This is a genomic window from Sphingopyxis sp. QXT-31 (genome assembly GCF_001984035.1).
GTDB lineage: Bacteria > Pseudomonadota > Alphaproteobacteria > Sphingomonadales > Sphingomonadaceae > Sphingopyxis.
In genome coordinates, this window is the sequence record NZ_CP019449.1 from 894,359 (window position 1) to 949,687 (window position 55,329).

Sequence of the window (55,329 nt, forward strand, 5' to 3'; positions counted from 1 at the left end):
CGCCATCCTCGATATCGGCGGGCACGCGGCGGATTTCGGCCTTGGCCTTGGGCAGGCGGCCGAACGCCTCGGGCAGCCGCGCCTGGATCGCCTGCATCTGCGCGTTGAGTTCGGCGATCAGCTTCGCCTTGCCCGCGTCGGTGTTGGGGTAGAGGAAGCGTGGGTCCTTGCCGAGCTCGCGCATGCGTTCGGCGACGCTGCCCTTGGTCATGCCCTGCGCCTTGAAGATCGCGTCGGCCTGCGCCGAAAGGTCGGCGACGCGGTCGCGGCCGAGCTGGTGCACCTCCTCGGCCGACATGTTGGTCGTGGTCGCGAAGCGCAGCGCATAGGCGTAATAGTCCTCGCCCTGCGGCAGGCGCCAGACGCCGGCGTCGTGCGTCGCCTTGGGCCGCACGGCGCGCAGTTCGGCGGCTTGCCGCTTCATCGCGGGATAGATTTGGGTCTCGACGATGGCCGCGCAGCGCTTGGCCCAGTCGCCGGGGATATCCTTGGTCTTCTCCGCGATATTCCTGGTCAGGCCGTGCGCGTCGGGCGCGGGGGCCCAGATGCGGTCGAACTGGCCCAGTGCCCGGTCGATCACGAAGTCGGGCGGAATCACGCCGGCCTTATGGTCTTCCACAATGCGGCCGGTCTCATTGTCCATCTGCGCGGCGAAATCGGCGCAGCGCGCGAGATAGGCCTCGGCATCGGCCGAACCCGCGATCGAATGCTGGTTTATCAGGAAATCGGGGATCGAACGATAGCTCCCCGACAGCTGCGTCACCGGATGCGGTTCGGGCCAGCTGTGGAGGCCGTAGCTGAACGTATCATAGGCCTTCACATAGTCTTGCCACGGGCCGCGGAAGGTTTCGTAGTTGACGAGGTCCATGCCCGAAAGCTTTGACGCATCGATCTTTTTGAGTTCGGCGAGGCCGTCGCGATAGAGCTGATGGCCTTTCTTGATCCCTGCGGGCGAGCGGTCGTCCAGCTTGGCCTTCAGGCCCTTGCGATCATCCTTGTCGAGCCCGAGCGCGGTCGCGAATTCGGGGCTTTCGTCGATCATCCGGTCATAGAGCCGCTCGTAGAGCGCGGTGAGCTTTTCGCCTTCGCTGCCGGGCTGGGCGATCAGCGCCTGTGCGGGCGAGCGGACGCCGGCCATCGCCGATGTCGCGGCGAGCGTGGCGAGGAGGGTACGGCGGTCGAGCATGGGGAGGTCTCCGGCTAGTGTGTTGCCGCAGTCCTACACCGTGAAGTCAGGCGCGTCTTGTATCCATTTGACGTCGCCACCAGCCGGGCGCCGCGCCGGATAGGCGCGCGACGGCGTGGCCCATATGCGCCTGGTCGGCGAAATGCAGCCGGTGCGCGATGTCCAACAGCGTCTCGCGCGTCGTGCGCACCGCGTCCAGCGCGGCGCGCGCGCGCACCGCGGCGCGATAGGCCTTGGGCGTGCAGCCATAGGCGAGGCGGAAGCCGCGGCTCAAAGTTTCCCTTCGCACGCCCGCACGCTCGGCCCAGTCGGCGAGCGCGAAACCCTGGTCAGCGCGGAGGTCGTGCGCGAGTATATCGGGCCAATCGAACGCGGAGGCGGGGGTGGCGACGAAATTTTCGGCGAACAGTGCCGATGCGGCACGCGGATCGCGTGCGGCGATGCGGACGAGCGCATCGGGATCGGCGACATGGCCGCGAACGTGCGGGCTGTCGGCGAGTTCGGGAGGCAGATCGAGCACGAGAACGCGCGCGCCTTTCGCTTCGACGCGATCGAGGTGCGATTCATAGGCGTGGTGGATCAGCGCGTCGCCGGGGCGGACGTCGAAGCGGCCCTCGTCGCCCGCCTCCTGATAGCCGCCCTCGAGCACCACCGCGACGAAGGGATCGTCATGGCAATGGCGCGCGCGAAGCTCGTTCGGATGATGCCGGAGCAGCCCGAGCGGCGCGTCGGCGAAGTGCGGCGAGCCGGACATCGCTCTATTCGCGCGCTTTCGCGGCGGCGCGGACGTCCTGGCAGCGTTTCAGCGGCATGACGAGGATGTCGTCGCCGTCGACGATTACCGCGACCCCCTCCATGCCGATCACCGACACGCGCTTGCCGCCGGCGCGGATGAGGTTGCCGTGGCTGTCGTGGAGGAAGACGTCGCCGTGCGTCGCATTGCCGATCTCGTCGCAGGCGGCGAGCGCGTGCACCGCCTGCCAGCTGCCGAGGTCGGACCATCCCATCGCGACGGGGACCACCGCGACGCGGTCGTCCTTTTCCATCACCGCATAGTCGATCGAGTCCGACGGCGCCTTTTCGAATGCGATCGCGTCGGCGTGGAGCGCGTCGCCGTCGCGCATGCCCGCGGCGATCGCCTCGTTGGCGGCTTCGAAGATTGCGCGGCAATGGGTCAACATCGCATCGCGCATGCGCCCGGCGCGGAACAGGAAGATGCCGGCATTCCAGCTGTAGCCGCCCGCGGCGAGCATCGCCTCGGCCTCGGCGAGCGGTGGTTTTTCGACGAAGCGCGCGACCGCAAACCCGTCGTCGCCGAGCGCGTCGCCGCTGGCGATATAGCCGAAGCCGGTCTCGGGATGCTCGGGGGTGATGCCGAAGGTGACGAGCCAGTCCTGCTGCGCCAGCCGCGCGGCGCGGCCGATCGCGGCGTGGAAGGCCGGGACGTCGGCGATGACATGATCGCTGGGCATCACCAGCAGCAGTGTGTCGGCATCGGCCCGCGCGACCGCGAGCGCAATCGCCGCGGCGGTGTTGCGCGGCATCGGCTCGACCAGCAGCTCGGCCTCACGCGCCCCCATCTGCTCGCGCACGGTCGCGAGATGGCCGTCGCCGCAGAGGATGACGGGCGGCAGGAAATGCTCGCCCGGCGGGGTGCGCGCGACGGTCTGGCGGAACAGGCTGTCGGCGCCGGTCAGCGGCAGGAACTGCTTCGCACGCGTGCCGCGCGATTCGGGCCACAGGCGCGTTCCCGCGCCGCCGCACAGGATGACAGGTTGGATCTGGAGGGTCATGGAAAGGGTCTAACCGGTTGAAGGGCGGGGGTCATCCCCTCAATAAACCTCGCGAACAAAGGTTGCGCGTCTGTCGCGGCGCGGCGCTATGAAATGTGTAAAGTTAACCGACACTTCACCCCTCGGCTTTAGGATAAGCCCCCGAAAGGGCGCGCGCTTATCCGATGTTCCGGCTGTTCAAACATTATGTTCCGCACGCGGTCGTCTGGCTCGCGCTGATCGAGTTTGTCGCGCTGCTCGGCTCGGCGGAAGGGGCGTGGCACCTTTATGCGCATCAGGCGGGGTTCGACGCGGGGAGTTTCGCGGGCCGCTGGCTTCCGATCCTGACCTTCGCCGTGTCCAATTCGCTCGCCATGATGGCGGTCGGCATGTACGGGACCGAGGCGCTGCGCGCGATGGGCTTCGCCACCGCGCGACTGCTCGCGGCGATCTCGCTCGGGGTGATCTTCCTCTCGGTGGTCGGCGTCCTGTTGCCGACCGTGACCCTTTGGCGCGCGAACAGCGTCTACGCGATGGCCTTCGCGATCGTCCTGCTGATCGCGATCCGGCTGATCCTGACACAGAGCGCGGGGACTGACGCCTTTCGTCGGCGCATTCTGGTGCTGGGCGCGGGCGCGCGCGCGGCGCGGCTGAAGGCGCTGTCGGAGGAGCCGGGGCGCGGGTTCCAGATGGCGGGCTATGTCGCGATGGCGGCGAGCGAAAAGGCGGTCGCCGGCGCGGTGCCGCGCGCCGACGTCGCGAACCTCGCCGACCATGCCGTCGCGCTCGGTGTGGGCGAGGTGGTGCTGGCGATGGAGGAGCGGCGCGGCGCGCTGCCGCTCGCCGACCTGCTGCGCGTCAAGACCACCGGGGTACATGTCAACGATATCGCCAGCTTCCTCGAGCGCGAGACGGGGCGCGTCGATCTCGCGACCACCAACCCGAGTTTCCTCATCTTTTCCGACGGCTTCTCGGCGGGGCAGCGGATTGCCAAGGCGAGCAAGCGCGTTTTCGACATTCTCGCCAGCCTGCTCGTGCTCGTCATCGGGCTGCCGCTGATCGTGATCGCCGGGATCGCGGTCAAGTTCGACAGCAAGGGACCGGTCTTCTATCGCCAGCCGCGCGTCGGGCTGTTCGGCGAGGCCTATAATATCGTCAAGATCCGCTCGATGCGCACCGATGCCGAGGCTGCGGGGATCGCGGTGTGGGCGAGCGAGAACGACCCGCGCATCACCCGCGTCGGTCATATCATCCGCAAGCTGCGCATCGACGAGCTGCCGCAGCTGTGGTGCGTCTTGAAGGGCGAGATGAGCTTCGTCGGGCCGCGGCCCGAACGGCCGAGCTTCGTCGAGGAACTGACCGAGGCGCTGCCCTATTATGCCGAGCGCCATATGGTGAAACCCGGCCTGACCGGCTGGGCGCAGATCAACTATCCCTATGGCGCATCGGTCGAGGATGCGCGCGTGAAGCTCGAATATGATCTGTACTACGCGAAAAATTATTCGCCCTTCCTCGACCTGCTGATCCTGCTCCAGACCGTGCGCGTCGTCCTGTGGCCCGAGGGGGCGCGGTAGTAATGGGCGCGCTCGCGGGCTTTTCCGAGATTCTTGCCGTGCTCGCGCTGGCCGGGTTCGCGGGGGTGACGCTGTGGCTCGCGACGCGGCCGCGCGTGCGCATGGCGGCGCTGATGCCGAGCTTCGGCTGGCTGGTGGCGGCGGCGGCGGCGATGGGGCTGTGGAGCGCGGCAACCTGGGCCTATCAGCCCGCATCGCCCGAGGCGCTGGTCGCGGGCGCGCTGCGCAACGCGGTAATGCTCTGCTGGCTCGGCGCGACCTTCTGGAACGCGCGCGCGCCGATGTCGCGGCCGCTGCGGCTGATCCAGCGGATGCTGATCGCCTTCTGCCTCGTCGCGCTCGTCTTCGGCGTGCTCGTCTGGCTGCGCGCGGGCGGCGTGCCTGGCGATTGGGCAGGGCCGGGGCTGGCACTGGTCGCGATGATCGTCGCCTCGGGCGGGCTGCTGCTCGTCGACAGCGGGGTGCGCCACGCCAGCGCCGGACTGCGCATGCCGATCCTCGCGGTCGCGGGCGGCTTTGCGATGCTCTGGGCTTATGAACTCAATTTCCAGCTGATCGGTGCGCTCACCGGCACGGTGCCATTGACCCTGATGCTGCTGCTTCCGGCGGTGGCGCTCCTCACGCTGCCGACCTTCGTGCTCGCCGCGATGGACGTCGGGCGCGAGCGGATGCAGTTGTCGCGCACCGCCGCGACGCGCACGATCCTGCTGATTGCCGGCGCGGGCTATCTGATCCTAATCGGGCTGGCAGGCGCGATCGCGCGGCTGGTCGGCGGCAGCTACAGCGAGGTCGCGCAGAGCCTGTCGCTGATCGTCGGGCTGGGCGCGGGCGGGCTCCTCTTTGCCTCCGCGCGCGCGCGCGCGTGGGCGACGGTGATGATCTCGAAGCATTTTTTCGAGCATCGCTACGATTATCGCGCCGAATGGATGCGCTTCACCGCGACGCTGGCGCGCGGCGATGAAGGCGATCTTTATCGCCGCGTCGCAAAGGCGCTCGCCGAGCTGACGGGTAGCCCCGGCGCATTGCTCATGCTGCCGGGGGCGCAGGGCAGCTACCGCGTCGCCGACCGCTGGCATTGGGACGCGGGCGACGAGCCCGAGGGCGAATTGTCGCTGCGTTCGGCCTTCATGCTGCAGGACACCGGGCATATCGTCGACCTCGACGCGGTGCGCGGCGGCGCGACCGCCGCGGCGGGTCAGGACCTCGCAATCCCCGACTGGCTTGTCGCCGATCCGCGCGCCTGGGTGGTGGTTCCGGTGCTGCATTTCCAGCGCATGATCGCGGTCGTCGTGCTGCACCGCCCGCCGGTGTCGCGCGCGCTCGACTGGGAGGATCTCGACGTACTGCGCATCGCCGGACGGCAGGCGGCGAGCTATCTCGCCGAATCGCAGAGCCAGGCGGCGCTGTCGGAGGCGAAGCGCTTCGACGAGTTCAACCGCCGCTTCGCCTTCATCATGCACGACATCAAGAATCTGGCGAGCCAGCTCGCGCTGCTCGCGCGCAATGCCGAGCGTCATGCCGAAAAGCCCGCGTTTCGCGCCGACATGGTCGAGACGCTGAAGATTTCGGCGGGGCGCCTGTCCGACCTGCTCGTCCGCCTGTCGCCGCGCGAACGCGGGCGCGCGGCGGAGGCGGCGCGGACGCCGGTCGAGCCGCTGCTGGCGACCGTCGCGGCGCAGATGCGGTCGCGGCGCGCGCTGTCGATCGGCTGCGAGCCGGGGCTGGCGGCTTGGGCGGACGCCGCGTCGGTGCGCCAGATCGTCGAGCATCTGGTCGCGAACGCGATCGACGCCTCGCCCGACGGCGCGCCGGTGCAGCTGATTGCCGCGCGCGAGGCGGGGCGGGTGCGGATCGACGTGCTCGACCAAGGCAGCGGTATGAGCCGCGCCTTCATCGAGCACGAGCTGTTCAAGCCCTTCGTCTCGACCAAGGACGGCGGCTTCGGTCTCGGCGCCTTCGAAGCGCTGGGACTGGCGCAGGCGATGGGCGGCGCGATCGACGTCGCGAGCGAGCCGGGGCGGGGGAGCCGCTTCACTTTGTGGCTGCCCGCCGAAGGCGAAGACTGGATGAAGGTGGCATGATGAAGAACGACGGGAGCGAAGCCCCGCGCAAGCTGTTGGTCGTCGAGGACGACCCGGGGCTGCAGGCGCAGCTCAAATGGGCCTATGAGGATTGCCAGGTGCTGATCGCGGGCGACCATGACGCCGCGATCGAGCTGCTGCGCGCCGAGGAACCCGATGTGGTGACGCTAGACCTGGGTCTGCCGCCCGATCCCGACGGCACGCGCGAGGGGTTCCGGACGCTGCAGGCGATCCTCGAGATGAAGCCCGACACCAAGGTGATCGTCGTGTCGGGACATGGCGAACGCGCGAGCGCATTGAACGCGATCGCGAGCGGGGCGTGGGATTTCTATCAGAAACCGATCGACATCGACGAGCTGGGGCTGATCGTGCGGCGCGCCTTCCACGTGCGCGAGCTCGAGGTCGAGAATGCGCGGCTCGCGAGCCAGGGCGCGAACGACAATCGCGTGCTCGGCGGGATGATCACCGGCGCGCCCGAGATGCTGAAGGTCGCGCGCACCATCGAGCGCGTCGCGAACCTCGACGTCAGTGTCATGCTAATCGGCGCGAGCGGCACCGGCAAGGAATTGCTCGCGCGCGGGCTGCACGAGGCGAGCGGGCGGCGCGACGGCGCCTTCGTCGCGATCAACTGCGCCGCGATCCCCGAAAATCTCCTCGAAAGCGAGTTGTTCGGGCACGAGAAGGGCGCCTTCACCGGGGCGGTCAAGACGACCGAGGGCAAGATCGAGCTGGCGCATGGCGGCACGCTTTTCCTCGACGAAGTCGGCGACATCCCGCTGCCGCTGCAGGTCAAATTGCTGCGCTTTTTGCAGGAGCGCACGATCGAGCGCATCGGCGGGCGCAAGGCCATCGCGGTCGACACGCGCATCGTCTGCGCGACGCACCGCGACCTCGATGCGATGATCGCGGCGCAGAGCTTTCGCGACGATCTTTATTACCGGCTCGCCGAGATGGTGGTGAAGATCCCGTCGCTCGCCGAGCGGCCTGGCGATGCGGTGCTGCTCGCGCGCCATTTCCTCCATCAATATGCGCCCGCGATGAACCCCGGGGTGCGCGGCTTCGCGCCCGATGCGCTGCAGGCGATCGACGAGGCGCGCTGGCCGGGCAACGTCCGCGAGCTGGAAAACCGCATCAAGCGTGCGGTGATCATGGCCGACGGCAAGCTGGTCGCGAAAGACGATCTCGATATCGCCGGCGGGAACGACGCCGAGAACGAGGAGGCTTGGCTCAACCTGCGCAGCGCGCGCGAAGCGGCCGACCGCGTCGCGATCCGCCGCGCGATGATGCAGAGCGAGGGCAATATCTCGGCCGCTGCCAAGCTGCTCGGGATCAGCCGTCCGACACTCTACGACCTGCTCAAGCAATATCGGATGCAGGCGGCCTGAGTTGCGGCGCCTTCGCGCCCTCGTTGCCGCGCTGCTGGGCGCGGCATTGCTCGCAGGATGCGGCGAGACGCGGCCCGAGAGTCCCCGCGCAGCGCTCGAGGAGCGGCGCGTCCAATTGCAGGAAACGCTCGCCGAGGATCCGAGGCAGCTTGCCGAACAGGTCGAGCTCGCGCGCATCCTGTTCAAGCTCGGCGACGGCGTCGGCGCCGAGGCGGCGGTGCATGCCGCGCTCGCGGCGGGCGGCACCGAGGACGCGTTGCGCCCGCTCGCGGCAAAGGCTGCGGCGATGCAGGGCGACGGCGACCGCGCCTTTCGCATCCTCGACGCGGGCCCGATCGCGCCCGAGATGATCGGCGAGGCGGCGTGGGTCGCAGGCAATGTCCACCTCGACAATGGCGATTTCGGCGCGGCGCGCGATGCCTTCGACCGCGCGGTGCGCGAACTGCCGCGCTCGTCGGACCTGTGGGTCGATGTCGCGCGCTTCCGCGACGCCAATGCCGACGCGCTCGGCGCACGCGACGCGATCGACTATGCCATCGAGCTCGACAAGGGCAGCAGCGCGGCGCTGGCGTTCAAGGCCAATCTGGTGCGCTCGCAGCGCGGGCTGACCGCGTCGCTCGAGTGGTACGACAAGGCGCTGGCGGCCGATCCCGACAATGCCGGCGCGCTGATCGACCGGGCGGCGACGCTCGGCGATCTCGGGCGCTACAAGGAGATGCTTGTGTCGCTGCGCCATGCTGCGACGCTCGTGCCGGGCAATGCGCAAATCTATTACCTCCAGGCCGTGGTCGCGGCGCGCGCGGGCAATTACCGCCTCGCGCGCAGCCTGCTCCAGCGCACGCGTGGGCGGATGGACGGCGAGCCGGGCTTCATGCTGCTGAGCGCCGTGGTCGAGCTCGAGCTCGGCGGCGAGGCGGTCGCGGCGACCTGGGCCGACCGGCTGATCGAAGAACAGCCGCACAATCTGACCGCGCGGCGCATATTGGCGGCCGCCGAATGGGCGGGGGGCGATCCCGACGGCGCCGCCGACGCGCTGGCCCCGATCGTGGCGCGCGCCGACGCCGACAGCTGGTCGCTGCTGATGGCTGCGCGCGTCGCCGCCGAGCTGGGGCTGCCGGCCGAATCGTCCGATTATCTGGCGCGCGCGGCGGCGCTGGCGCCGGGCGAGGCGGCGCCGTTCGCGCCCGACGGCTATGGCCTGTCGGCCGATGCCGACGCGCAGCCGCTCAACCCCGCGGTCGTCATCCCGGCGATGGAGGCCGAGATGGCGGGGGGCAACGCCGCGCAGGCGCTGGCGCGCGCGGCGCGGCTGCGCGACGCCAACCGCGGGGTGGCCGACGCGCATATCCTGCACGGCGATGCCGCGATGGCGGCGGGCGATTATGCACTAGCGGTACAGAGTTTCCGCGCCGCGCGCGACCTCGACGCGAGCGAGCGCACGACCTTGCGGCTCGCCAACGCGCTGTTCCGCGCGGGTGATGCCGCGGGGTCGGGCGCGACGATCATGGCGCTCCGCGACAGCCAGCCGTCGAGCCTCGCCGCCGACCGGCTCGCCGGATCGCTGGCAATGGACATCGAGCGTTGGGACGATGCGATCGCCACTTTCGAGCGCGTCCGCCAGCGCATCGGCAATCGCGACGTCGTGGTGCTGCGCGAGCTGTCGAAGGCCTACGCCGCCAAGGGCGACACGGCGCGGGCGACGGGCATGATCGCGCTCGCCTACCGCCTGCAGCCGCTGAACGGCGAGATCATGCGGCTCTATGCTGAGCTACTGGCGCAGAACGGCGACGCCGAGGCGGCGGCCGATCTGCGCGAGAAGATGGAGCAGGTGGGACGGTAGTGGGGCGCCGCGTTTGCCAAGGTTCACGCGAAGACGCGAAGACGCGAAGGGTTCAAGCCTTGGGCGAAGCCCTATCCTTTAACCGGCAGCTGATCGTGGAATTGAGCGTGCCTGTAGGCGCGATCGTCTTCGCGCCTTCGCGTCTTCGCGTGAAATAAATTGCGCGGCGCGGAGCGCCGAGGCTTACGCCTCGGTCAGATCCAGCAAGGTCCGGGCATCGAGCCCGATGCGGCGCATCTGGTCGGCGACCGGGGGCCAGACATTGGCCAGGAAATCCTCGCGCATCAGGTCACGCAGACGCTCGGTCGCGCCCTCTGCGACGAACATGCCGACGCCGCGCTTGACCGTCACCAGCCCCTCGTCCTGGAAGGTCTGATAGGCCTTGGCGACGGTGAGCGGGTTGGCGCCCTCGTCGGCGGCAAGGCTGCGCACGGAGGGGAGCATGTCCCCGTCCGCGAAGGTGCCGTCGAGGATGGCGTTGGCGATCACGTCGCGCAGACGTTGGTACACGGGTTTGGACTGATCGAGCATGGCGCCTTAATGCCATAAGACAGCAGCACAGTCAAATCACAAAGTTAGCGATGTAAGCTTTCCTTTGTAACTAAATATCCCACGCGCGAACCACCGCGTCATATTCGGGACGCGGCCGTTCGGAGAGGGGGCCGCCCGCGGTTCCCAGGAAGAAATAGCCGACGATCGTATCGCCCGCGCGCGCGCCGAACGCCGCCGCGACGTCGGGCGAATAGGCGGCCCAGCCGGTGAGCCAGCTGCCGACGAAACCAAAAGCATGTGCGGCGTGGAGCAGGTTCATGCCGACCGCGCCCGCCGACATCTGCTGCTCCCACAGCGGGATCTTGGCGCCCGCGACGGGGGTCGAGAGCAGGACGAGCAGCGTCGGCGCCTGATGCGCGAACTGGTCGAGCGCCGAGAGGTCGAGCCCCGCGGCGCCCGGATTCTCCTTGACCCAGGCGGTCTTGAGCAGGCTGGCGAAGGTCTCGCGCTGATCGTCGGCGACCGTGACGATGCGCCATGGGGCGAGCTTGCCATGATCGGGGGTGCGCAGCGCCAGCGCGATGATGTCGTGCAATTGCGCGGCATCGGGGCCGGGCGCGACCATGTCGCGCGCCTTGCCCGAGCGGCGGGTGGCGAGGTGCGAGCGGAGCGAGGAGGTGTCGTTGAACATGCGCGCCATGTGGCGCTTTCGGCGCGTCGGCGCAAGTGTTGCGAACGGTTCGCAACAAGATTTGGCCTGATCGCGATGGTTACGCGCGCAATTAGATTCTTCCCATACGCAATTTTCGCGCTAGGTTGCCCCATAACCGGGCCGCATTGACGGCACCTAAACCAACAATTTCCTAGGGAAAGTCGCACATGACCAAAGCCTATGCCCAGCCCGGGGATGCCGCCGGGACGTTCCTCGGCCATCCGAAGGGCCTATTCGTCCTGTTCTTTGCCGAGATGTGGGAGCGATTCTCCTATTACGGCATGCGCGCGTTGTTGATCTTCTATCTCACCAAGCACTGGCTATTCTCGGATGGCGAGGCCGGGGTGATCTACGGCGCCTATACCGCGCTGGTCTACATCACTCCGGTGCTGGGTGGCTATCTGGCCGACCGTTGGCTCGGACAGCGAAAGGCGGTGCTTTACGGCGCCGTGTTGCTGACCTTCGGCCATTTCATGATGGGATTCGAGGGCGACGGGGGGCAGGATCCTGCCAGCCTCAGCATTTTCTGGCTCGCCCTGGCGTTCATCATCGTCGGATCGGGCTTTTTGAAAGCCAATATCTCGGTGATCGTCGGCCAGCTTTACCCGCGCACCGATGTGCGCCGCGACGGCGCCTATACCATCTTCTACATGGGGATTAATCTCGGCGCGGCGCTCGGTTCGCTGCTCTGCGGCTATCTCGGCGAAGTCTATGGCTGGGCCTATGGCTTTGGCGCCGCGGGTTTCGGCATGCTGCTCGGCCTGATCGTCTTCATTGTGTTCAAGCCACTGCTGCTCGGCCGCGGCGAGCCGGAGAACCCGGCGCTGCTGACCGAGAAGAAGTTCGGTCTTCCCTTCGAATGGCTGCTCTACGCCATCGGCCTCGTCGCTGTCGTCGTCTGCTGGTGGCTGGTGCAGAATCAGGCTATCGTCGGCACGTTGCTCGGCGGTGCGGGACTGATCCTCGTCGCCTATGTCATCGGCACCGCGGTCATCAAGCTGCCCGCCGAAGACCGCGACCGCATCTTCGCCGCGATGTTCCTGATCCTCGGTTCGATCCTGTTCTGGGCGTTGTTCGAACAGGCGGGCTCGTCGCTCAACCTGTTCACCGATCGTTACGTGGATCGCGGCGGGGTTCCGGCCTCGGTTTTCCAGTCGGTCAATGCCATCTATATCGTCCTGCTCGCGCCTCTGTTTGCCGGCCTGTGGACCTGGCTCGGCCGCAAGGGAATGGAGCCATCGACGCCGGTGAAATTCGGCCTTGCCATGCTCCAGCTGGGGCTCGGCTTCTATGCGCTGAAATGGGGCGCGGCGGCGGTCGGGATGGAAAATGCCACCCCCGTGCTTTTCATTTTCCTGATCTATCTGTTCCACACGACCGGTGAACTCTGCCTTTCGCCTGTCGGGCTCAGCGCGATGAACCGGTTGGCGCCGGCGCATATGGCGTCGCTGATCATGGGCACCTGGTTCTTCGCATCGGCGACCGGCAATTTCGCCGCGGGCCTGATCGCGGCAGCGACGGGATCGGAAAAGGCGAGCGGCGAAGGTGCGGGCAAGGCACTCGTCCTCGATGTCTATGGTACGATCGGCCTTTGGGCAGTGGGATTCGGCGTCCTCGTCATCCTGGTGTCGCCGCTGATCAAGAAGCTGATGCACCTCGACACGCTGCGCGATGCCGAGGATCTGCCCGGCCAGAAGGAGCTCGGCGAGCCGCAGGCCGCGGGCGTCCATCCCGACCTGACGAAAGGCTGAAGCATGATCCGGGTCGTGAAAGCCGGCCTTTTGGCCGCGGTGTCGCTGGCGTTCGGGGGTTGCACCGCGAATGGCGGCGAGGTGGAAACGGCGAGCAGCAAGCCTGCCGCGGAGAAATCCGAAAAGCCGGTGAAGTTCGACAAGGATCCCTATCCGTCGACCTACAAGGGATATCCGACACGGCTGACCGTCGTGAAGGGCGTCACCATCTTCGACGGCGAGGGCGGGCGGATCGACAATGGGTCGATCGTGATGTCGAGCGGCAAGGTCTTGTCGCTCGGCGGTCCCGACATGGAACTGCCGACCGACGCCGACGTCATCGACGGCACCGGCAAGTTCCTCACCCCCGGGATCATCGATATCCACAGCCACCTCGGCGACTATCCCTCGCCCAGCGTTGACGCGCATTCGGACGGCAATGAGGCGACCTCCCCGACCACGCCCGAAGTGTGGTCCGAACATAGCGTCTGGCCGCAGGACCCGGGGTTCAGCCGCGCGCTCGCCAACGGCGGGGTGACGTCGCTCCAGATCCTGCCGGGCAGCGCCAACCTGATGGGCGGACGCTCGATCACGCTCAAGAATGTGCCGTCGCGCACGGTGCAGGGGATGAAATTCCCCGGCGCGCCCTATGGCCTCAAAATGGCGTGCGGCGAGAATCCGAAGCGCGTCTATGGCGGCAAGGGGCGCATGCCCTCGACCCGCATGGGCAATTTCGCGGTCAACCGTGCGACCTGGCAGAAGGCCGCGGCGTACAAGAAGAAGATGGACGACGGAAAGGCGGTCGACCGCGACCTCGCGATGGAGACGCTCGCGGGCGTTCTGGCGGGCGAAATCCTCGTCCACAACCATTGCTACCGCGCCGACGAGATGGCGCTGGTGATCGATATGTCGAAGGAGTTCGGCTACAAGGTCTCGACCTTCCACCACGCCGTCGAAAGCTACAAGATCGCCGACCTGCTCGCCAAGGAGGGCATTTGCTCGGCGATGTGGGCCGACTGGTGGGGCTTCAAGATGGAGGCCTATGACTCGGTCAAGGAAAATATCCCGCTGGTGTACAAGGCCGGCGCGTGCACGATCGTCCATTCGGACGACGCCAACCAGATTCAGCGGCTGAACCAGGAGGCCGCGAAAGCGCGCGCCGCGGGGCGCCGCATGGGGATCGACGTCAGCGACGAACAGGCCTGGACCTGGCTGTCGTACAATCCGGCCAAGGCGCTGGGCATCGCCGACAAGACGGGCAGTCTGAAGCCCGGCAAGATGGCCGACGTGGTGCTGTGGAACGGCAATCCTTTCAGCGTCTATTCGCGGCCCGAGAAAGTGTGGATCGACGGCGCGATGCTATATGACGCAATGGACCCCAAGCGGCGGCCGGTGAGCGATTTCGAGCTGGGCCAGCCCGGCGAAGGGGATGTGAAATGATGCGCGCGCTTCTTCTTTCGGCTGCCGCGCTGGTCGCACTTCCCGCCGCAGCGCAGGACGTCGCGATCGTCAACGCCAAGCTCGTCATCGGCGACGGCAGCGCGCCGGTCGAAGGCGGCACCGTCGTCGTGCGCGGCGGCAAGGTCGTCGCAGCCGGAGCGGGCGTGGCCGTGCCCGCAGGCGTTGAGCGCGTCGATGCAGGCGGCCGCTGGGTCACCCCCGGCATCGTCGCGGCGTTCAGCCGCGTCGGGCTGACCGAGGTCGACGCCGTCAGCGGCACCAACGATCGTTCGGCGACCAAGTCGCGCTTTTCGGCGGGGCTCGATATCGCGCCCGCGCTCAATCCGATGGGCTCGCCCGTCGCGGTGAACCGCGCCGACGGCGTCACACGGGCGATCGTCGCGCCGGGGGCGAGCGGCAGCCTGTTCGCCGGACAGGGTGCGGTGGTCGACCTCGCCGACGACAACGACATGGTGACCAGGCCCCGCGCGCTGCAGTTCGTGGCGTTCGGCGAGGACGGGTCGGCAAAGGCGGGCGGCAGCCGCGCCGCGCTGTTCCTGCTGTTCCGCGAGCAATTGCTGGCGGCGCGCAGCTATGCGCGCAACCCCGCGACGCTCGCCGAATGGGGCAGCGACGCGCTGATCCAGCGCGCCGACGCCGATGCGCTGGTGCGCGTGATCGACGGGACGACGCCGCTGTTCGTGCGCGTCGACCGCGCGACCGACATCCTCAACGTCCTCAAACTCAAGACCGAGTTCCCGGCGCTGAAGCTGGTGCTTGTCGGCGCGACCGAGGGCTGGCTGGTCGCGAACGACATCGCCGCGGCGCGCGTGCCGGTGCTGGTGTCGCCGCTGACCGACCTGCCGTCGAGCTTCGAGCAATTGGGCGCGACGCAGTCGAACGCCGGGCGCCTCGCCGCTGCCGGGGTTTCGGTTTCGGTCGGGGTGTTCGACGACGATGACGCGCACAAGATGGGCTATGCGACGCAATATGCCGGCAATCTGGTGGCGCTGACCAAGCTGCCCGGCGCGAGCGGGCTCAGCTGGGACCAAGCCTTCGCGTCGATCAGCAGCGCTCCTGCGCGCGCGGTCGGCATGGACGCCAGCATCGGCTCGCTGCGCCCGGGCCGCGTCGGCGACGTCGTGATCTGGGACAATGATCCGCTCGAACTGGGCAGCCGCCCGGCGATGCTGTGGATCGACGGCAAGCGCCAGTCGCTGGTCACGCGGCAGGACCGTCTGCGCGATCGTTATGCGAACCCGCAGGAAGCTGTGCTACCCAAGGCGTATGACAGGTAAGGCCCGCACCTGACGACCACGCGGCGGACCGGGGAGAAGGAGAGGGAGTCGCTCCATGCAACCGATGTCGTTGTTGATCGTCACGGGCGCCTTGTTTGTCGGCACGCATTTCGCGCTGTCGCACCCGCTGCGCGCGCCGCTCGCCGACCGGATGGGCGAGCGCGCGTTCCAGATCGTCTATTCGATCGTCGCGATCGCGACCTTCATCATGCTCGTCCAGGCGTGGCGCGGCATGCCGCCCGAGCCGCCCTTGTGGGCCGTCGGCGACGGCCTGTGGGTCTTCGCGACACTGATCGTGCTGCTCGCGAGCATCCTCTTCATGGGATCGCTGATCGGCAATCCGGCCTTGCCCGCGCCGAACGCTGCCGCCGCTGCCCAGGCCGCGCCGCGCGGGGTGTTCGCGATCACGCGCCACCCGATGATGTGGGGCTTTGCTTTATGGGCGCTCGCGCACGCGTTGGTCGTGCCGACGCCGGGGCAGATCGTCCTGTCGGCGATCATCGCCTTCCTCGCGCTCGCCGGATCGGCGGGGCAGGATGTCAAGAAGGCGCGGCTGATGGGCGACGCATGGCGCCACTGGGCGGCGCGGACCAGTTTTGTGCCCTTTGCGCGGCAGCTGAGCGGCCGCGGCTCGTGGATCGACGCGATTCCGCGGCCGCATGCGCTGTTCGGCGGGATCGTGCTCTGTATCGTGGCGACCTGGGCGCATGGCGCATTGGGCTATATGGTCGCGGGCATCTGGCGCTGGGTCGGGTGAGCCGGTGAACGGCGAGGCGCATCTCTCGGATCTCGCGCTGCGGCTGCTCGGGCGGCCCTTTGCCGACCTCGACCCCGAAGAGAGCCGCGTGCTGGAGGCGATCGCCAAGCGCGCGCCGACGAGCCGCGACGCCGCCGACCTCGACGATGCGCAGGCGAGCTTCGGCGACCGCCTCGCTGACCGCGTCGCGGCCGTGGGCGGCTCGTGGGGCTTCATCATCGTCTTCACGCTGGCGCTGTTCGCGTGGATGCTGCTCAACTCCGAAGTCCTCCAGCGCTGGGGGCTCGCCTTCGACCCCTATCCGTTCATTTTTCTCAATTTGATGCTGTCGACGCTGGCGGCGGTGCAGGCGCCGATCATCATGATGAGCCAGAACCGCGCTTCGGCGAAGGACCGGCTGGCGGCGAGCCTCGATTACGAGATCAACCTGCGCGCCGAGCTGGAGATCATGCGGTTGCACCACAAAATCGATGTGCTCACCGAGAAGGTAGAGGGGTTGAAAGGTGCGGATTGATCCCGTTTATCGGGTCTTATCTTCGCAGATGTAGCCTCGGCTGCCGCCTCGGCTGCAGACAAGATAGATGCCGTCTTCCGACCGCCGGAGACGAAGGCGCATTCTCTTATTTTGCAGCATTGGTCCATGGCCGATGTAACGGATACTGATGGTAGCCGACCGCGGCGATTGCCCGGAGATGACACGCGCGATCCTCATGCGCGCGGTGAATATAAGATTCAGGCCCCATTCGTCGATGACCTCGTTGTCGAGCGTTTCGACCTTGCCGGTCACGACGAGATATTCCGATAGGTGCTGAGCCTCTTCTGCGGCCGCCCAAGGTGGCACCGTCATCGGCAACGCGACGAGCGTGGAAAGAGCGATAGCCCGGATGATTCCGGGCAACACGCCTTTCCGGCGTCCTGTCAAAGCCGCACCATCCGCATGCCCATTTCGCCGTAGCGCGGCCCGCTGGTGCCGCCCATCGGAGCCGCCGCCTCGATCGCGGCCAAATCGTCGGCATCCAGCGTCACCTCGGCGGCCGCGACGCTGTCTTCCATCGTCGCGCGGCGCTTGGTGCCGGGGATCGGGACGATGTCGTCACCCTGCGCGAGCAGCCAGGCGAGCGCGATCTGCGCTTTCGACACGCCATGCTTGTCGGCAACCGCACCGATCGCATCGACGATCGCGAGGTTGGCAGGGAAATTCTCCTCGCTGTAGCGCGGGTCGTTGCGGCGCCAGTCGTTCTCGGGCAGTTCGTCGCGGCTGCGCACCGCGCCCGCGAGGAAGCCGCGGCCGAGCGGCGAATAGGGGACGAAGCCGATGCCATTGTCGCGGCAGGCAGAGAGAATCTCCTCCTCCACATCGCGTTCCCAGATCGAATATTCGCTCTGCAATGCGGTGATCGGCGCGGCTTTCGCGGCGCGGCGGATCGTTTCGGGGCCGGCTTCGGACAAAGCGATGTGGCGGACCTTGCCCTCGTGGACCAGTTCCATCATGCCGCCGACGACTTCCTCGATCGGGATCGAAGGATCGACGCGGTGCTGGTAGAAGAGGTCGATTGTGTCGATACCGAGCCGCTGGAGCGAGCCTTCGCAGCTGCGCCGCGCATTTTCGGGCGAGCCATCGACCCCGACGATCTGGTTGCCGTCGAACTTGAAGCCGAACTTGGTCGCGATGACGAGGCCGTCGCGCTTGCCCTTGATCGCCGCGCCGAGCAGTTCCTCGTTGCTGAACGGGCCATAGATTTGCGCGGTATCGAAGAAGGTGACGCCGAGGTCGATCGCGCGGTGGATCGTCGCGGTCGATTCGTCGAGGTCCGCGGCCTCGCCATAGAGGATGTTGCCGCCCTTGATCATCGGCATGCAGCCGATTCCGATGGCGGAGACCTCGAGTCCGTGGCCGAGCTTGCGATATTTCATGGCGTCTCTCCTGCGGGTTTGTCGTCGCCGACGCCGTCGGCGGCATATTTGGTGGCGGCGACGTCGCCGATGACATTGCCGAGGGTCCGGAAGATGTCGGGGAAGGTCTCGACCGCGACGAGCAGCCCCAGCGGCGCGACGGGCACCCCCATCGACACCGCAATGGGTGCGATCGAGGTCACGAAGCTGATCGATCCGGGCAGGCTAACCGACGACAGCGCGGCGGCCATCGCGACGCCGAGCCCGACTGCCATTTCCCATGGCGTAAGCTCGATGCCGAACAGCCAAGCGACATAGATGACGACCGCGAGGTTCATCGCGGGGCTGGTGAAACGGAACAACGCGACCGCGAGCGGTAGCACGACGTCGGCCTTTTTGGGATCGACGCCCAGCGCCTCCGACGATTTGAGCATCGCGGGCAGGCTGGCAAGCGAGCTTTGCGTGCTGATCGCGACCGCCAGCGTCGGCACCATCGCGCGGACGAAGCGCGGCAGTGAAATGCCGACGACGAGCCAGGCGAGCAGCAGCCCTAGGATGATGCAGCTGACGCCGATCCCCATCAGGATCAGCACATAATGGATCAGCCCGCCGAAGGCCGCGACCCCCGCCTTGACCGCGAGCGCATAGCCCAGAGCAAAAACGCCGATCGGCGCAAGCGCGAGCACCCAGCCGATGACGATCAGCATCGCGTCGCCCAGCGCCTTGAACAGTCCCGACAGCGTCGCGCGCTGCGGCGCCTCCAGCTTGGTGATGGCAAAGGCGAAGATCGTAGTGAACACGATCAGCGGCAGGATCGCGGTGTCCGCCGCGGCGGCGATCGGGTTGGTCGGGATCAGCGACAGTAGGAAGTCGGCGAAGGTGGGCGAGGGGCCCGCCTCGGTCGTGCCGCCGAGCCCGTGGCGCAGCGCCTCGGCAGCGCTGGCCGAGAGCGGGAAGAGTTTGAGCAGCAACGGCGTCATCAGCAGCGACATCGTTCCCGAAAGCGCGATCGCGCCGAGGAAGATCGCCACCGACCGCGCCGCGAGCCGGCCCGCGCGCGCGGCGTCGGCGGTCGCGGTGATGCCGGTGATCAGCAATGCGACGACCAGCGGCACGATCGTCATCTTGAGCGCATTGAGCCAGAGCAGGCCGACCGGTTCTACAAACGGCAGGATGGCGGTTGCGGCGTCGAGTGATACGCTCTCGATCGCGATCCCGAGCAACATACCCGCGATCAGCGAGCCGAGGATGATCCATGCCGATTTCAAATTCAAATTCCCCCTGGCCGTGCCGGTCTGCTTGCCAATAAAAAACGGGTGACCTACTGCCGTCCCAGGATTGCCGGGGTGGGCTTCACCCGGCTTATTTGGCAGAGGTTGCATGCGCAAGTTTTTCGGCACCGACGGCATCCGCGGGCTGACCAACCAGATTCCGATGACGGTCGAGGTCGCGATGCGCGTCGGCATGGCGGCGGGCGCGCATTTTCTGCGCGGCGCACACAAGCACCGCGTGGTGATTGGCAAGGATACGCGGCTTTCGGGCTATATGCTCGAAAATGCGCTGGTTGCGGGCTTCACCAGCGTCGGCATGGACGTGGTGCAGGTCGGGCCGATGCCGACCCCGGCGATCGCGATGCTGACGCGCTCGATGCGCGCCGACCTGGGCGTCATGCTCTCGGCAAGCCACAATCCCTATTACGACAATGGCATCAAGCTGTTCGGCCCCGACGGCTACAAGCTGTCCGACGCCGACGAGGCGGCGATCGAACTGCTGCTGGCGAGCGAGCCGAAGCTCGCCGAACCCGCGCAGATCGGGCGGGCCAAGCGCATCGACGACGCGCGCGGGCGCTATATCCACGCGGTGAAGCAGAGCCTGCCCGAATCGGTGCGGCTCGACGGGCTGAAGATCGTGCTCGATTGCGCCAATGGTGCCGCGTACAACAGCGCGCCGACGGTGTTCTGGGAACTCGGCGCCGACGTGGTCGCGATCGGGGTCACGCCGAACGGCATCAACATCAACGACAAATGCGGCTCGACTTCGCCGGGCTTGTTGCAGGAAACGGTCGTGGCGAGCGGCGCCGATATCGGCATCGCGCTCGACGGCGATGCCGACCGGCTGATCGTCGTCGACGAGAAGGGCGCGATCGTCGATGGCGACCAGATCATGGCGACGATCGGCGCGAGCTGGGCGCGGCAGGGACGGCTGAAGGGCGGCGGCGTGGTCGCGACGGTCATGTCTAACCTCGGCCTCGAACGCTTCCTCCAGGGGCAGGGCCTGACGCTCGAGCGGACCAAGGTCGGCGACCGCTATGTGCTCGAACGCATGAAGACCGGCGGCTTCAACGTCGGCGGCGAGCAGTCGGGGCATATGATCCTGTCCGATCACGCCACCACCGGCGACGGCACGCTGGCGGGGCTGCAACTGCTCGCCGAGCTGGTCGCGTCGGGCAAGCCGGCGAGCGAATTGCTCCACCAGTTCGATCCGGTGCCGCAGCTCTTGAAGAATGTGCGCTTCGCGGGGGGTGAACCGCTGGGCGACGCGCAGGTGCAGGCGGCGATTGCCGACGGCGAGGCCGCGCTCGCAGGGCGTGGGCGCCTCGTCATCCGCGCCTCGGGCACCGAACCCCTCATCCGCGTCATGGCCGAAGGCGATGACGCATCCCAGGTAGAAAGCGTCGTCGACAGTATCTGCGACGCAGTCAGAAAGGCAGTAGACTAATGTTGGAAATGCGTCCCGATTGCGAGAAGTGCGGCAAGGACCTGCCGGCCAACGCGCACGGCGCCTTCATCTGTTCGATGGAATGCACCTTCTGCGCGAATTGTTCGGACCGGCTGGACGAGATTTGCCCCAATTGCGGCGGCGACCTGCTCGACCGGCCGCTGCGCGAAGGCGCGATCCTGGCGAAATATCCCGGCTCGACGGTGCGAAAGCATAAGGCTTGACCGCACGCGTCCTGATCGTCGCCGGCTCCGACAGCGGGGGCGGCGCGGGAATCCAGGCCGATATCAAGACGGTCACGATGCTCGGCGGCCACGCGATGACCGCGATCACCGCGATCACCGCGCAGAATACGCTGGGGGTTGAGGCGGTCCACGCCATCCCGACCGAGATGGTGACGCAGCAGATGCGCAGCGTTGCCGAGGATATCGGGGTCGATGCGGTCAAGATCGGCATGCTCGGCGGCGCCGACAATGCGATGGCGGTCGCCGAGGAACTGATCTCCGGCGTCTATGGCGAGAGCTTCGTTTTCGATCCGGTGATGATCGCGACGAGCGGCGCGGTGCTGGCCGACGACCGGACGATCGCCGCGATGGAGGTGCTCGCCGAACTCAGCACCGTGGTGACGCCGAACCTGCCCGAACTCGCCGCGCTGTGCGGCCGGGTAAACCTTGCCGACGACGCGATCGAGGGCGAGGCGGTGGCCTATGCGCAAAAGGTCAACGCGGCGGTGCTGGTCAAGGGCGGGCATGGCGCGGGCGAGACGATCACCGACCGGCTGGTCACCGAACATGGCACGATCGCGCTGTGGGAGGCGCCGCGCATCGACACGCGCAGCACCCACGGCACCGGCTGCACGCTGGCGAGCGCGATCGCCGCGGGGCTGGCGCAGGGCATGCCGCTCGAGCCCGCAGTGGCGCGCGCGCGCGATTTCGTGCGGCTGTCTTTGCTCGACGCGCCGGGGCTGGGGCAGGGGCATGGCCCGATGGGGCAGCAGGCGGTGCGCAATGACGGCCTGTTTACCGGCCCCGCGCTCAACCAGATCACCTTGCCCGCGAGCGACTATGCGGCTTCGGTCGCCTTCTACAAACAGATGGGGCTGACGCAGATCGTCGACAGCCCCGACAATGGCTATGCGCGCTTCGAGGCGATCAACGGCGTGACCTTGTCGATCCATGTCGGCGACGGCGCGGCGGGCGGCGCGACCGTCTATCTGGAGAGCGGGGCGCTCGACGCGTGGGTTGCCTATCTCGCGCGCCGCGGCGTGCGCTTCGACCAGATGCCCGCCGACGAGGACTGGGGCTGGCGCGAAGCGCGGCTGACCGATCCCGCGGGCAACCGGCTGTGCCTCTATCAGGCGGGCGAGTATCGGAGATATCCGCCGTGGCGCATATGATCGTCGGCGTCGACGAAGCGGGCAGGGGCCCGCTCGCGGGGCCCGTGGTCGCGGCGGCGGTGCTGCTCTGCGAGGGCGGCATCCTGGGCCTCGACGACAGCAAGAAGCTGACCGCGAAGCGCCGCGGCGAACTCGAAATCGAGATCAAGGCGCGCTGCCGCTGGGGCGTCGGCGAGGCGAGCGTCGGCGAGATCGACCGCATCAACATATTGCAGGCGACCTTCCTCGCGATGACGCGCGCGGTCGAGGCGCTGGGCGTCGAGCCCGCCGAAGTGCTCGTCGATGGCAACCGGCTACCCCGGTGGCGCTACACCGCGCGCGCGATCATCGGCGGCGATGCGTCGCACGCGTGCATTTCGGCGGCGAGCATCATCGCCAAGGAGCATCGCGACCGCTTCATGGTCGCGGCGGCGCGCGATTTTCCGCACTTCGGCTGGGAAACCAACATGGGTTATGGTACCGCCCACCATCTCGCGGCGCTGCGCCAGCACGGCCCCACGCCGCTCCATCGGACCAGCTTTGCCCCGGTCGCACAAATGCAGCTGGTCTGATCAAGGGGAGACGGCGATGCGCAGCGGGTTCACGGCCGACGACGTCGGCGCGCAGACGGGCCGCCGCTTCCTTGTCACCGGTGCCAATGCCGGGCTAGGGTTCGAAGTCACGCGCGTCCTCGCGGCACGCGGCGGGCATGTCGTGCTGGCGTGCCGCGACGCCGACAAGGCCGAGGCGGCGATGCATCGGATACGTACCGATGTTCCGGCGGCCGACCTGTCGTTCCAGCCGCTCGACCTCGCCGATCTCGACCAGGTGAAAGATGCGGCGAAGACCGTGCTGGCCGGGCCGCGGATCGACGTGCTGATCAACAATGCAGGGGTGATGATCCCGCCCAAGACGCTGACTGCACAGGGTTATGAGCTGCAATTCGGCGTCAACCACCTCGGTACCTTCGCCTTCACCGGGCTCGTCCACCCGCATGTCGACGATCGTATCGTCATCACGAGCAGCATCGCGCACAAGGACGGCGCGATCGACTTCAGCGACCTGTCGGCGCGCCGCAGCTATCATAAATGGCCGCGCTACCAGGCGAGCAAGCTCGCGAATCTGCTCCATATGTTCGAACTCGACCGGCGGCTCAGCGTCGCCGGGCGCGCGACGCAGGCGATCGGCTGCCACCCCGGGGTCGCGCTCACCGAACTCACGCGCCACCTGCCGCTGCCGCTCCGAACGATGACGCCGCTCGCCGGGCCCTTCTTCAACAGCGCGGCGCAGGGAGCATGGCCGACGTTGCAAGCCGCGACGGGGGCGAATGTGCAGGGCGGCGACTATCTGGGGCCGCAGGGGCTCGGCGAGATCACGGGGCGCTCGGGACCGGCGCGGGCAACGCGCACCGCGCGCGACCCGAAGCTCGCGAAGGAACTGTGGGTGCGGTCGGTCGAGCTGACGGGCGTCGATCCGGGACTCTGACCCGTCACAAAGGATTTTTTCCGCGACTGAGTCTTCCCCGCCACACCACCACTGGTTGAGTCCGCGATTCGCGGCAGACTCCACATAGTGTGTAGGCCTCGTTTCGTTCCCGTTCCGTTAACCATTGTTACACCCGGAATCCCTAGAATCCCGGGCTTGACGGCGGACTCCGCCGGACTCATCAGGGCCTTCTTTGTATGCGGAACAGGGGCGAAACATGGGTGTGATGGAACGGGTCAAGGCACCCGCGGTTAAGCAGCGCGCGGCCAAGATCGCGCCGGCCGACCTGCCGCTCGACAGCATCCTGCAGGGCGACTGCGTCGAAATGATGCGTTCGCTGCCCGCCGCGTCGGTCGACATGATCTTCGCCGACCCGCCGTACAACCTCCAGCTCGGCGGCGACCTCCACCGTCCCGACGGCAGCCAGGTCGACGCGGTCAACGACGAATGGGACAAGTTCGACAGTCTCGCGACCTACGACCGTTTCACCCACGCCTGGCTCAAGGAAGCCAAGCGCATCCTGAAACCCGGCGGCAGCATCTGGGTGATCGGCAGCTATCACAATATCTTCCGCGTCGGCACCGCGCTGCAGGACAATGGCTATTGGATCCTCAACGACATCGTCTGGCGCAAGGCGAACCCGATGCCCAATTTCAAGGGCACCCGTTTCACCAACGCGCATGAGACGTTGATCTGGGCTTCGATGGGCGAAAAGGCGCGCTACACCTTCAACTATCGCGCGATGAAGACGCTCAACGACGAATTGCAGATGCGCAGCGATTGGCTGATCCCGATCTGCGGCGGGCAGGAGCGGCTGAAAAAGGGTGGGACCAAGGTTCATCCGACGCAGAAGCCTGAGGCCTTGCTCTATCGCATCCTGCTCGCCTGCTCGAACCCCGGCGACGTGGTGCTCGATCCCTTCTTCGGCACCGGCACGACGGGCGCGGTCGCCAAGCGCCTCGGCCGCCACTTCATCGGCATCGAGCGCGAGGATGATTATATCGCCGCGGCGTTGGAGCGCATCGAAATGGCGCTGCCGCTCGACGAGAGCGCGGTGAAGACGATGATGGCGCCGAAGGCCGCGACGCGTGTCGCGTTCGGAACATTGGTCGAATGCGGCATGATCGCGCCGGGGTCGGAGCTGACCGATACCAAACGCCGCTGGAAAGCGACGGTGCGCGTCGACGGCAGCCTCGACTGCGAGGGCCAGCCCGCGGGGTCGATCCACAAGGTCGGCGCGGGGGTGCAGGGCGCGCCGAGTTGCAACGGCTGGACCTTCTGGCACGTCGATACGGGCAAGGAACTCCGCGTGATCGACGCGGTGCGGCAGGATTGGCTGCTGGCCAACGAGGCGTAGTCCCCGTTCCACAACATCCGTTCGCCCTGAGCTTGTCGAAGGGCCGTCCTTGTTCCTTGAGGACGCTGAAGGAAGAACGGTGCTTCGACAAGCTCAGCACGAACGGATAGGGGTAGGGCGATGTTTGCACCACTGACCAAGCCCGATCTCGGCAGCGCCTCGCCCGATGCGCGCATCTATTGCCGGCCGACCTGCTTCGTCGATCGCCCGCACGAACTCGACGACGCCTGTCTGCGCATCGCCGACACGATGGTCTGGTTCGCGGCGTGGCACATCAGCCTGCGCGACGCGGGCCCGATTAAATCGGCGATCGTCACCATCCCCGAATTTGCCGACTGGGTCGCAGCGATGCCCGACCATCTGGTCGAGATGGCGGGCCGACAACGCGCCGGTGTGCTCCGCCCGCGCGGCGCGCTCCAGCTCGGAGAGCGGGTGGTGCGGCTCAACGAACCGCAATTGATGGGAATTCTCAACGTCACCCCCGACAGCTTCTCCGACGGCGGCAAGCATGTGGACAGCGCCGCGGCGATCGATGCAGGGTTCGCCATGGCGTCGGCGGGCGCCGCGATCATTGATGTCGGCGGGGAATCGACGCGGCCCGGTGCGCCGCTCATATGGGAAGGCGACGAGATCCAGCGGGTCGAAGCCGTGGTTTCGGGCCTGGCCAAGGGCGGCGTTGCAGTATCGATCGACACGCGCAAGGCCGCGGTGATGGAGGCGGCGCTTGCCGCCGGCGCGACCATCGTCAACGATATCTCGGCGCTGCGCTACGACGACCGCGCGATGGAGGTCGTCGCGGCCGCCGGCTGCCCGGTGGTGCTGATGCACGCTCCCGCGGCGAAGAGCGACCCGCACGAGGGCGGCGGCTACGACCATGTCCTCCTCGACGTCTACGACCTGCTCGCCGAGCGCGTCGCGGCGTGCATAGCGGGCGGCATCGACCCCGCGAAGATCGTCGTCGATCCGGGGCTCGGCTTCGGCAAGGGGGTCGGCGATAATCTGGCGCTGGTGGGCGGCCTCGCGCTGCTCCACACGCTCGGTTGCCCGATCCTGTTCGGAGCGAGCCGCAAACGCATGATCGGCGCGCTCGACAACGAAGCGCCCGCCGACCAGCGGCTGGGCGGCACGGTGGCGCTGCACTATCAGGCGGCGGCGCAGGGCGCACAGCTGCTGCGCGTCCACGACATCGCCGAGAACCGGCAGGCGCTGCGCATATGGCGCGGGCTGCGGGACGCGGCGCTGACCGGGTGATCAGGCCGCCGTGTCGATCCCGAGGTCGCTGAGCTTGCGGTACAGCGTCGAGCGACCGATCCCCAAACGCCGCGCGACTTCGCTCATCCGGCCGCGATAATGGCCGATCGCGAGGCGGATGACATCCGCCTCGATCTCTTCGAGCGGACGCAGATTGCCATCGGGGAGATACAGCGTGACCCCGATCGCCTCGCCGTTGATTGCGATCTCGCCCTGGCCCGCCGCCATGCTGCTGCCGCCGAGCGCGGCTTCGATTGTACGGAAATCTGCGCTGGTGAGAACGTCGGTCTCGCTGCCGACCGAGGCGCGGAACAAGACGTCCTGCAACTGGCGGACATTGCCCGGCCAGGCGTAAGCGGCGAGCAGGCGCAGCGCATCGTCGGTGACCCCGATCGGCCCCATGCCCGGCAGCCCGCCGATCCGCGCGAGAAGATGGCGCGCGAGCGGGCCGACGTCGCCGCGGCGCTCGGACAGCGAGGGCAGGGTGAATTGCGCGCTCGACAGCGCGTAGAACAGATCCTCGCGGAAGTGGCCGGCCTCGATCAGCTTGTCGAGCGGGCTGGCGCTGGTCGCGATGATGCGCACGTCGACGCTCTGGCGGATGCTGCCGCCGATCATCTGGACCTCGCCCGAATTCAAAAATTCGACAAGCTTCGCCTGCGTCTCGAGCGGGATGCATTCGACATGGTCGATGATGATGCTGCCGCCGTCGGCCTGCACCAGCCGCCCGACCTGGCGGTCGAACGCGCCCGGGAAAGCGCCGCGTTCGTGCCCGAACAGCCCCGACCCGATCAGCCCCGGCGATACCGCCGAGCAATCGACCATCACCAGCGCCCCGCGAGCGCGCGGGCTGGCGCTATGGATCGCGCGCGCGAAGACTTCCTTGCCGGTGCCGGGCTTGCCGTTGATCATCACCGGCACGCGCGCGCGCGCGGCCTTGGCGGCGATCGCGAGCGCGCTGCGGAAATTGGGGCTAGACCCGATGATTTCCTCGAACGCCAGCGGTGCGCGCAATTTTTCGGTGAGCGGGCGCAGTTCGCCCTGCGGGCCGCTTTGCGTCGCGATGCGATCGAGCGCGCTCAGCAGCCGGTCGGGGGCGATCGGTTTCTGGACGAAGTCGGTTGCGCCCGCGCGCATCGCGGCGACCGCGACCTCGACCCCGTTGCGCATCGTGATGACGATCAGCGGCAGCGCGGGACGCCAGCGCCGCAGTTCGGCGACGAATTCGGCCATGTCCATGCCCGGCGCGCCTTGGTCGACCAGCACCGCGTCGAGCGCCATGCCTTCCTGCGTGCCGAGCTTGGCGAGCGCGGTGTCGGTGTCCGTCGCGGCGACGCTGCGCCAGCCCCCGCGCGAGACGAGCGCCGACAGGAAGCGCTGCTGCGCCGGTTCGCTGTCGACGATCATCACCATCCGTGTGTCGCGCGCACTCGCCATTGCCCTGATCTGACCCCCGATTGGCCGCGGTTTTCCGTGGCCTGTTCCGCTTTGAACCAACAATCTACGTCAAAGGGGTAAAGGGGCGATTAAGCGGAGGGTGCCCTCGCGGCGCGATCCGACCACGCAAAACCTTCTATTGAGCATCGCCGGACGCATGGCTAAGACCGCTGCGAAGGCCGATTCCGGGCCGGGCGCCGCGCGTCCGATTCCCGCGTAGCGGCACCGAAAAAGGGGAAGAAGCCATGGCACAGCAGGAAATGAAGGCAGCGAACGAAACCTACACGGGTTTCCTGAGCCTGCTCAAGGTCGGGTCGGTCCTGACCGCGATCGTGACCGTTTTCGTCGTCCTCATCATCTCCTGACCCGGCCGGCATGCGCATCGCCGTCCTGAAGGAGCTCGCCCCCGGCGAGACCCGCGTCGCCGCGACCCCGGAAACCGTGAAGAAATTCATTGGCCTGGGCGCCGAACTTGCCGTCGAATCGGGAGCGGGCGAAGCCGCGTCGGTCGCTGATGCCGACTATAGCGCTGCGGGCGCCACGGTCGCATCGCGCGCCGAGGTGCTGAAGGGCGCGAACATCATCCTCGCGATCCAGGGCCCCGATCCCAAGGGGCTGAGCGGTTTTGCCGACGGCGCCTGGCTCGCCGCGGGGCTAAACCCCTTCGGCGAACGGACGCGCGTCGACGACTATGCCAAGCTCGGTATCGAGGCGCTGGCGATGGAATTCATGCCGCGCATCACGCGCGCGCAGTCGATGGACATCCTCTCCAGCCAGGCGAATCTCGCGGGCTACAAGGCGGTGCTGATGGCGGCGAACGCCTATGGCCGCGCCTTCCCGATGATGATGACCGCCGCGGGCACCGTCAGCGCCGCCAAGGCGTTCGTGATGGGCGTCGGCGTCGCGGGGCTCCAGGCGATCGCGACCGCGCGCCGCCTCGGCGCACAGGTCAGCGCGACCGACGTGCGCTCGGCCACCAAGGAACAGATCATGTCGCTCGGCGCCAAGCCGATCTTCGTCGAAAGCGTCGCGGGGATCGAGGGCGAGGGCGCGGGCGGCTATGCCACCGAAATGTCCGAGGAATATCAGAAGGCGCAGGCCGAACTGGTCTCCTCGCACATCGCCAAGCAGGACATCGTGATCACGACTGCGCTGATCCCAGGGCGCCCCGCCCCGCGGCTGATCAGCGATGCGCAGCTCGCGACGATGCGCAGCGGTAGCGTGATCGTCGACATGGCGGCCGAGAGCGGCGGCAATGTCGAGGGTGCGGTCGCGGGCGAGGCGAAGAAGATCCACGGCGTAACCGTGATCGGCGCGAAGAATATCCCGTCGCTGATGCCCGCCGACACCAGCGCCTTGTTCAGCCGTAACCTCTTCAACTTCCTCTCGGCCTTCTGGGACAAGGAAGCGGGCAAGCCCGTGCTCGACGAGGAAATCGGCAATGCCGTGCGCCTGACGCAGGGCGGCAAGGTCGTGCACGAGCGTCTGCTGGGGTGATGGGGTTAGGTCGTGGGGCTGCTGCTTTTCTCGCAGCGGCCACATTATTCCTGTCAGCAACGGCTATCGCGGACGAACCGGGCAAGTCTGCGATGTACCAGGCGACATGGGTTACGATGGGCGACGCTACGGCGGGCACATCGGCGTTGTTGAAACTGGACGGTAAAGAATTTCCGCTCGGCCGGATATTCCCTAAGACCGCCGTTGCGATCGATGTCGATGTGCATGATCGCAAGGGAAAAGTGCTGATCTCCAAAGCAGCACCGTTGATCGGCGTCGAAGGCCGCTATCCCGCTGCTTGCACGATGTATCAGATGAAGGGCCGCCTTTCCCATGGCTGTCTCTTCGATCGCGATAGGGATGGGCGGTTCGACAGCTTCGATGCCGTCATGAACGTCGGACGGGCATTCATTGGCGACGTCGACGCGAAAGAAGATGATGTTCCGATTACGCCGGTATCTTTCAGCTTAATCGACGGGCGCGAGATTGCGGACCTGCCTCTGTTGTCATTATATGTGAGTCAGCGTTACGAGCGCAGTTTTGGTGGACCCGGCCTGTTTACGTGTGTCAGCTACGCGTCGCGTTACGGACGCTCGTGTTTTGGTGATGCTGTTTCGCTCGATGCTCTTTCGTCCGCCGTCGAGGCTACTGTTTTTGAGAGTAGCGTCAGTTTGGCGCGCGCCGGTGAGCGCGATGTTTCTGTGAAGATCACGAAATCGACAGGCGGGGCCGAGATTGTGGTTAAGACCACCCGCAGTCAGCGGCACATAATATTCTAGCCCGCGAAGTCGGCAGCGGTGTTTGGCGGAGACAAAACATGGGACTTTTCAGCGCAGGCGATATCGATGCGGGCGGGGCGCAGGCCGAGTTTCAGGCCTGGCTGATCGACGGCGAACAGGTGCTCGCGGCGTTCCGCACGATCCGCGACACGGTGCTGCTCACCAACCTCCGCTTCATCTTCGTCGACGTTCAGGGACTGACCGGATCGAAGAAGGATATCCAGAGCGTGCCGTGGCGTTCGGTGACGCGTTTCTCGTTCGAGAGCGCGGGCACCTTCGACCTCGACGCCGATATGAAGGTGTGGATTTCGGGCTCGGCGGCGCCGATCGAGGTCAAGATTTCGCGCAAGAGCGACCCGCAGAAAATCCAGCATCTGATGGCGCGGCTGGTCATCGGTCGCTGAGCCACAACGGGATTAGCACCCGGCGAACCCATTTTTATGCGCAAGAAAATGGCCAATTTCGGCCTTTTCTCGGAACTCGATCCGGTTATCATGCGTTCAGGGTTTGACACCCTGATATTCACAACCGGAGATTGATACCATGTTGCGTGCCAAGCTTTTCGCCCTTCCTCTCTTTGCCTTGACCGCCGCGGCGCTGACGGTGCCCGCCCATGCGCGTGCCGAAGAGGGCGCGGCGGAAGCGACATCGGCCGAGGCCGAAGCCGCTGCAGAGGCAATGAAAAGCAGCTGGAACATCGTCCAGAACACCACCAACTCGCCCGAGCACAAGACGCTCGTCAAGGCGCTCGCGAGCGCTGGACTGGTCGATACGCTCAGTGCTGCCGGTCCTTACACCGTCTTTGCGCCGACCGATGCGGCCTTCGCTGCGGTGCCGCAGCCGATGACCGACTATCTGATGAACCCGCTCAACAAGGAAACGCTGGCGCAGGTGCTGACCTATCATGTCGTTCCCGGCAAGGTGACGGCGAACGATCTCTACAAAAAGATCAAGGCCGGCGGCGGAACCGCGACGCTAACGACGGTCGAGGGCCAGACGCTGACCTTCACCGAGGTACAGGGCAATATCAAGGTCGACGGCACGCAAGGCAGCTCGGGCTTCGTCACCCAGGCCGACGTCGCACAGTCGAACGGCGTCGTTCACGTCCTGAACGGCGTCCTGATGCCCAACCTGACCCCTCCGAGCGCTGAGCCGACAACGGCGGCTGCGCCCGCTGCCGATGCTGCAACGCCTGCGGAAGCGTCGCCCGCGAACTGATCATCCCTTTACCATCTAGCGTCCCCGGGTCCGCCTCCTCTCCAAACGGGAGCGGCGGGCCCGTTTTTTATCGGCGGCACTCGGTCCGTCGCAAAATGCGGAACAATGTATCGCGGCGCGCGTCGTCGGGGCGAGGTATGATCCTCCCGAACGATCGGAGACGATGCATGAAAATCCATTATCTGACCTCCGCCGCGCTCGTCGCGGCCTTGGGCCTGTCGGCGTGCGGCACGAGCGACGCGCCCCCGGCGAACGAAACCACGACCGTCGCCGAGGGTGAGACGATGCCCGCAGATACCCCGGCGGCAACGACCAACCCGACCGTCGGCGGCGCCGAGATGTTCGCGACCAAGACGATCGTCGACAATGCGATCGCCTCGCCGATCCACAAGACGCTGGTTGCGGCGGTGACGCAGGCGGGTCTGGTCGACACGCTGAAGGGCGCGGGTCCGTTTACGGTCTTTGCCCCGACCGACGACGCCTTTGCCAAGGTGCCGAAAGCCACGCTCGACGGCCTGATGCGCCCGGCGCAGAAGACCGTGCTCGCCGACGTGCTCAAATATCATGTCGTCGCCGGCAAGCTGACCGCCGCCGACCTCGCCAAGCAGATCACCGATGGCGGCGGCAAGGCGATGCTCAAGACGGTGAACGGGCAGGATCTGACCGCGACCATGGCGGGCAATGTGATCACGCTCGCGGGTGCCGACGGCAGCAAGGCGACGGTCACGCAGGCCGACGTCAACCAGTCGAACGGCGTCATCCACGTCGTCGACGGGGTGCTGACTCCCAAAATGTAACGAAATGCGCCGGCTCGCCCGGCGCGGCGACATTTTCTGTCGCAATCGGCCCGCATTTCCCGCGTTCGGGAGGTGCGGGCCTTTCTTTTGGGCGGTTAGGAGTCGACACGCCGGTAACGGGACGGCAAGAGGTGCGCCAAGCGGAATCAGCAGGGGAGCTTGCCGTGGACTTCATTTCCATTTTCTCGATTTTCGTCCTGGCGTGCTTCGTCGGTTATTTCGTCGTCTGGTCGGTCACCCCGGCGCTGCACACGCCGCTGATGAGCGTGACCAACGCCATTTCCTCGGTGATCATCGTCGGCGCGCTGATCGCCAGCGCCGCCGCGGGTTCGGCGACGTCGAAATGGCTCGGCCTCGCCGCGGTGGTGATGGCCAGCATCAACATCTTCGGCGGCTTCGCCGTGACCTCGCGCATGCTCGCGATGTACAAGAAGAAGGAGCGCTGAGATGGACGTCCAAGCGATCCTTTCGGCCGCGACCGGCCATGGCGCGGTGAACCCTTGGGCCGCGATCGCCTATCTGGTGTCGGGCATCCTGTTCATCCTCGCGCTGCGCGGCCTGTCGAGCCCGGCGACCGCGCAGAGCGGCAACCGTTTCGGCATGATCGGCATGACCATCGCGGTGGTGACCACCTTGCTGACGCACGTTCCCGGGACGCGCACTTCGAACGGACATGATAGCTGGTCGTTCACCCTCGACACGATCGGACTGATCGAAATCCTCGCTGCGATCGGCATCGGCGCCGTGATCGGCATCGTCATGGCCCGCCGCATCGCGATGACCGCGATGCCGCAACTCGTCGCCGCCTTCCACAGCCTCGTCGGCCTTGCCGCCGTGGCCGTCGCGGCGGCCGCCTATCTCAATCCGGTCGCGTTCGGAATCGCCGACGCCTCGGGGCAGATCTTCACCGTCAGCCGCGTCGAAATGGGCCTCGGCATCGCAATCGGCGCGATCACCTTCAGTGGCTCGGTCATCGCCTTCCTGAAACTCAACGGCAATATGTCGGGCTCGCCGATCATGCTGCCGGGGCGGCATGTGATCAACCTCGGCACGCTCGCCGCGATCGTCGGGCTCACCGCTTACTTCACGCAGGACCAGTCGCCCTGGATCTTCTGGACCATTACGGGGCTGAGCTTCGCGATCGGCTTCCTGCTGATCATCCCCATCGGCGGCGCCGACATGCCCGTCGTCGTGTCGATGCTGAACAGCTATTCGGGCTGGGCCGCGGCGGCGATGGGCTTTACGCTGGGCAACACCGCGATGATCATCACCGGCGCCTTGGTGGGCTCGTCGGGCGCGATCCTGTCGTACATCATGTGCCGCGCGATGAACCGCAGCTTCATCAGCGTGATCGCGGGCGGCTTCGGCGGCGACGACGCCGCGGCGAGCGCGGGCGGCTCGAAGGAACAGCGCCCGTGGAAGCCCGGCAGCGCCGAGGATGCGGCCTTCCTGATGAGCCAGGCCGAGAATGTAATCATCGTCCCCGGCTACGGCATGGCGGTCGCGCAGGCGCAGCACGCGCTGCGCGAAATGGGCGATCAGCTCAAGAAGGAAGGCGTCAACGTCAAATATGCGATCCACCCGGTCGCGGGACGCATGCCGGGCCATATGAACGTGCTGCTCGCCGAGGCGAATGTGCCCTATGACGAGGTCTTCGAGCTCGAAGACATCAACGGCGAGTTCGCACAGGCCGACGTCGCCTTCGTCATCGGTGCGAACGACGTGACCAACCCCGCCGCGAAGACCGACAAATCGTCGCCGATCTACGGCATGCCGATCCTCGACGTCGCCAATGCCAAGACCGTGCTGTTCGTGAAGCGCTCGATGGGCGGGGTCGGCTATGCCGGCGTCGACAACGACGTCTTCTATATGGATCAGACGATGATGCTGCTCGGCGACGCGAAGAAGATGGCCGACGATATCGTCAAAGCGCTGAGCGGCAGCGGGCACTAAAACCGACGGCCCGATATAAATGCCGTTCGTGCTGAGCTTGTCGAAGCACCGTTCTTTCCTCTACCGAATGGAAGAACAGCCCTTCGACAAGCTCCGGGCGAACGGTATTTTTTATTCTTGGAGATGAAATGCGCAAAATCGGCCTGATCGGCGGCATCAGCTGGGCATCGACCGAGCTCTATTACCGCCACCTCAACAAGGGCGTGCAGAAGCGCATCGGCACCTCCTGCTCGGCGCCGATCCTACTTGAGAGCCTCAACTATTGCGAACTGTCGCGGCTGACGACGCCCGAGCAATGGGATCATGCCAAGGCGATCCTGATCGAATCGGCGCAGCGGCTCGAGGCCGCGGGCGCGACCGCGCTGATGATCGCCGCCAATTCGATGCACAAGATCGCGAAAGAGATCGCGGGCGCGGTGTCGATCCCCTTGCTCCATATCGTCGACGAGACCGGTGAGAAATTGAAGGCCGACGGGATCAAGTCCGCGGCGGTGATCGGCACGCAAAATGTGATGACCGAACCCTGGTTCCGCCAGAATCTCGTGCGTTACGGCCTGACCCTGGCGCCCTATGACGCCGCGCGCGCCGAGGCGATCGACAATATCATCTACGACGAGCTGATGCAGGGCAAGGTCACCGAAAATTCGCGCCGCACGATGCGGACCTTCATCACCGACATCGCGAAACAGGATGTGCAGGCGCTGGTGCTCGCGAGCACCGAGCTGGTGATGCTGGTCGATCCCGACGCCAATGTGCTGCCGGTCTACGACACGACGCGCATTCACGTGGCCGCGGGGGTCGACTGGATTTTGGGGGACGCGCCTTAAACTTAATCCTCCCTGTCGCGAAGCGATGGGGAGGGGGACCGCTCGCGAAGCGAGTGGTGGAGGGGCGGTAACGTCGCGCTAAGGCCCCTCCGTCAGCGGCTGCGCCGCTGCCACCTCCCCATGGCTTCGCCACAGGGAGGATTAGAGACTAGCCCATCTTGGTCCACGTCACCGTCTTGCAGAAGACGCTGACGCAGCCCTTCATCGACATCTTGTTGCCCTTGGGGGTCAGCTGCGCCTTGTAATAGCGCCCGTCTTCGGGGCTGTAGCCTTGCCCCTTCCACGCATTGCCGTCGGCGGCGAGGTCCCAGTAGATCTGGAGGCCCGAGACATGGCGCGTGCGCTTCGCCTTGTCGGGATTGCGCTCGTCGCGCTGGCCGCCCGCGGGCTGCTTGATTAGCAATTTATGCACCTTGCCGCACAGCTTCGCGCCGCAGGCATATATGTCGACGATCGCCTTGCCGTCGTCGGTGGCCCAGCGGCCGGTGATCGATGGCGGCGCGACCGCCGATGCCGGCGATGCGGCGATGGACGCGGCGGTGGCCGCGATGATGAAGCGTTTCAAAAATAGTCTCCCCGGTGCGGGCGGGGTTGCGACCCTGACCCTAGCTACATCCATGTCAGCAACATGGCTTGGCATGGCCGCACTCTTGCACCATGCTGGCAAAAAACAAGGGAGAGTCTGATGCGATTCCATGATTTCGCTTTGCCGCTGGTTGCCGTACTGCTGGCCGCCGCGCCCGCAGCCGCCAAGACGATCAAGGTCGAAGCGGGCGGGACCGACGCCAATGAGAAACTCCAGGAAGCGCTGATCGTTGCCGAGCCGGGCGATACCGTCGAACTCGGCGCGGGCACCTGGACCCTCAGCGACGGCCTGTCGCTCGACGTCGCAGGCGTGACGATCCGCGGCGCGGGCACCGACGAAAAGGGATCGATCCTCGATTTCGCGGGCCAGCAGGGCGCCGGCGAAGGCCTGCTCGTCACCAGCGACGACGTCTTCCTCACCAATTTCGCGGTGCTCAACACCAAGGGCGACGGCATTAAGTCGAAGGGCGCCGATCGTATCGTCTATTACAAGCTCCGCGTCGAATGGACCGCCGGGCCGAAGGAGACCAACGGCGCCTATGGCATCTATCCGGTCGAGAGCAGCGACGTGCTGATCGACAGCGTTTATGTCCGCGGCGCGTCGGACGCGGGCATCTATGTCGGCCAGTCGAAGAATATCGTCGTGCGCGATTCGATCGCGGTCGAAAATGTCGCGGGGCTCGAGATCGAGAACAGCTACGACGCCGACGTCCACGACAATATCGCGACCAAGAACACCGGCGGCATCCTCGTCTTCGACCTGCCCAGCCTGCCGATGCAGGGCGGGCATAATGTCCGCGTGTTCGATAATGCGGTCGCCAACAACAGCACGCCGAACTTTGCGCCCAAGGGCAATATCGTCGCGAGCGTGCCGACCGGCACCGGGGTGCTGATCATGGCGAACCGCAACGTCGAGGTGTTCGACAATGCCTTCGACCAGAATGGCACCGCCAATGTGATGATCGTCGGCTATCGCTACGAGCATAAGGACCCCAAATACCAGCCGCTGCCGCGCCAGATCGTCGTGCGCGACAATGCGCATGGCAAGGCGGGCTATGCCCCCGCGTTCGACGGCGGCGCGCAGATCGCTGCCGCGTTCGGCGGGGCGATCCCGCCGGTCTTGTGGGACGGCGCGGGCGAAAATGTCGTCGTGCTCGACAAGGTCGGCGTGCTGTCGCTGAACCTGCCCGACGTCGCAACTCCGCGCAGCGAGGCGAAGCCGTCGCCCGCCGACCTGTCGAAGGGCACCCCGCCCGCGGCGCTGCCGGGGATCAAGCTGCCCGCAAGCATGGAGGCGAAGGTCAAGTGAAACGCGTTTTCGCCGCGCTGGCCGCGGCGCTGCTTTGCGCGAGCGGGGCCTCCGCAACGCGTGTGTCATCGCCGATGCAGTCGGTTATCGACGGGGAGTCGCTGCCGGCCAAGCTGTCGGAATTTCACCTGTTCGAGACGGGGACGAGCACACCGGTGGAAGCGCTGGTGCCTTATGATCTTCGAACGCCGCTTTTCAGCGACTATACCGAAAAGCGGCGGTTCATCTGGATACCCGTCCCCAACAAGGTCGGCGTCGCAGCTGATGGCAGTCTTGCGTTTCCCGTCGGGACGGTCATCGTCAAAAGCTTCGGCTGGTCCGATGAGAACGAGGGGCGCCCGGTCGAGACCCGCCTGCTGATTCATCGCAAGAGCGGCTGGGTTGCCCTTCCTTATATTTGGGACGCCGACGGCGAGGATGCGACGCTGGCGCTCGGCGGGCGGCGCGTTCCGGTGAGTTTCAAGAGCCCCGACGGCGAAGCGCACGAGATCCGCTATGCGGTGCCGAACAAGAACCAGTGCAAGGAATGCCACAGCCTCAACGGAGAAATCGTGCCTATCGGGCCGAAGGTCCGCAATTTTGTGCTCGACCCGGCGGCTGATGAGGGTCATTGGCGCGTATATTTCGAGGACCCGGCGGCGCTCAAGCCGACAATGCCGCGATGGGACGACCCCAAATCGGGCAGCGTCGCCGACCGCGCGCGCGCCTATCTCGACGTCAATTGCGCGCATTGCCACAACCCCGCGGGCAGCGCGTCGAACAGCGGGCTGTTCCTGCGCTGGACCGACGATCCCGCGGGCGTCAACTACGGCATCGGCAAGCGCCCGACCGCCGCGGGGCGCGGCAGCGGCGGCATGGATTTCGCGATCGCGCCCGGCGATCCCGACCACAGCTATATGATCTACCGCCTCGAAAGCACCGACCCCGGCATCGCGATGCCCGAGGTCGGGCGATCGACGGTCCACAAGGAAGGCGCGGCGCTGCTGCGGCAATGGATTGCCGAGATGCCCAAAGACGCGCATTAGGGCGCGCATGACCCGCCTCGTCCTCCACGATTATTTCCGCTCTTCGGCCAGCTTTCGCGTGCGTATCGCGCTGAACCTCAAGGGGCTCGATTACGAGCGCGTCGAGATCAGCCTGATCGCGGGCGAGCAGCGCAGCGACGCCTATCTCGAGCTCAACGCGCAGGGCTTCGTGCCCTTGCTCGTCGCCGATGGCGAGACGATCATCCAGAGCCTGGCGATCATCGACTGGCTCGACCGCGCCTATCCCGAACCGCGGCTGATCCCCGACGAGCCGATGCCGCGCGCGGTCGCGCTGGCGCAGTCGCAGGTGATCGCGAGCGACATCCACCCGCTCAACAACCTCCGCGTCCTCAAATATCTGACCAGGGATCTCGGTCTCAACGAGCAGACCAAAGAGCGCTGGATTGCGACCTGGATCGCACAGGGTTTCGACGCGCTCGAAGCGATGGCAGGCGAGGGCGCTTATCTGGGCGGCGCGGCGCCGGGGATCGCCGACTGCTGCCTGGTGCCGCAGATGTACAATGCGCGGCGCTTCGAAGTGTCGCTCGAAGCCTATCCGCGGCTCGTGGAAATCGATGCTGCGTGCATGGAGCTTGAGGCGTTCCAGAAGGCGCATCCGGACGCGGTCAAGCCCGCGTGATCCGGCTGCTGACGGGGGCTGCGCTGCTGGCGATGCCGGCGGCTGCGATGGCGCAGGACGTACAGGCCGATCCGCTCGCGGCCGAAGACGACGGCGGCTGTTGCAGCTTCACTTTCCCGCGCCCGTCGACCGAGGAGATCGTCGTGCGCGGCAGCGGCGTTCTCCGCCCCGCGGACAGCGACACGGTCCAGACTTCCAGCCTGATCGCCTATCCCGAGCAGGGGCTCGGCGCGCGGATCGAGAACCGCCTGCGCGACGAAGCGGGCATCGTCCAGTTCCGTCGCTCCGACGGGCGCTCGGCGCACCCGACGAGCCAGGGCGTGACGCTGCGGGGGCTCGGCGGCAACGCCTCGGCGCGCGCGCTGGTGACGCTCGACGGCGTGCCGCAGGCCGACCCCTTCGGCGGCTGGGTCGCGTGGAGCGCCTATGACGCGATCAACCTCGGCGGCATTCTCGTCACGCGCGGCGGCGGCAGCGGCACCGACGGACCCGGCGCGCTCGCGGGCACGATCGGGCTCCATTCGAGCATGACCGACGGCGTCGAGGCGAGCGCCGCTTATGGCAGCCGCGACGGCTTGGATTTCTCTGCGTCGGCTGGCGGCGAGTTGGGGCGCGGACAAGTCGCCATCGACGGCCGCTACAGCCGCGGCGACGGTTTCATTCCGGTGGCGGAAGCCCAGCGCGGCCTCGTCGACCGCCCCGCGCCTTACGAACAGGGCGGGCTCGGCGTGCGGCTGCGCTTCGACGCGGGCGCCGACAGCCGCGTCGAGGCAAGCCTGCGGGGCTTCGCCGACCGCCGCGACCGCGGCACCGACTTCACCGCCAGCAAGACCGACGGCATCGACGCCAGCCTGCGCTTCGTCCACGATCCGGTCGGCGCGACGCAGTGGCTCGCGCTCGCCTATGTTCAGGTGCGCGATTTCGAGAGCGGTTTCGCGAGCGTCGCGGCGGGACGGAACAGCGTCGCGCCCGCGCTCTTCCAGCGCGTCCCGGCCACCGGGCTCGGCGCGCGCTTCGAGCTGCGTCCCGCGATCGGCGGAACCAACCCGCTGCGCGTCGGCGCGGACTGGCGCCGTACGACGGGCCGGACCGAGGAGGATTTTTTCTTCAGCGGTACCATCCCCGGCCGCCACCGCATCGCGGGGGGCAGCAGCGACACCGTCGGCGCCTTCGCGGAATGGACCGCGGGCGACGCCGACAACGGCCTGCTCTGGACGCTGAGCGGGCGCATCGACCATTGGTGGCTGGGCGCCGGCTATCGCCTCGAACGCAATATCGGCGGCACGACGATCACCGACCTGAACTTCAACGCACGCCAGGGCTGGGAAGGCAGTGGGCGCGCCGGCCTGCGCTGGACCTCGGACGCGCTGTCGCTTCGCGCCGCGGCCTATCGCGGCTGGCGCCTCCCGACGCTCAACGAACTCTACCGCCCCTTCCGCGTCGGCGCCGAGGTGACCATGGCGAACGAGATGCTCGAACCCGAACGCCTGTGGGGCGGCGAGGTCGGGATCGACTGGACCCAGGGCGGCACCAAGCTGTCGGCGACGCTGTTCGCCAACCATCTGTCGAACGCCATCGCCAATGTGACGCTCGCGCCCAACCTCAACCAGCGGCAGAATCTCGATGCGATCGACAGCAAGGGCATCGAATTTGCCGCCGAACAGCGGATCGGCCCCGCGACGCTCCGCGCGACTTATGCCTTCACCGACGCCGAGGTCGACGCGAAGGGCGCCGCCGCGGCGCTCGACGGCCGGAAGCCCGCGCAGATCGCGAAGCACGGCGGCAGCTTGAGTTTGCGCGGTAACGGCAGCGGACCGCTCGATGGCTTTGCGACACTGCGCTACATCGGCAAGCAGAATGAGGACGACCTCGGCCTGCTCGTGCTGGACGACGCACTGACGCTCGACGCCGGGCTGTCTTGGCGCATCTCGGATGCGATCAGGATCGAGGCGCGCGGCGAAAATCTGTTCGACGAGCTGGTCCCGGCGGCGATTTCCTCGGCAGGCATCGTCGAACGCGCGACGCCCCGTACTTTGTGGGTGGGCTTGCGGGCGACTTTCTAGGGTCAGGGAACGGCGGGTATGGCGCGTTAGCGGACATAAAGATCCTCCCCGCTTGCGGGGAGGGGGACCGCCCGCGAAGCGGGTGGTGGAGGGGGGCCTCGGCCTGAGGCGCCGCTCAAGGACGCCAACCCCCTCCGTCAGCGCTTCGCGCCGCCACCTCCCCACAAGTGGGGAGGATCGTCTTGTTCCCGCGCCAAAGCCGCCTCGTCTTCATATCGGCACAGAAATCCTATCGGCATCGGCATTGCGCCGCGATACCGCGCTGTCTAGGTTCGCCGCGCCGGGGCTGCGCGTGGGGAATGGAATTGATGGCCGCCAAGAAACTCAACCTCGACAACTTCCTGCCCTATCGGCTCTCGATCGCGTCGAACGCGCTGTCGGAGCGGATCGCGGCCGAATATCAGAACCGCTTCGGGCTCAAGATCCCCGAATGGCGGCTGATGGCGATCCTCGGCGAGGGCAAGCCCAAGACCCAGCGCGAGCTGGTCGAGGCGACGCGGATGGACAAGGTCACGGTCAATCGCGCCGCCAAGGCGCTCGCTGACCGCCAGCTCATCGCGCGCCAGGCGCATGAGGCCGACGGGCGCTCGCACCATCTCGAGCTCACCGCGACGGGCCGCGAACTCTACGATGCGATCGTCCCCGCCGCGCTCGCCAGCGAGGCGCGGCTGGAGACCAATATCACCGCTGCCGAGCGCGCGACGCTGCTCGCGATCCTCGCCAAGCTAACCGCCGCCGCCGAAGATTATGGCTGATCCGGCCTATCGCGCGGCGGAGGAGGGAGCGCTGCGCATCGAGCCGCTCGGCGAGCTCGCCGCGATCTTCGACCGCCGCTCGCAACAGACGCATCTCGTCACCCAGCCGATGCCCGAAATCCTCGCTGCGCTCGCCGGGGGGCCGTGCGACGCCGAGGGGCTCGCGGCGCGGCTCGCCGACAGCTTCGATCTCGACGGCGCGGGCGATGCCGCCGCGATCCTGAGCGAGCGGCTCAAGGAACTCGCGGCAATGGGGCTGGTGGAGCCCGCGTGAGGCACAGCATCCGCATCGCAGTCGGCCCGGTGCAGTTCCGCATCGGCAGCGACTGGGGCCAGCCCATCGCTGCGCTCGAGCGCCTCTACGCGGGCTATCCGCAGGACGATGGCCGTCCCGCCGACGCCACCGTGCGGCTCTACGCCAACCGTCCCTGGCGTCGCTGGCTGCGCCCGTCGGTGCATATCGGCGGCGATTATATCGTCCCCGATGCGCTGCCGCTGCCACTCTCGATGGGACTGCTCGCCGCCGAGATGGGGATGAACCTGCAGGTCGCGCTCGGCTGGCGGCGGCATTTGCTGCTTCATGCCAGCGCGGTCGCGAGGGAAGGGCGCAGCATCATAATGTCGGGCGCCTCGGGGTCGGGCAAGTCGACGCTCGCCGCGCTGCTCGGTGAGGCCGGCTGGCGGCTGATGGGCGACGAATTCACGCTGATCGATCCCGCCAGTGGCGACGCACTCGCCTTCCCGCGCGCGATAAGCCTCAAGAATGAGGCGATCGCCGAGGTCGAAGCCCGCGTCGAGCCGGCACGCCTCGGGCCGCTACTCGCAGGCACGCCGAAGGGCGATATTCGCCATCTGATTCCGCGTGCCGATGCGGTCGCGGCAATGCACGAACCCGTCCGCCCCGCGTTTCTGCTCTTTCCGCAATTCGGCGGCGCGCCCGCGATCGAGCGGATCGGCGAGGGCGAGGCCTTCGTCCGGCTGACCGAGGCCTCGACCAACTATATCGCGCTGGGCGAGGCGGGCTTTGCTGCGCTGACCCGGCTGGTGCGCGAGACCCCCGCCTTCACCATCGCCTATCCCGACAGCGCGACGGGGATGGCGCTGGTCGAGCAGCTCTACGTCGAGGCGCCGCGATGAGCGCGATCCACACCCTCGTCGACCTGCTCGCCGGCCGCCGCGACGCCGCCGACCTCGCTCCCCGCGACTGGGACGGCGTGATCGCCGTCGCCCGTGCCGAGGCCTTGCTCGCGACGCTCGCGCACCGGATCGACGGCGCTGACGTTCCTGAATCCGTCGCGCACCTGCTAGCTGACGCCCGCGCCGCCGCCGACGTCGCGACCGCGCAGGCCATGTGGGAAGCCGAAATGGCGCGCCGCGCGCTGGCCCGCGCGGGCGTCGATTTCGTGCTGCTCAAGGGCGCGGCTTATGCCGCGGCCGACCTGCCCTGCGCGCCGGGGCGCCAGATCGGCGACCTCGACATCCTTGTCGCGCGCGATGCCTTGCCGGCGGCCGAGGCAGCGCTGATCGGCGCGGGGTGGGAGTGGGTCAAGCAGGACGCCTATGACGACGCCTATTACCGCGACCATATGCACGAGCTGCCGCCACTGATCCACAAATTGCGCGACCGGATGATTGATGTGCACCATACGATCATCCCGCCCACCGCGCGCCCAAACCCCGATGCCGCGAGCATGCTCGATCGCGCGATCCTGCTGCCCAACGGGTACAAGGTTCTCCACCCCCTCGACCGCATGATCCACTGCGCGGCGCACCTCTTCGCCGACGGCGACCTCGCCGGGGGGCTGCGCAATCTGTGGGATTTCCACTGCCTGGCGCGCGATTTCCAGACGCGCGGCGATTGCGACAGCGACACGCCCGATGGCGCGCTCGGTTACGACGGGTGGCTCGGCGACATGAGCTATCGCGCCAAGCTTTGGGGCCTCGGCGCCGCAGTACGCCGCGCCTCGCACCTCTCTGCAGCGCTGTTCGGCGCCGACGGCGACTATCGCCGCCTCAGCTTTAGCGACCGGCTGTTCCTTGCCCGCCTGCTCGCGCGCGACGACTGGGGACGCGAGACGCGGCCCTTCCTGCGCCTCGCCTTCTACATCCGCTCGCACTGGCTGCGCATGCCGCCACCGATGCTGGCGCGCCATTTGTGGACGAAATGGCGGAAGGGCCGGAGCGCCGCGCGCTAGAGGCTTTCGAGCAGCGGGACCAGTTCGTCGTAATGGCCGATCACATGGTCGGCCTCGAACGCTTCGGCCGGCCGGGCGAGGAAGCCGAAGCCGACGAGGATGCTCGTCACCCCCGCGCGCTTTGCCGCGGTCACGTCGTAGATGCTGTCGCCGACGAACGCCGCCCGCCCACCGCCGCAGCGCGCGATCATCTCGTGGATCGGGGCGGGGGAGGGCTTCGCATTGTCGCGCCCCAGCGTGTCGCCGCCGATGATCGTCGCGAAGCGTTCGGCAAGGCCGATATCGCCGAGCAGCAGGCGGGCCAGCCGTTCGGTCTTGTTGGTCACCACTGCGGCCTTGACCCCCAGCGCATCGAGCTGGCCCAGCGCGTCGGTCAGGCCGGGAAAGGGCCGGCTGTGCACCGCGATATGCGCTTCGTAATAGGTCAGGAATGCCTCGAACAGCCGCTCGAAGTCGCCCTCGGGCACGCCCCCGGTCGCGACCAGCCCCTGTTCGAGCATATGCCGCCCGCCGAGCCCGATCATCGGCCGCACCTGAGCGACCGGTAGCGGCGCGCGGCCGACGAGGCTCAGCGCATGATTGACCCCCGCGGTCAGGTCGTCCGCGGTGTCGAGCAAAGTGCCGTCGAGATCGAAGCCGATGATGGCGAAGGGGAAGGGCATGCGCAGAACCTCTCTTTCCGTTCGTGTCGAGCGAAGTCGAGACACGCGAAGGCAAGCGCCCCGGATGGGCATTTCGACTTCGCTCGATGCGAACGGCGTTTGGGGAAGCGCATGGCGCGACGGTCTGGAAACCGCAACGATTTGCTGGCATGGCCACGCGCATGAGAAATCCGATCGCCGCCGTCATCCTTGCCGCGGGCAAGGGCACCCGCATGAAGTCCGACACGCACAAGGTGCTGCACCCGATCGCCGGGCGGCCGATGCTGCTGCACCTGATGGCGAGCGTCGATGCGCTCGACCCGGCGAAGAAGGTCGTGATCGTCGGCGACAAGGCCGAGCAGATCGAAGCCGCGCTCGCGGGCAGCGCCGACCTTGCGGTGCAGGAGCCGCAGCTCGGCACCGGCCATGCGGTGCAGCAGGCCGAAGATGCGCTGGCGGGCTTCGACGGCGATGTTCTGATCCTCTATGGCGATGTGCCCTTCGTGTCCGATGCGACGATGCGCAAAATGATCGACCGCCTCCACGCCGACGACGATCCTGCCGTCGTTGTCCTCACCTTTTTCACCGGCTATCCGCATCATTACGGCCGGGTGATCGGCGGCGAGGGCGACCAGATCGCTAAGATGGTCGAGTATAAGGACGCGACCAACGCCGAGCGCGCGTGCCAGAACTGCAATTCGGGGCTGATGGCGGTGCGCTCGCGCGACCTGTTCGCGCTGCTGACGCGCGTGACCGATGACAATGCGGCGAAGGAATATTACCTCGTGGACATCGTCAACCTCGCGCTGGGCGACGGCCGGCGCTGCGTATCGGTGCAGGCCGACGAACTCGAGGTTCAGGGGATCAACAGCCGCGGCGAACTCGCCGACGCCGAACGCTGGTGGCAAACGGAACGCCGCACCGCCGCGATGGCCGACGGCGCCAGCCTGACCGCCCCCGAGACCGTCTGGTTCGCCTGGGACACGGTGCTCGGCCGCGATGTGCTGGTCGAGCCCAATGTCTTCTTCGGTCCCGGCGTGACAGTGGCCGACGGCGTGAAGATCCGCGCCAATTGCCATATCGAGGGTGCGACGATCGGCACGGGCTGCGAGGTTGGCCCCTTCGCACGGCTGCGCCCCGGCACGGTTCTCGGCGAAAAGGCCAAGATCGGCAATTTCGTCGAAACCAAAAAGGCCGTGCTCGGCAAGGGCGCCAAGGCGAACCACCTCACTTATCTCGGCGATGCAACCGTCGGCGCAGGCGCCAATATCGGCGCGGGAACGATCACCTGCAATTATGACGGCTATTTCAAATATCGGACCGAGATCGGCGAGAACGCCTTCATCGGCAGCAACAGCGCGCTGATCGCCCCCGTCACCATCGGCCGCGACGCGATCGTCGCCGCGGGCAGCGCGGTGTCGCGCGACGTCGCCGCCGGAGACCTGCGCATGGTCCGCGCCGAACAGCTGGTCAAACCCGGCTGGGCCGACCGTTTCCACGACACGATGCGCAAGAAGAAGGCGGGCAAATAACCCCATGCCCGCGCCGACGCTGACCACCGCGCGCCTCGTGCTGCGCCAGCTACGCGAGGATGACGCCCCGGCGCTGTTCGCGGTGCTGTCCGATCCCGAGGTCATGACTTGGTGGTCGAGTGGCCCGCACGCATCGCTCGCCGAGACCGCGGACTATGTCAAATGCAATGCCGCCGAAGGGCAGGGCTTTCTGTGCTGGGCGATCACCGCGGGCGACGACGCGGCGCTCGGCTGGGTCATCCTGATCGACGGAAAGCCCGACGTGAAGGAGATCGGCTATATCCTGCGCCGTGATCGCTGGGGCGGCGGCATCGCGCGCGAGGCGGTGGCACGGGTGATCGACCATGGTTTCGGCGAGATGAAGCTGCGCCGTATCTTCGCCGACACCGATCCCGAAAACCCCGGCTCGATCGGATTGCTCGAAAGGCTGGGATTCCAGCGCGAAGGCCGGCTGCGCGGCGAATGGCAAACGCATATCGGCGTCCGCGATTCGCTGATCTATGGCCTGCTCCGCGATGAGTGGATATTGGAGAAGACGCGATGAGCGACCGTTACACCGACAAGCCCTTCCTGCGCTTCGTCGACGCCTATGTGCTGAAGGCGATCGGCCATCTCGACGCCGCGACCGACGCCTATTGCACCGCTATGGTGCCTAGCCTCGAAAAGAGCTTCGGGCTGAAAGGCACATGGCCGCAGATCGTCGCGCAGCAGATGAAATTTGCGCCAGATTTTCCGGCGCAGATCCTGAAGATCTGGGCCGAAGGCAAGGCGCGCTTCGCGGCGGGCCAGGGCGAGGCGGCGGATCCCGTGCAGTTCGCGATGTATTTCGTCGACCGGAATTTCGGGCGGGCTTGACATGATATCATGATATGATATCAGTATATCAATGACCCGGATCCTCGCCGACCTGCCTGACGACGACATCAAGTGGCTCGACCAGCTCGCTGCCGAGCAAGGAAAATCGCGGGCGGCGATCTTGCGCGAAGCGGTGAGGGGTTATCGCGCCGAAATGCATCCGGATACCGGAAAGAAATGGCTTGAAATCGGGTTTGGGGCATGGAGGGATCGCACCGATATAGGTGATGCCGTCGAATGGCAGCGGCGCGAGCGCGCGTCGTGGACCCGTCCGTGGGATGACGATTACGAGGATGTGAAGGCCGAATTTCCTGACCTGTTTGATGCCGAAGACGATCGTCAGCGCCAAATTCATCTGGACATGTTGGCAGGGAAATATCCCGAACCGAAAAAGCCGCGTGCCAAGTGAGCGGATTTAGCTTCGATTCCAACATCATCATCGACGCGCTGGCCGGATTTGGACCGGCACGGGCGGAAATAGACCGCGCGACCGATTTCGGCGCGCGCGCGTGGATCAGCCGCGCCGTGTGGATCGAGGTCATGTCGAAAGGCGACGGTGATGGCCTTTGGCGGGCCGAAACCTTGTTATCGGGGTTCAGCATCGACGAAGTCGATGCGGAGGTCGGCCGACGGGCCGCCGCCTTGCGCCGCGAGAGGGGAAGGATGAAGGCGATGGATGCCATCATTCTTGCCACGGCCCAACTCCGCGGACGCGTCCTCGTTACCCGCAACACCAAAGATTTTCCGGCCGAAATGCCGGGGATTCGCGTCCCCTATACGCTCTGATAGAAAGCCAGACCCACATGTGCGGAATCATCGGAATCGTCGGCAAAGACCAGGTCGCGGATCGCCTCGTCGACGGCCTCAAGCGCATGGAATATCGCGGCTATGATTCGGCGGGCGTGTGCACGGTCGAGGGCGGCCAGCTCGTCCGCCGCCGCGCCGAGGGGAAGCTCGGCAACCTGGTGAAGGAACTTGCAGGCAATCCCGCGCCCGGCCTCGTCGGTATCGCGCACACGCGCTGGGCGACGCACGGTGCGCCGACGACGAGCAACGCGCACCCGCATGCGACGGGCGAGGTCGCGCTGGTCCACAACGGGATCATCGAGAATTTTAAGCCGCTGCGCGAGGCGCTGCAGGCGCGCGGCCGCAGCTTCGAGAGCGAGACCGACACCGAGGTCGTCGCGCACCTCGTCAGCGAGCAGGTCGAGGCGGGCAGGTCGCCGACCGAGGCGGTGCAGGCCGTCCTCCCGCAACTCCGCGGCGCCTTCGCGCTCGCCATCGCCTTCCGCCAGCATCCTGACCTGCTCATCGGCGCCCGCCTCGGCTCGCCGCTCGTCGTCGGTTATGGCGAGGGCGAGACCTATCTCGGCAGCGACGCGCTCGCGCTCGCCCCGCTGACGCAGAAGATCGCCTATCTCGACGAAGGCGACTGGGTCATCATCACCCGCGAGGGTGCGCAGATCTTCGACAGCGCCAACAACCCGGTGACGCGCGAGATCACCACCAGCGGCGTCACCGCGGCGACGATCGAGAAGGGCAATTACCGCCACTTCATGCAGAAAGAGATTTTCGAGCAGCCGACCGTCGTCGCGCAGACGCTCTCTTCCTACATCCGCCCGCTCGAACAGACCGTCGCGCTGCCGCAGATGGATTTCGACCTCAGCATAATCGACCGCATCACCATCGTCGCCTGCGGCACCAGCTTCTACGCCGGCATGGTCGCCAAATATTGGTTCGAAACCTTCGCGCGCGTGCCCGTCGACATCGATGTCGCCTCGGAGTTCCGCTACCGCGACCCGGTGCTCCAGCCCGGCGGGCTCGCGCTCTTCATCTCGCAGTCGGGCGAGACCGCCGACACGCTGGCGGCGCTGCGCCACTGCAAGGTGAACGGCCAGACGATCGCCGTCGTGGTCAACGTCCCGACGAGCAGCATGGCGCGCGAGGCCGACCTGCTGCTCCCGACGCATGCGGGCCCCGAGATCGGCGTCGCCTCGACCAAGGCCTTCACCTGCCAGCTGGCGGTGCTCGCCGCGCTCGCCGCGCATCTCGCGCTCAAGAAAGGCAAGCTCAGCGCCGAGGAGGAGCGCGAGATCGTCAAACATCTGATCGAGGCCCCCGCCGCGCTCAACGCCGCGCTGAGCCACGACGAGGAGATTGCGGCGATGGCCCACCTCGTCGCCCCGGCGCGCGACGTGCTCTACCTCGGCCGCGGTCCCGACTATCCGCTGGCATTGGAAGGCGCGCTCAAGCTCAAGGAAATCAGCTATATCCACGCCGAGGGCTATGCCTCGGGCGAGATGAAGCACGGCCCGATCGCGCTGATCGACGAGGCGGTCCCGGTGATTGTCCTCGCGCCGAGCGGCCCGCTCTTCGAAAAGACCGTCAGCAACATGCAGGAGGTGATGGCGCGCGGCGGCAAGATCGTCCTGATCAGCGACGCCGACGGCATTGCGGAGGCCGGCGACGGCTGCATGGCTACGATCGAAATGCCCAAGGTGCATCCGTTGATTGCTCCCTTGGTGTACGCAGTTCCGGTGCAGCTCTTGGCCTACCATGTCGCGGTGGCGAAGGGGACCGATGTCGACCAGCCGCGCAATCTGGCGAAGTCGGTGACGGTGGAATAATTGGATCGGGAGCTTGGGTCATGGCGAAGATATTCCACGACTTTGATCTTGCAGCCTTTTGGGAAGATTCGGATTGGGCCGATGAAGAGTATGTCGAGCCCTTTCCAACTCCCGAGATCATCCGATCGGTCGAAGATGAGCTCGGGTATAAATTGCCTCTCGCTTATATCGAGTTGATGCAGTCGCAAAACGGCGGTTGTCCCCTCAACACTTGCCACCGAACTTCCACGCCGACCTCGTGGGCCGAGGATCACGTGGCAATATCGGGTTTTAAGGGGATCGGCCGGACAAAGATATGGTCGCTGTGCGGCGAGCTTGGGAGCCGTCAATCCAATGACGAATGGGGTTATCCAGACATCGGGATTTACTTCGGCGACTGCCCCTCAGCTGGTCACGACATGCTTTGCCTCGACTATCGCGAATGCGGGCCATCCGGTGAACCCCAGGTCGTTCATGTTGACCAGGAATGCGATTATCGGATTACTCATGTCGCTGACAATTTCGAGGCATTCGTTCTCGGGTTGGAGCCAGAAGACACTTTTGATTTTGAAGTAGATGAATTGAAGCCAGCACCAAAGGTGATTTCAGCTTGGATCGATCCTGATTTTGCGAAGGAACACGGCGTCGACATGTCTGACGAGGCTGCGTCCAAGCTGCCTTGGAGAGGCCCCCGACATCGCGAAGAGTGACCGTTCCTATTTCTGATCGACCACTTCAATTCCCCTTGTTTGCCTGCTCCAAAATCGACGCCGCAATCTCCTCCATCTTGCCGACGATCAGCAGCGGCGCGCCGCCGACCATGCCGATCTGCGTCTGACCGTTCTCATAGTCGCGCAGCCACGCGACATTGTCGGCGACGACCAGATAATTGCCGCCGCGGGATTTGAGCTCGATGAACTTCATGATTGCGTCTCCTGTCGCCTTGGCCTTTAGCGCCGACAGGTTGCATTCGCATAAACAGGACCCGCGCAGATGACCCCCGTCGCCATCATCTTCGACTTCGACGGCGTCATCGCCGACAGCGAGGCGCGCGCGAACCTCTCGCTCGCCGAAAGCCTGACCGAGATCGGCATGCCGACGACCTATGACGAATCCTTGCGCGACTATTATGGCCACAACTGGCAAGAGACGCAGCGGCGGATCGAGGCGCGCTTCGGCCGCCCGCTGCCCGCCGATTTCCGCGAGCGGCACCGCGAGCGGGCAAGGGCGCGCTTCATGGAGGGCTTCGACGCGGTGCCCGGTGCGTCCGCCTTCCTCCGTACGCTGGGGCCGATGCCGCGCGCGATCGCCTCGTCGAGCCGCGCCGAATATATCGGCTGGGCGCTTGGGCTGTTCGGGCTCGGCCATCATTTCGGGGGGCATGTCTACAGCGCCGACGGCTGGGACCGCGGCAAGCCCTTTCCCGACATCTACCTCGCCGCCGCCAAGGGGCTCGGCGTCGATCCGGCGCAGTGCCTGGCGATCGAGGATTCGCCGACCGGCGCCCGCGCTGCGATCGCCGCAGGGATGACCGTCATCGGCTTCTGCGGCGCCGGCCACATCGTCGACCGCGCCGCGCATGGCGCGATGCTCCGCCAGGTCGGCGTGCACCATGTGGCGCTGAGCTTCGACGAGATCGCGCTTCCGCTGTTTTCCGCCTGATCCTCCCTGTCGCGGAGCGATGGGCAGGGGGACCGCTCGCGAAGCGAGTGGTGGAGGGGCAGCGACGCCGGGTCATCGCCCCTCTGTCAGCGGCTCCGCCGCTGCCACCTCCCCATGGCTGCGCCACAGGGAGGATCGGATGCAAAAAGCGCTGTCCTAAAAAACATCGCCATATTAGCGTGATGACGACTCCAAGCTACGCCCGCCTTGGGCAGAGCCGAAAAGGTCGATCACGAATGAAGTTACGCAGTTTTCTGCCATTTCCTGTGCGCGAAACAATGCGTGTTCCCCGGCGAAAGCCGGGGCCCAGTCGAGCTGCGCGCCTTCGTCGCCATGGACCCCGGCTTTCGCCGGGGATCCAGAACTAAAACGCGAATCCACTATTAAGTTCGGCGGTTTTCCGCCGCTTTCGAAAAGCCCCCCAAGGAGAGACGCCATGTGCACCCACGATACCGAAGCCGACCTCGACCGCGCCGGGCTGCCCGTCGGGCGCCGCGGCTTTACCGCGCTCGCGGGCGCCGGCGCGTTGATGGCGGCGCTGCCCGCGCGCGCGATCGAGGGCAGGGCGCTGGTGCGCCGCGACGTGACGATCACCACCGCCGACGGCACCTGCGACGCCTATTTCGTCGCGCCCGCCGAGGGCAAGCATCCGGGCGTGGTCGTGTGGCCCGACATCCGCGGCCTGCGCCCCGCCTTTCGCCAGATGGCCGACCGGCTGGCGGGCGAGGGCTATGCGGTGCTGACCGTAAACCCCTTCTACCGCTGGCAGAAATCGCCGGTGGTCGACGCCGCGAACGACTGGAGCAATCCCGAAGTGCGCGAGAAACTCTTCGGCTACTTGAAGCAGCTGACCCGGCCGGTCGTCGAGACCGATGCCAAAGCGCATCTCGCCTTTCTCGACGCGCAGAAGGAGGTCGATAGCAAGCGGCGGATCGGCACCACCGGCTATTGCATGGGCGGCGCGATGACGATCTACACCGCCGCGCTCAACCCGAACCGCGTCGGCGCGGCGGCGAGCTTCCACGGCGGCGGTGTCGCGACCCACAAGCCCGACAGCCCGCATTTGCTGATCGACGATACCAACGCGGGCTATCTCTTCGCGATCGCCGACAACGACGACAAGGAAACCCCGAACGAGAAGGTCCTGCTGGCCGAGGCGCTGAAGCCGTCGCCCCACTGGCACGAGGTCGAAGTCTATGCCGGCGCGATGCACGGCTGGTGCCCGCCCGACGGCCGCGCCTATAACGAGGCGGCGGCCGAAAAGGCGTGGGGGCGCATGCTCGAACTGTTCAAGGCCGAGCTGGCCTGAGTATGGGGCGGCGGCGGTTCAGCCGCCGCTCGCGGCGTAGCTCGCATAGATGCGCTGGCCGCCCGGGCCGAAGGTCATGACTTTATAGGCTTCGCGGATATTCCGATACTCCATGCCCGGCGATCCCGTCGGCATGCCCGCGACCGCGAGGCCTTTGACGCCCTTGGGCTTTTCCTTGAGCAGCCGGGCGATTTCGCGGGCAGGGACATGCCCCTCGATCACATAACCGCCGACGAGGACGGTGTGGCAGCTGCGCAGCGCGTCGGGGACGCCCTGCTTGTCCTTGACCGCGTCCATATCGGCCGCGTTGACCACGGTCACCTTCGCCCCGAACGAGGTCTTCACCAGTGCGAGCCATTTGAGGCAGCAGCCACACCCGGCGTCGCGGAACATCGTCGGGTCGGCGGCGTGCGCAGTGCCGATGATGCTGGCAAAGGCGGCGAGGGCGAAAAAGGTGCGGCGGGCGGGGGACATCGGGCTTCCTTCCGGGATAATCCGGTCAGGATAGCAAAGGCCCCCCGCGACGCAAGGCGCTCACCCCATCGGATAAAGAATGTCGCGGCTCACCTGGTGCAGCGCGCTCATCACATCGTCGCTCAGCACCAGATCCTTGGCCGCCAGGATCGGATCGACCTGGTCATAAACGCTGACCCCCACGATCGTCGAGGCGACGAAATCATGCTGCTTCGACCAGGCCGTCGCCATCGTAACCGGATGCAGCCCCGCCTCCTCGGCGATCTTGAGATAACGCTCGGTCGCGGCGAGGCTCTTGTCGTTGACGAAGCGGCGACCCATCGCCGCCTGCCGCCCTTCCATGCCGAGATAGCGCGAGAAGCGCGCGCCGTCGGGCTTCGCGCCGCCCTGATATTTGCCCGACAGCACACCGCCGGCGAGCGGCGAATAGGGGATCAGGCTGACGCCTTCCTGCCGGCACACCTGCTTGAGTTCATCCTCGAAGCGGCGGTTGTTGAGGCTGAAATTATTCTGGATCGTGTGATAGCGCGCCACGCCCAAGCGCTCCGACTCCGCAAGCGATTTCATCAGCCCCCAACTCGTCTCGTTCGAACAGCCGAGGATGCGCACCTTGCCCGCGCGGACCAGCTCGTCGAGCGCGTCCATCATCTCGTCATAGGGCGCATCATGGTCGGGCCAGTGCGTCTGGTAGAGATCGACATAATCGGTCTGCAGTCGCGTCAGGCTGTCGTCGATCGCCTGGAAGATATTCTTGCGGTCGAGCGCGGTCATGCCATTGCGGCACGGCGACTTGAACCAGACATGGCTCGGCCCAGATACTTTTGTCGCGAGGATGATCGCATCGCGCGGCTTGGTCTTCAGCCAGCGCCCGACGATCTCCTCGGTGCGTCCCACCCACTTCGTATCGGGCGGCACCGGATAACCCTCGGCGGTGTCGTAGAAATTGATGCCCTCGTCGAAGCAACGGTCGAGGACGCGGAAGGCTTCGGCCTCGTCGGTCTGGCTGCCGAAGGTCATCGTTCCCATGCAGATATCGGACACATGGATGGCGCTTTTGCCAAGACGGCGGGTCTGCATGATCTTGTCTCTCCGGTCGCGAGCGATGTCGCGCCGGGATTTAAGCGATCAGATCAGAAGCGCAAGCGATCCGACGAGCAGCGCCGCCATCGTCCCGTTGAACGCCTTCAGCCGCGCCGGGCTCGACAGCCAGCCGCGCAGCGCGGTGCCCATCACCGCCCAGATGCTCGTCGAGGGCAGGTTGACGATGCCAAATACGATCGCGACGAGCAGTACCGCGACGAAATTGCGGTCGGGCGCGTAGAGCGCGATGGCGGACAACGCCATCGTCCACGCTTTGGGGTTGACCCACTGGAACAGCATCGCCTGGACAAAGGTCATCGGCTTACCGCGCGGGCTCTCGCCCTCGCCGGGCGCCGCGGCATTGGCGATCTTCCACGCGAGCCAGAGCAGATAGGCGACGCTCACGATCTTGAGCACCGTGTTGAGCTCCGGGAACAAATCGAACAGCCCCATCAGCCCGACCCCGACGAGGACGATCATCAGCGTGAAGCCGAAACCGACGCCCAGCGCATGCGGCACCGTGCGGCGCAGGCCGAAATTGGCGCCCGATGCCATCAGCATCATATTGTTCGGCCCCGGCGTGATTGACGAGACGAGCGCGAAGGCGGAGAGCGCGGCGAGAGTGGTCTGTTCCATGCGCGCAACATAATGCGTTTCGATGCGCGACGGATTGCAAAGATACGTAGTTATCGGCTAGATTATGCAATCGATGACCAAGATCGACGCCATTGGCCGCAAGATATTGCAGGAACTGTCGCGCGACGGGCGAATCTCGAACCTCGAGCTCGCCGAGCGCGTCGGGCTGTCGCCTTCGGCGTGCCTGCGCCGCGTGCAGGATCTCGAACGCAGCGGGGTGATCAAGGGCTATCGCGCGGTGCTCGACCCCGCGAAGCTCGGGCTGACCTTCATGGCCTATGTCGCGGTCGGGCTGTCGACCCATACCAAGAAGGCGCAGGGCGATTTCGAAGCCGCGATGGCCGAGGCGGCCGAGGTGCGCGAGTGCCATAACATCACCGGCACGATCGAATATCTGCTGCGCATCGAAACCGCAGACCTCGCGGCCTACAAGCATTTCCACACCGAGGTGCTCGGCGTGCTGCCGCAGGTGCATTCGATCACCACCTATGTGCTGATGGAATCGCCGAAGGACGAGCGGGCGTAGAATTTCTTGGCCGCGCCTGCGAAGCGCTATGGTTGAACCGGGCGCCCTGCGTCCGCATATCGGTTTCATGCTGAAACTCTCCCTGCTCGACCTCGTACCCGTCACCGACACCGGAACGATCGCTCAGTCGCTCGCCAATGCCGCCGATCTCGCACGGCACGCAGAGGCGCTCGGTTACGGCCGCTACTGGGTCGCCGAGCATCATGGCATGCAGGGGATCGCCAGCGCCGCGACCGCAGTCGTGCTCGCGCATATCGGCCATGCGACGTCGAGCATCCGCATCGGCTCGGCGGGGATCATGCTGCCCAACCATGCCCCGATGGTCATCGCCGAGCAGTTCGGCACGCTGGAAGCACTTTTCCCGGGCCGTATCGACCTCGGTCTCGGCCGCGCGCCGGGTTCGGACGGCGTCGTCGCGCGCGCACTACGCCGCAACCTCGCCAGCGACGAGCGGCAATTCCCGCAGGACGTCGTCGAATTGCAGGCCTTCCTCGCCGGCGACGAACGGCTCGGCATCCGCGCGGTGCCGGGCGAGGGAACAAACGTCCCAATCTGGATCCTGGGGTCGAGCCTGTTCGGCGC

General features: G+C 66.4%; 59 protein-coding genes (2 of these 59 only partly in view). 44 read left to right on the forward strand and 15 right to left on the reverse strand.

All coding sequences use genetic code 11. The features are described 5' to 3' along the window. The 3 genes in view from BWQ93_RS04375 to BWQ93_RS04385 are tightly spaced (at most 46 nt apart) and all read right to left on the reverse strand, a layout consistent with a single transcriptional unit that may run on beyond the window. Positions 1–1,186: the 5' portion of a DUF885 domain-containing protein gene (locus tag BWQ93_RS04375; RefSeq protein WP_077029450.1), read on the reverse strand. The gene continues 641 nt to the left of window position 1, outside the view; 1,186 of the gene's 1,827 nt are visible here — the first part of the coding sequence; the start codon lies at positions 1,184–1,186; the stop codon falls past the left edge of the window. A 46-nt stretch (positions 1,187–1,232) separates the two neighbouring features. Then, positions 1,233–1,940 (reverse strand): helix-turn-helix domain-containing protein, encoded by a 708-nt coding sequence (locus tag BWQ93_RS04380; RefSeq protein ID WP_083720615.1) that lies wholly within the window; start codon positions 1,938–1,940, stop codon positions 1,233–1,235. A gap of 4 nt (positions 1,941–1,944) precedes the next feature. Continuing rightward, the gene (locus BWQ93_RS04385; RefSeq protein ID WP_077029451.1) at positions 1,945–2,979 is read right to left on the reverse strand and encodes a mannose-1-phosphate guanylyltransferase; all 1,035 of its coding nucleotides are present in this window, start codon (positions 2,977–2,979) and stop codon (positions 1,945–1,947) included. 164 nt (positions 2,980–3,143) lie between these two features. Between BWQ93_RS04385 and BWQ93_RS04390 the strand changes: the two genes are divergently transcribed. The 4 genes from BWQ93_RS04390 to BWQ93_RS04405 are packed head-to-tail and all read left to right on the forward strand — an operon-like array spanning position 3,144 to position 9,838. Then, complete coding sequence (locus BWQ93_RS04390) at positions 3,144–4,532, forward strand: TIGR03013 family XrtA/PEP-CTERM system glycosyltransferase (RefSeq protein WP_077029452.1); 1,389 nt, start codon at positions 3,144–3,146, stop codon at positions 4,530–4,532. A gap of 2 nt (positions 4,533–4,534) precedes the next feature. Further along, positions 4,535–6,613 carry an XrtA/PEP-CTERM system histidine kinase PrsK gene (prsK, locus tag BWQ93_RS04395; RefSeq protein WP_083720617.1) on the forward strand — a complete coding sequence of 693 codons (2,079 nt, stop codon included), beginning with the start codon at positions 4,535–4,537 and terminating at the stop codon, positions 6,611–6,613. Further along, positions 6,613–7,998: a PEP-CTERM-box response regulator transcription factor gene (prsR, locus tag BWQ93_RS04400; RefSeq protein ID WP_077029454.1), complete on the forward strand. Its 1,386-nt coding sequence runs from the start codon at positions 6,613–6,615 to the stop codon at positions 7,996–7,998. The genes prsK and prsR overlap by 1 nt, the downstream gene beginning before the upstream one ends. A 1-nt stretch (position 7,999) precedes the next feature. After that, positions 8,000–9,838 (forward strand): tetratricopeptide repeat protein, encoded by a 1,839-nt coding sequence (locus BWQ93_RS04405; RefSeq protein WP_077029455.1) that lies wholly within the window; start codon positions 8,000–8,002, stop codon positions 9,836–9,838. Positions 9,839–10,021: 183 nt separating this feature from the next. Here BWQ93_RS04405 and BWQ93_RS04410 read toward each other — a convergent pair whose 3' ends face one another. Together BWQ93_RS04410 and BWQ93_RS04415 are read right to left on the reverse strand one after the other, a co-directional pair. Beyond that, on the reverse strand, positions 10,022–10,369 hold the full coding sequence (locus BWQ93_RS04410) for a GntR family transcriptional regulator (protein ID WP_077029456.1): 348 nt from the start codon (positions 10,367–10,369) through the stop codon (positions 10,022–10,024). 70 nt (positions 10,370–10,439) lie between these two features. Next, entirely contained in the window at positions 10,440–11,021 is a 582-nt protein-coding gene (locus tag BWQ93_RS04415) for a nitroreductase family protein (RefSeq protein ID WP_077032200.1), read from the reverse strand. Between the two features lie 188 nt (positions 11,022–11,209). Here BWQ93_RS04415 and BWQ93_RS04420 point away from each other — a divergent pair, with 188 nt between their 5' ends. Genes BWQ93_RS04420 through BWQ93_RS04440 form a run of 5 tightly spaced genes read left to right on the forward strand, consistent with a single transcriptional unit; the run spans position 11,210 to position 16,781 of the window. Continuing rightward, complete coding sequence (locus BWQ93_RS04420; protein WP_077029457.1) at positions 11,210–12,793, forward strand: peptide MFS transporter; 1,584 nt, start codon at positions 11,210–11,212, stop codon at positions 12,791–12,793. A gap of 3 nt (positions 12,794–12,796) precedes the next feature. Further along, complete coding sequence (locus BWQ93_RS04425) at positions 12,797–14,212, forward strand: amidohydrolase (RefSeq protein WP_077029458.1); 1,416 nt, start codon at positions 12,797–12,799, stop codon at positions 14,210–14,212. Then, positions 14,209–15,510 carry an amidohydrolase family protein gene (locus tag BWQ93_RS04430; protein WP_198040467.1) on the forward strand — a complete coding sequence of 434 codons (1,302 nt, stop codon included), beginning with the start codon at positions 14,209–14,211 and terminating at the stop codon, positions 15,508–15,510. Before BWQ93_RS04425 ends, BWQ93_RS04430 begins: the two co-directional genes overlap by 4 nt. A 55-nt stretch (positions 15,511–15,565) precedes the next feature. Continuing rightward, positions 15,566–16,267, forward strand: a complete 702-nt coding sequence (locus BWQ93_RS04435) for an NnrU family protein (protein WP_077029459.1) — start codon at positions 15,566–15,568, stop codon at positions 16,265–16,267. A 4-nt stretch (positions 16,268–16,271) separates the two neighbouring features. Next, positions 16,272–16,781, forward strand: coding sequence for a DUF1003 domain-containing protein (locus BWQ93_RS04440; protein WP_077029460.1), 510 nt, complete (start codon positions 16,272–16,274; stop codon positions 16,779–16,781). Positions 16,782–16,787: 6 nt separating this feature from the next. Here BWQ93_RS04440 and BWQ93_RS04445 read toward each other — a convergent pair whose 3' ends face one another. Genes BWQ93_RS04445 through BWQ93_RS04455 form a run of 3 tightly spaced genes read right to left on the reverse strand, consistent with a single transcriptional unit; the run spans position 16,788 to position 19,428 of the window. Further along, positions 16,788–17,165, reverse strand: coding sequence for a hypothetical protein (locus tag BWQ93_RS04445; protein ID WP_156878135.1), 378 nt, complete (start codon positions 17,163–17,165; stop codon positions 16,788–16,790). A gap of 20 nt (positions 17,166–17,185) precedes the next feature. Then, on the reverse strand, positions 17,186–18,181 hold the full coding sequence (locus BWQ93_RS04450) for an aldo/keto reductase (RefSeq protein ID WP_077029462.1): 996 nt from the start codon (positions 18,179–18,181) through the stop codon (positions 17,186–17,188). Next, a complete protein-coding gene (locus BWQ93_RS04455; protein ID WP_077032202.1) occupies positions 18,178–19,428 on the reverse strand; it encodes a dicarboxylate/amino acid:cation symporter in 1,251 nt (416 codons plus the stop codon). The genes BWQ93_RS04450 and BWQ93_RS04455 overlap by 4 nt, the downstream gene beginning before the upstream one ends. Positions 19,429–19,540: 112 nt before the next feature. Between BWQ93_RS04455 and glmM the strand changes: the two genes are divergently transcribed. The 7 genes from glmM to folP all read left to right on the forward strand — a co-directional run bounded on the left by glmM (position 19,541) and on the right by folP (position 26,346). Continuing rightward, positions 19,541–20,878 (forward strand): phosphoglucosamine mutase, encoded by a 1,338-nt coding sequence (glmM, locus tag BWQ93_RS04460; protein WP_077029463.1) that lies wholly within the window; start codon positions 19,541–19,543, stop codon positions 20,876–20,878. Continuing rightward, positions 20,878–21,102: a DUF1272 domain-containing protein gene (locus tag BWQ93_RS04465; protein ID WP_077029464.1), complete on the forward strand. Its 225-nt coding sequence runs from the start codon at positions 20,878–20,880 to the stop codon at positions 21,100–21,102. The genes glmM and BWQ93_RS04465 overlap by 1 nt, the downstream gene beginning before the upstream one ends. Then, the gene (thiD, locus tag BWQ93_RS04470) at positions 21,099–22,274 is read left to right on the forward strand and encodes a bifunctional hydroxymethylpyrimidine kinase/phosphomethylpyrimidine kinase (protein ID WP_077029465.1); all 1,176 of its coding nucleotides are present in this window, start codon (positions 21,099–21,101) and stop codon (positions 22,272–22,274) included. The genes BWQ93_RS04465 and thiD overlap by 4 nt, the downstream gene beginning before the upstream one ends. After that, a complete protein-coding gene (locus BWQ93_RS04475; RefSeq protein WP_077029466.1) occupies positions 22,271–22,825 on the forward strand; it encodes a ribonuclease HII in 555 nt (184 codons plus the stop codon). Before thiD ends, BWQ93_RS04475 begins: the two co-directional genes overlap by 4 nt. Before the next feature lie 16 nt (positions 22,826–22,841). Further along, positions 22,842–23,738, forward strand: coding sequence for an oxidoreductase (locus tag BWQ93_RS04480; protein WP_077029467.1), 897 nt, complete (start codon positions 22,842–22,844; stop codon positions 23,736–23,738). A 217-nt stretch (positions 23,739–23,955) separates the two neighbouring features. Beyond that, complete coding sequence (locus BWQ93_RS04485; protein WP_077029468.1) at positions 23,956–25,095, forward strand: site-specific DNA-methyltransferase; 1,140 nt, start codon at positions 23,956–23,958, stop codon at positions 25,093–25,095. Between the two features lie 120 nt (positions 25,096–25,215). Beyond that, positions 25,216–26,346, forward strand: a complete 1,131-nt coding sequence (folP, locus tag BWQ93_RS04490) for a dihydropteroate synthase (RefSeq protein ID WP_077029469.1) — start codon at positions 25,216–25,218, stop codon at positions 26,344–26,346. Here the strand turns inward: folP and BWQ93_RS04495 are convergent, their stop codons facing one another. Continuing rightward, positions 26,347–27,783, reverse strand: a complete 1,437-nt coding sequence (locus BWQ93_RS04495; RefSeq protein WP_077029470.1) for a sigma-54-dependent transcriptional regulator — start codon at positions 27,781–27,783, stop codon at positions 26,347–26,349. A gap of 245 nt (positions 27,784–28,028) precedes the next feature. On the opposite strand from BWQ93_RS04495, the gene BWQ93_RS04500 reads away from it, so the two are divergent. From BWQ93_RS04500 to BWQ93_RS04540, 9 genes are all read left to right on the forward strand, one after another. After that, entirely contained in the window at positions 28,029–28,148 is a 120-nt protein-coding gene (locus BWQ93_RS04500) for an aa3-type cytochrome c oxidase subunit IV (protein ID WP_058808193.1), read from the forward strand. Positions 28,149–28,158: 10 nt separating this feature from the next. After that, positions 28,159–29,280: an NAD(P) transhydrogenase subunit alpha gene (locus BWQ93_RS04505; protein ID WP_077029471.1), complete on the forward strand. Its 1,122-nt coding sequence runs from the start codon at positions 28,159–28,161 to the stop codon at positions 29,278–29,280. Between the two features lie 116 nt (positions 29,281–29,396). After that, a complete protein-coding gene (locus BWQ93_RS04510; RefSeq protein ID WP_198040468.1) occupies positions 29,397–30,059 on the forward strand; it encodes a hypothetical protein in 663 nt (220 codons plus the stop codon). Positions 30,060–30,097: 38 nt separating this feature from the next. Next, positions 30,098–30,463: a PH domain-containing protein gene (locus BWQ93_RS04515; protein WP_077029473.1), complete on the forward strand. Its 366-nt coding sequence runs from the start codon at positions 30,098–30,100 to the stop codon at positions 30,461–30,463. Between the two features lie 139 nt (positions 30,464–30,602). Continuing rightward, on the forward strand, positions 30,603–31,277 hold the full coding sequence (locus BWQ93_RS04520; RefSeq protein WP_077029474.1) for a fasciclin domain-containing protein: 675 nt from the start codon (positions 30,603–30,605) through the stop codon (positions 31,275–31,277). A 167-nt stretch (positions 31,278–31,444) separates the two neighbouring features. Then, complete coding sequence (locus BWQ93_RS04525) at positions 31,445–32,074, forward strand: fasciclin domain-containing protein (protein ID WP_077029475.1); 630 nt, start codon at positions 31,445–31,447, stop codon at positions 32,072–32,074. A gap of 164 nt (positions 32,075–32,238) precedes the next feature. Beyond that, on the forward strand, positions 32,239–32,520 hold the full coding sequence (locus BWQ93_RS04530) for a proton-translocating transhydrogenase family protein (protein ID WP_058808197.1): 282 nt from the start codon (positions 32,239–32,241) through the stop codon (positions 32,518–32,520). A gap of 1 nt (position 32,521) precedes the next feature. Then, on the forward strand, positions 32,522–34,027 hold the full coding sequence (locus BWQ93_RS04535) for an NAD(P)(+) transhydrogenase (Re/Si-specific) subunit beta (RefSeq protein ID WP_077029476.1): 1,506 nt from the start codon (positions 32,522–32,524) through the stop codon (positions 34,025–34,027). A 128-nt stretch (positions 34,028–34,155) separates the two neighbouring features. After that, on the forward strand, positions 34,156–34,854 hold the full coding sequence (locus BWQ93_RS04540) for an aspartate/glutamate racemase family protein (RefSeq protein ID WP_077029477.1): 699 nt from the start codon (positions 34,156–34,158) through the stop codon (positions 34,852–34,854). 148 nt (positions 34,855–35,002) lie between these two features. On the opposite strand, the gene BWQ93_RS04545 is transcribed toward BWQ93_RS04540, so the two are convergent. Beyond that, positions 35,003–35,419 carry a DUF2147 domain-containing protein gene (locus tag BWQ93_RS04545; protein WP_198040469.1) on the reverse strand — a complete coding sequence of 139 codons (417 nt, stop codon included), beginning with the start codon at positions 35,417–35,419 and terminating at the stop codon, positions 35,003–35,005. A 120-nt stretch (positions 35,420–35,539) separates the two neighbouring features. Here BWQ93_RS04545 and BWQ93_RS04550 point away from each other — a divergent pair, with 120 nt between their 5' ends. From BWQ93_RS04550 to BWQ93_RS04585, 8 genes are all read left to right on the forward strand, one after another. Then, a complete protein-coding gene (locus tag BWQ93_RS04550; RefSeq protein ID WP_077029479.1) occupies positions 35,540–36,748 on the forward strand; it encodes a parallel beta-helix domain-containing protein in 1,209 nt (402 codons plus the stop codon). After that, positions 36,745–37,773 carry an SO2930 family diheme c-type cytochrome gene (locus BWQ93_RS04555; protein WP_077029480.1) on the forward strand — a complete coding sequence of 343 codons (1,029 nt, stop codon included), beginning with the start codon at positions 36,745–36,747 and terminating at the stop codon, positions 37,771–37,773. Before BWQ93_RS04550 ends, BWQ93_RS04555 begins: the two co-directional genes overlap by 4 nt. A gap of 7 nt (positions 37,774–37,780) precedes the next feature. Beyond that, entirely contained in the window at positions 37,781–38,413 is a 633-nt protein-coding gene (gene maiA / locus BWQ93_RS04560; protein WP_077029481.1) for a maleylacetoacetate isomerase, read from the forward strand. Then, positions 38,410–40,476 (forward strand): TonB-dependent receptor, encoded by a 2,067-nt coding sequence (locus BWQ93_RS04565; protein WP_077029482.1) that lies wholly within the window; start codon positions 38,410–38,412, stop codon positions 40,474–40,476. Before maiA ends, BWQ93_RS04565 begins: the two co-directional genes overlap by 4 nt. A gap of 308 nt (positions 40,477–40,784) precedes the next feature. Then, positions 40,785–41,231, forward strand: coding sequence for a MarR family winged helix-turn-helix transcriptional regulator (locus BWQ93_RS04570; RefSeq protein WP_058808206.1), 447 nt, complete (start codon positions 40,785–40,787; stop codon positions 41,229–41,231). Beyond that, the gene (locus BWQ93_RS04575; protein WP_077029483.1) at positions 41,224–41,505 is read left to right on the forward strand and encodes an HPr-rel-A system PqqD family peptide chaperone; all 282 of its coding nucleotides are present in this window, start codon (positions 41,224–41,226) and stop codon (positions 41,503–41,505) included. The genes BWQ93_RS04570 and BWQ93_RS04575 overlap by 8 nt, the downstream gene beginning before the upstream one ends. Next, positions 41,502–42,368 carry an HprK-related kinase A gene (locus BWQ93_RS04580; protein ID WP_077029484.1) on the forward strand — a complete coding sequence of 289 codons (867 nt, stop codon included), beginning with the start codon at positions 41,502–41,504 and terminating at the stop codon, positions 42,366–42,368. Before BWQ93_RS04575 ends, BWQ93_RS04580 begins: the two co-directional genes overlap by 4 nt. After that, positions 42,365–43,426, forward strand: coding sequence for a nucleotidyltransferase domain-containing protein (locus tag BWQ93_RS04585; protein WP_077029485.1), 1,062 nt, complete (start codon positions 42,365–42,367; stop codon positions 43,424–43,426). Before BWQ93_RS04580 ends, BWQ93_RS04585 begins: the two co-directional genes overlap by 4 nt. On the opposite strand, the gene BWQ93_RS04590 is transcribed toward BWQ93_RS04585, so the two are convergent. Beyond that, positions 43,423–44,088 (reverse strand): HAD-IA family hydrolase, encoded by a 666-nt coding sequence (locus BWQ93_RS04590; protein ID WP_077029486.1) that lies wholly within the window; start codon positions 44,086–44,088, stop codon positions 43,423–43,425. The genes BWQ93_RS04585 and BWQ93_RS04590 overlap by 4 nt on opposite strands. Before the next feature lie 161 nt (positions 44,089–44,249). Here BWQ93_RS04590 and glmU point away from each other — a divergent pair, with 161 nt between their 5' ends. From glmU to BWQ93_RS04625, 7 genes are read left to right on the forward strand one after another with little or no spacing between them, the layout of a single operon-like run. After that, entirely contained in the window at positions 44,250–45,599 is a 1,350-nt protein-coding gene (gene glmU, locus BWQ93_RS04595) for a bifunctional UDP-N-acetylglucosamine diphosphorylase/glucosamine-1-phosphate N-acetyltransferase GlmU (protein ID WP_232314736.1), read from the forward strand. 4 nt (positions 45,600–45,603) lie between these two features. Further along, positions 45,604–46,143, forward strand: coding sequence for a GNAT family N-acetyltransferase (locus BWQ93_RS04600; protein ID WP_077029488.1), 540 nt, complete (start codon positions 45,604–45,606; stop codon positions 46,141–46,143). Continuing rightward, on the forward strand, positions 46,140–46,454 hold the full coding sequence (locus BWQ93_RS04605) for a hypothetical protein (protein WP_077029489.1): 315 nt from the start codon (positions 46,140–46,142) through the stop codon (positions 46,452–46,454). Before BWQ93_RS04600 ends, BWQ93_RS04605 begins: the two co-directional genes overlap by 4 nt. A gap of 31 nt (positions 46,455–46,485) precedes the next feature. Next, positions 46,486–46,863 (forward strand): ribbon-helix-helix domain-containing protein, encoded by a 378-nt coding sequence (locus tag BWQ93_RS04610; protein ID WP_077029490.1) that lies wholly within the window; start codon positions 46,486–46,488, stop codon positions 46,861–46,863. Continuing rightward, positions 46,860–47,240: a PIN domain-containing protein gene (locus BWQ93_RS04615; protein WP_077029491.1), complete on the forward strand. Its 381-nt coding sequence runs from the start codon at positions 46,860–46,862 to the stop codon at positions 47,238–47,240. Before BWQ93_RS04610 ends, BWQ93_RS04615 begins: the two co-directional genes overlap by 4 nt. A 17-nt stretch (positions 47,241–47,257) precedes the next feature. Continuing rightward, on the forward strand, positions 47,258–49,081 hold the full coding sequence (gene glmS, locus BWQ93_RS04620; protein ID WP_077029492.1) for a glutamine--fructose-6-phosphate transaminase (isomerizing): 1,824 nt from the start codon (positions 47,258–47,260) through the stop codon (positions 49,079–49,081). A gap of 20 nt (positions 49,082–49,101) precedes the next feature. Beyond that, positions 49,102–49,770 carry an SMI1/KNR4 family protein gene (locus BWQ93_RS04625; RefSeq protein ID WP_077029493.1) on the forward strand — a complete coding sequence of 223 codons (669 nt, stop codon included), beginning with the start codon at positions 49,102–49,104 and terminating at the stop codon, positions 49,768–49,770. Positions 49,771–49,795: 25 nt separating this feature from the next. Here BWQ93_RS04625 and BWQ93_RS04630 read toward each other — a convergent pair whose 3' ends face one another. Next, positions 49,796–49,984: a hypothetical protein gene (locus BWQ93_RS04630; RefSeq protein ID WP_077029494.1), complete on the reverse strand. Its 189-nt coding sequence runs from the start codon at positions 49,982–49,984 to the stop codon at positions 49,796–49,798. A gap of 69 nt (positions 49,985–50,053) precedes the next feature. On the opposite strand from BWQ93_RS04630, the gene BWQ93_RS04635 reads away from it, so the two are divergent. Together BWQ93_RS04635 and BWQ93_RS04640 are read left to right on the forward strand one after the other, a co-directional pair. Then, positions 50,054–50,722 (forward strand): HAD family hydrolase, encoded by a 669-nt coding sequence (locus tag BWQ93_RS04635; protein ID WP_077029495.1) that lies wholly within the window; start codon positions 50,054–50,056, stop codon positions 50,720–50,722. Positions 50,723–51,158: 436 nt separating this feature from the next. Beyond that, positions 51,159–52,031 (forward strand): dienelactone hydrolase family protein, encoded by an 873-nt coding sequence (locus BWQ93_RS04640; protein WP_077029496.1) that lies wholly within the window; start codon positions 51,159–51,161, stop codon positions 52,029–52,031. A gap of 18 nt (positions 52,032–52,049) precedes the next feature. On the opposite strand, the gene BWQ93_RS04645 is transcribed toward BWQ93_RS04640, so the two are convergent. The 3 genes from BWQ93_RS04645 to BWQ93_RS04655 form a co-directional block, all read right to left on the reverse strand. Beyond that, on the reverse strand, positions 52,050–52,505 hold the full coding sequence (locus tag BWQ93_RS04645; protein ID WP_077029497.1) for a DUF411 domain-containing protein: 456 nt from the start codon (positions 52,503–52,505) through the stop codon (positions 52,050–52,052). 60 nt (positions 52,506–52,565) lie between these two features. Further along, positions 52,566–53,531 (reverse strand): aldo/keto reductase, encoded by a 966-nt coding sequence (locus tag BWQ93_RS04650; RefSeq protein WP_232314737.1) that lies wholly within the window; start codon positions 53,529–53,531, stop codon positions 52,566–52,568. 99 nt (positions 53,532–53,630) lie between these two features. Continuing rightward, positions 53,631–54,221, reverse strand: a complete 591-nt coding sequence (locus BWQ93_RS04655; protein ID WP_077029499.1) for a LysE family translocator — start codon at positions 54,219–54,221, stop codon at positions 53,631–53,633. Between the two features lie 73 nt (positions 54,222–54,294). On the opposite strand from BWQ93_RS04655, the gene BWQ93_RS04660 reads away from it, so the two are divergent. Continuing rightward, positions 54,295–54,747, forward strand: a complete 453-nt coding sequence (locus BWQ93_RS04660; protein WP_077032203.1) for an Lrp/AsnC family transcriptional regulator — start codon at positions 54,295–54,297, stop codon at positions 54,745–54,747. A 67-nt stretch (positions 54,748–54,814) separates the two neighbouring features. After that, positions 54,815–55,329 carry the 5' portion of an LLM class flavin-dependent oxidoreductase gene (locus tag BWQ93_RS04665; RefSeq protein ID WP_077032204.1) on the forward strand. Its footprint extends 472 nt past the window's final position, so the window shows 515 of its 987 coding nt (coding positions 1–515); its start codon is at positions 54,815–54,817; its stop codon lies beyond the right edge, outside the window.

Coding starts and splice junctions, on each gene's coding strand:
- BWQ93_RS04380 (WP_083720615.1), bottom strand. CDS start 1,940: ATGTCCGGCTCGCCGCACTTCGCCGACGCGCCGCTCGGGCTGCTCCGG.
- BWQ93_RS04385 (WP_077029451.1), bottom strand. CDS start 2,979: ATGACCCTCCAGATCCAACCTGTCATCCTGTGCGGCGGCGCGGGAACG.
- BWQ93_RS04390 (WP_077029452.1), top strand. CDS start 3,144: ATGTTCCGGCTGTTCAAACATTATGTTCCGCACGCGGTCGTCTGGCTC.
- prsK (WP_083720617.1), top strand. CDS start 4,535: ATGGGCGCGCTCGCGGGCTTTTCCGAGATTCTTGCCGTGCTCGCGCTG.
- prsR (WP_077029454.1), top strand. CDS start 6,613: ATGAAGAACGACGGGAGCGAAGCCCCGCGCAAGCTGTTGGTCGTCGAG.
- BWQ93_RS04410 (WP_077029456.1), bottom strand. CDS start 10,369: ATGCTCGATCAGTCCAAACCCGTGTACCAACGTCTGCGCGACGTGATC.
- BWQ93_RS04415 (WP_077032200.1), bottom strand. CDS start 11,021: ATGTTCAACGACACCTCCTCGCTCCGCTCGCACCTCGCCACCCGCCGC.
- BWQ93_RS04420 (WP_077029457.1), top strand. CDS start 11,210: ATGACCAAAGCCTATGCCCAGCCCGGGGATGCCGCCGGGACGTTCCTC.
- BWQ93_RS04425 (WP_077029458.1), top strand. CDS start 12,797: ATGATCCGGGTCGTGAAAGCCGGCCTTTTGGCCGCGGTGTCGCTGGCG.
- BWQ93_RS04430 (WP_198040467.1), top strand. CDS start 14,209: ATGATGCGCGCGCTTCTTCTTTCGGCTGCCGCGCTGGTCGCACTTCCC.
- BWQ93_RS04435 (WP_077029459.1), top strand. CDS start 15,566: ATGCAACCGATGTCGTTGTTGATCGTCACGGGCGCCTTGTTTGTCGGC.
- BWQ93_RS04450 (WP_077029462.1), bottom strand. CDS start 18,181: ATGAAATATCGCAAGCTCGGCCACGGACTCGAGGTCTCCGCCATCGGA.
- glmM (WP_077029463.1), top strand. CDS start 19,541: ATGCGCAAGTTTTTCGGCACCGACGGCATCCGCGGGCTGACCAACCAG.
- BWQ93_RS04465 (WP_077029464.1), top strand. CDS start 20,878: ATGTTGGAAATGCGTCCCGATTGCGAGAAGTGCGGCAAGGACCTGCCG.
- BWQ93_RS04475 (WP_077029466.1), top strand. CDS start 22,271: ATGATCGTCGGCGTCGACGAAGCGGGCAGGGGCCCGCTCGCGGGGCCC.
- BWQ93_RS04480 (WP_077029467.1), top strand. CDS start 22,842: ATGCGCAGCGGGTTCACGGCCGACGACGTCGGCGCGCAGACGGGCCGC.
- BWQ93_RS04485 (WP_077029468.1), top strand. CDS start 23,956: ATGGGTGTGATGGAACGGGTCAAGGCACCCGCGGTTAAGCAGCGCGCG.
- folP (WP_077029469.1), top strand. CDS start 25,216: ATGTTTGCACCACTGACCAAGCCCGATCTCGGCAGCGCCTCGCCCGAT.
- BWQ93_RS04495 (WP_077029470.1), bottom strand. CDS start 27,783: ATGGCGAGTGCGCGCGACACACGGATGGTGATGATCGTCGACAGCGAA.
- BWQ93_RS04500 (WP_058808193.1), top strand. CDS start 28,029: ATGGCACAGCAGGAAATGAAGGCAGCGAACGAAACCTACACGGGTTTC.
- BWQ93_RS04505 (WP_077029471.1), top strand. CDS start 28,159: ATGCGCATCGCCGTCCTGAAGGAGCTCGCCCCCGGCGAGACCCGCGTC.
- BWQ93_RS04510 (WP_198040468.1), top strand. CDS start 29,397: ATGGGCGACGCTACGGCGGGCACATCGGCGTTGTTGAAACTGGACGGT.
- BWQ93_RS04515 (WP_077029473.1), top strand. CDS start 30,098: ATGGGACTTTTCAGCGCAGGCGATATCGATGCGGGCGGGGCGCAGGCC.
- BWQ93_RS04520 (WP_077029474.1), top strand. CDS start 30,603: ATGTTGCGTGCCAAGCTTTTCGCCCTTCCTCTCTTTGCCTTGACCGCC.
- BWQ93_RS04525 (WP_077029475.1), top strand. CDS start 31,445: ATGAAAATCCATTATCTGACCTCCGCCGCGCTCGTCGCGGCCTTGGGC.
- BWQ93_RS04535 (WP_077029476.1), top strand. CDS start 32,522: ATGGACGTCCAAGCGATCCTTTCGGCCGCGACCGGCCATGGCGCGGTG.
- BWQ93_RS04540 (WP_077029477.1), top strand. CDS start 34,156: ATGCGCAAAATCGGCCTGATCGGCGGCATCAGCTGGGCATCGACCGAG.
- BWQ93_RS04550 (WP_077029479.1), top strand. CDS start 35,540: ATGCGATTCCATGATTTCGCTTTGCCGCTGGTTGCCGTACTGCTGGCC.
- maiA (WP_077029481.1), top strand. CDS start 37,781: ATGACCCGCCTCGTCCTCCACGATTATTTCCGCTCTTCGGCCAGCTTT.
- BWQ93_RS04570 (WP_058808206.1), top strand. CDS start 40,785: ATGGCCGCCAAGAAACTCAACCTCGACAACTTCCTGCCCTATCGGCTC.
- BWQ93_RS04575 (WP_077029483.1), top strand. CDS start 41,224: ATGGCTGATCCGGCCTATCGCGCGGCGGAGGAGGGAGCGCTGCGCATC.
- BWQ93_RS04585 (WP_077029485.1), top strand. CDS start 42,365: ATGAGCGCGATCCACACCCTCGTCGACCTGCTCGCCGGCCGCCGCGAC.
- BWQ93_RS04590 (WP_077029486.1), bottom strand. CDS start 44,088: ATGCCCTTCCCCTTCGCCATCATCGGCTTCGATCTCGACGGCACTTTG.
- glmU (WP_232314736.1), top strand. CDS start 44,250: ATGAGAAATCCGATCGCCGCCGTCATCCTTGCCGCGGGCAAGGGCACC.
- BWQ93_RS04600 (WP_077029488.1), top strand. CDS start 45,604: ATGCCCGCGCCGACGCTGACCACCGCGCGCCTCGTGCTGCGCCAGCTA.
- BWQ93_RS04605 (WP_077029489.1), top strand. CDS start 46,140: ATGAGCGACCGTTACACCGACAAGCCCTTCCTGCGCTTCGTCGACGCC.
- BWQ93_RS04610 (WP_077029490.1), top strand. CDS start 46,486: ATGACCCGGATCCTCGCCGACCTGCCTGACGACGACATCAAGTGGCTC.
- glmS (WP_077029492.1), top strand. CDS start 47,258: ATGTGCGGAATCATCGGAATCGTCGGCAAAGACCAGGTCGCGGATCGC.
- BWQ93_RS04625 (WP_077029493.1), top strand. CDS start 49,102: ATGGCGAAGATATTCCACGACTTTGATCTTGCAGCCTTTTGGGAAGAT.
- BWQ93_RS04630 (WP_077029494.1), bottom strand. CDS start 49,984: ATGAAGTTCATCGAGCTCAAATCCCGCGGCGGCAATTATCTGGTCGTC.
- BWQ93_RS04635 (WP_077029495.1), top strand. CDS start 50,054: ATGACCCCCGTCGCCATCATCTTCGACTTCGACGGCGTCATCGCCGAC.
- BWQ93_RS04640 (WP_077029496.1), top strand. CDS start 51,159: ATGTGCACCCACGATACCGAAGCCGACCTCGACCGCGCCGGGCTGCCC.
- BWQ93_RS04645 (WP_077029497.1), bottom strand. CDS start 52,505: ATGTCCCCCGCCCGCCGCACCTTTTTCGCCCTCGCCGCCTTTGCCAGC.
- BWQ93_RS04650 (WP_232314737.1), bottom strand. CDS start 53,531: ATGGGAACGATGACCTTCGGCAGCCAGACCGACGAGGCCGAAGCCTTC.
- BWQ93_RS04655 (WP_077029499.1), bottom strand. CDS start 54,221: ATGGAACAGACCACTCTCGCCGCGCTCTCCGCCTTCGCGCTCGTCTCG.
- BWQ93_RS04660 (WP_077032203.1), top strand. CDS start 54,295: ATGACCAAGATCGACGCCATTGGCCGCAAGATATTGCAGGAACTGTCG.